General features: G+C 64.0%; 54 protein-coding genes and 1 tRNA gene (2 of these 55 cut by a window edge). 31 read left to right on the plus strand and 24 right to left on the minus strand.

Annotation, left to right across the window (positions count from 1 at the left end):
• From ACYVGE_RS06765 to ACYVGE_RS06780, 4 genes are all read left to right on the plus strand, one after another.
• Positions 1 to 336 carry the 3' portion of a hypothetical protein gene (locus tag ACYVGE_RS06765; RefSeq protein WP_460728281.1) on the plus strand. The gene continues 21 nt to the left of window position 1, outside the view, so 336 of the gene's 357 nt are visible here — the last part of the coding sequence; its start codon lies beyond the left edge, outside the window; it ends in the stop codon at positions 334 to 336.
• Positions 337 to 490: 154 nt separating this feature from the next.
• A complete protein-coding gene (locus ACYVGE_RS06770) occupies positions 491 to 2,101 on the plus strand; it encodes a carboxyl transferase domain-containing protein (protein WP_460728283.1) in 1,611 nt (536 codons plus the stop codon).
• Positions 2,102 to 2,310: 209 nt separating this feature from the next.
• Positions 2,311 to 2,814 carry a bactofilin family protein gene (locus ACYVGE_RS06775; RefSeq protein WP_460728285.1) on the plus strand — a complete coding sequence of 168 codons (504 nt, stop codon included), beginning with the start codon at positions 2,311 to 2,313 and terminating at the stop codon, positions 2,812 to 2,814.
• Complete coding sequence (locus tag ACYVGE_RS06780) at positions 2,811 to 3,173, plus strand: hypothetical protein (RefSeq protein ID WP_460728287.1); 363 nt, start codon at positions 2,811 to 2,813, stop codon at positions 3,171 to 3,173. Before ACYVGE_RS06775 ends, ACYVGE_RS06780 begins: the two co-directional genes overlap by 4 nt.
• A gap of 54 nt (positions 3,174 to 3,227) precedes the next feature.
• Here the strand turns inward: ACYVGE_RS06780 and ACYVGE_RS06785 are convergent, their stop codons facing one another.
• Genes ACYVGE_RS06785 through ACYVGE_RS06795 form a run of 3 tightly spaced genes read right to left on the minus strand, consistent with a single transcriptional unit; the run spans position 3,228 to position 5,589 of the window.
• Positions 3,228 to 3,464 (minus strand): DUF6587 family protein, encoded by a 237-nt coding sequence (locus ACYVGE_RS06785; RefSeq protein WP_460728289.1) that lies wholly within the window; start codon positions 3,462 to 3,464, stop codon positions 3,228 to 3,230.
• On the minus strand, positions 3,464 to 5,332 hold the full coding sequence (gene feoB / locus ACYVGE_RS06790; RefSeq protein WP_460728291.1) for a ferrous iron transporter B: 1,869 nt from the start codon (positions 5,330 to 5,332) through the stop codon (positions 3,464 to 3,466). The genes ACYVGE_RS06785 and feoB overlap by 1 nt, the downstream gene beginning before the upstream one ends.
• Positions 5,329 to 5,589 carry a FeoA family protein gene (locus tag ACYVGE_RS06795; RefSeq protein WP_460728293.1) on the minus strand — a complete coding sequence of 87 codons (261 nt, stop codon included), beginning with the start codon at positions 5,587 to 5,589 and terminating at the stop codon, positions 5,329 to 5,331. Before ACYVGE_RS06795 ends, feoB begins: the two co-directional genes overlap by 4 nt.
• A gap of 916 nt (positions 5,590 to 6,505) precedes the next feature.
• Between ACYVGE_RS06795 and ACYVGE_RS06800 the strand changes: the two genes are divergently transcribed.
• The 9 genes from ACYVGE_RS06800 (at position 6,506) to yeiP (ending at position 16,853) form a co-directional block, all read left to right on the plus strand.
• Positions 6,506 to 6,988: a helix-turn-helix domain-containing protein gene (locus ACYVGE_RS06800; protein WP_460728295.1), complete on the plus strand. Its 483-nt coding sequence runs from the start codon at positions 6,506 to 6,508 to the stop codon at positions 6,986 to 6,988.
• Between the two features lie 218 nt (positions 6,989 to 7,206).
• Positions 7,207 to 7,992: an enoyl-CoA hydratase-related protein gene (locus tag ACYVGE_RS06805; RefSeq protein WP_460728297.1), complete on the plus strand. Its 786-nt coding sequence runs from the start codon at positions 7,207 to 7,209 to the stop codon at positions 7,990 to 7,992.
• Positions 7,992 to 10,052 carry an acetyl/propionyl/methylcrotonyl-CoA carboxylase subunit alpha gene (locus ACYVGE_RS06810; protein WP_460728299.1) on the plus strand — a complete coding sequence of 687 codons (2,061 nt, stop codon included), beginning with the start codon at positions 7,992 to 7,994 and terminating at the stop codon, positions 10,050 to 10,052. The genes ACYVGE_RS06805 and ACYVGE_RS06810 overlap by 1 nt, the downstream gene beginning before the upstream one ends.
• A gap of 8 nt (positions 10,053 to 10,060) precedes the next feature.
• Complete coding sequence (locus ACYVGE_RS06815; RefSeq protein WP_460728440.1) at positions 10,061 to 10,954, plus strand: hydroxymethylglutaryl-CoA lyase; 894 nt, start codon at positions 10,061 to 10,063, stop codon at positions 10,952 to 10,954.
• Complete coding sequence (locus tag ACYVGE_RS06820; protein ID WP_460728301.1) at positions 10,951 to 13,521, plus strand: sensor domain-containing protein; 2,571 nt, start codon at positions 10,951 to 10,953, stop codon at positions 13,519 to 13,521. Before ACYVGE_RS06815 ends, ACYVGE_RS06820 begins: the two co-directional genes overlap by 4 nt.
• A complete protein-coding gene (locus ACYVGE_RS06825; RefSeq protein WP_460728303.1) occupies positions 13,521 to 14,009 on the plus strand; it encodes a GNAT family N-acetyltransferase in 489 nt (162 codons plus the stop codon). Before ACYVGE_RS06820 ends, ACYVGE_RS06825 begins: the two co-directional genes overlap by 1 nt.
• Entirely contained in the window at positions 14,006 to 15,307 is a 1,302-nt protein-coding gene (locus ACYVGE_RS06830; protein WP_460728305.1) for a metal-dependent hydrolase family protein, read from the plus strand. The genes ACYVGE_RS06825 and ACYVGE_RS06830 overlap by 4 nt, the downstream gene beginning before the upstream one ends.
• A 137-nt stretch (positions 15,308 to 15,444) precedes the next feature.
• Positions 15,445 to 16,215, plus strand: a complete 771-nt coding sequence (locus ACYVGE_RS06835; protein ID WP_460728307.1) for an SDR family NAD(P)-dependent oxidoreductase — start codon at positions 15,445 to 15,447, stop codon at positions 16,213 to 16,215.
• Between the two features lie 71 nt (positions 16,216 to 16,286).
• On the plus strand, positions 16,287 to 16,853 hold the full coding sequence (gene yeiP / locus ACYVGE_RS06840) for an elongation factor P-like protein YeiP (RefSeq protein ID WP_310053017.1): 567 nt from the start codon (positions 16,287 to 16,289) through the stop codon (positions 16,851 to 16,853).
• A 96-nt stretch (positions 16,854 to 16,949) separates the two neighbouring features.
• Here the strand turns inward: yeiP and ACYVGE_RS06845 are convergent, their stop codons facing one another.
• Positions 16,950 to 17,552: an NUDIX hydrolase gene (locus tag ACYVGE_RS06845; RefSeq protein WP_460728310.1), complete on the minus strand. Its 603-nt coding sequence runs from the start codon at positions 17,550 to 17,552 to the stop codon at positions 16,950 to 16,952.
• A 150-nt stretch (positions 17,553 to 17,702) separates the two neighbouring features.
• Here ACYVGE_RS06845 and ACYVGE_RS06850 point away from each other — a divergent pair, with 150 nt between their 5' ends.
• From ACYVGE_RS06850 to mtnC, 4 genes are all read left to right on the plus strand, one after another.
• On the plus strand, positions 17,703 to 19,220 hold the full coding sequence (locus ACYVGE_RS06850) for an amino acid permease (RefSeq protein WP_460728312.1): 1,518 nt from the start codon (positions 17,703 to 17,705) through the stop codon (positions 19,218 to 19,220).
• A gap of 99 nt (positions 19,221 to 19,319) precedes the next feature.
• Positions 19,320 to 19,958, plus strand: coding sequence for a methylthioribulose 1-phosphate dehydratase (locus ACYVGE_RS06855; protein WP_460728314.1), 639 nt, complete (start codon positions 19,320 to 19,322; stop codon positions 19,956 to 19,958).
• Between the two features lie 65 nt (positions 19,959 to 20,023).
• The gene (locus ACYVGE_RS06860) at positions 20,024 to 20,581 is read left to right on the plus strand and encodes a 1,2-dihydroxy-3-keto-5-methylthiopentene dioxygenase (protein ID WP_460728316.1); all 558 of its coding nucleotides are present in this window, start codon (positions 20,024 to 20,026) and stop codon (positions 20,579 to 20,581) included.
• A gap of 108 nt (positions 20,582 to 20,689) precedes the next feature.
• Positions 20,690 to 21,391 carry an acireductone synthase gene (gene mtnC / locus ACYVGE_RS06865; protein ID WP_460728318.1) on the plus strand — a complete coding sequence of 234 codons (702 nt, stop codon included), beginning with the start codon at positions 20,690 to 20,692 and terminating at the stop codon, positions 21,389 to 21,391.
• 19 nt (positions 21,392 to 21,410) lie between these two features.
• On the opposite strand, the gene ACYVGE_RS06870 is transcribed toward mtnC, so the two are convergent.
• The 4 genes from ACYVGE_RS06870 to hisS all read right to left on the minus strand — a co-directional run bounded on the left by ACYVGE_RS06870 (position 21,411) and on the right by hisS (position 27,001).
• A complete protein-coding gene (locus ACYVGE_RS06870; protein WP_460728320.1) occupies positions 21,411 to 21,995 on the minus strand; it encodes a YdeI/OmpD-associated family protein in 585 nt (194 codons plus the stop codon).
• A 1-nt stretch (position 21,996) separates the two neighbouring features.
• Positions 21,997 to 23,592: a calcineurin-like phosphoesterase C-terminal domain-containing protein gene (locus ACYVGE_RS06875; RefSeq protein ID WP_460728322.1), complete on the minus strand. Its 1,596-nt coding sequence runs from the start codon at positions 23,590 to 23,592 to the stop codon at positions 21,997 to 21,999.
• A gap of 107 nt (positions 23,593 to 23,699) precedes the next feature.
• Entirely contained in the window at positions 23,700 to 25,586 is a 1,887-nt protein-coding gene (locus ACYVGE_RS06880; RefSeq protein ID WP_460728324.1) for an HAL/PAL/TAL family ammonia-lyase, read from the minus strand.
• Positions 25,583 to 27,001: a histidine--tRNA ligase gene (gene hisS / locus ACYVGE_RS06885; protein ID WP_460728326.1), complete on the minus strand. Its 1,419-nt coding sequence runs from the start codon at positions 26,999 to 27,001 to the stop codon at positions 25,583 to 25,585. The genes ACYVGE_RS06880 and hisS overlap by 4 nt, the downstream gene beginning before the upstream one ends.
• Before the next feature lie 175 nt (positions 27,002 to 27,176).
• Here hisS and ACYVGE_RS06890 point away from each other — a divergent pair.
• The 4 genes from ACYVGE_RS06890 to ACYVGE_RS06905 all read left to right on the plus strand — a co-directional run bounded on the left by ACYVGE_RS06890 (position 27,177) and on the right by ACYVGE_RS06905 (position 28,939).
• A tRNA-Pro gene (locus tag ACYVGE_RS06890) sits at positions 27,177 to 27,253 on the plus strand.
• A gap of 163 nt (positions 27,254 to 27,416) precedes the next feature.
• Positions 27,417 to 28,193: a hypothetical protein gene (locus ACYVGE_RS06895; protein ID WP_460728328.1), complete on the plus strand. Its 777-nt coding sequence runs from the start codon at positions 27,417 to 27,419 to the stop codon at positions 28,191 to 28,193.
• Between the two features lie 14 nt (positions 28,194 to 28,207).
• Positions 28,208 to 28,690 (plus strand): type II toxin-antitoxin system VapC family toxin, encoded by a 483-nt coding sequence (locus tag ACYVGE_RS06900; protein WP_460728330.1) that lies wholly within the window; start codon positions 28,208 to 28,210, stop codon positions 28,688 to 28,690.
• Positions 28,691 to 28,708: 18 nt separating this feature from the next.
• The gene (locus ACYVGE_RS06905; protein ID WP_460728332.1) at positions 28,709 to 28,939 is read left to right on the plus strand and encodes a hypothetical protein; all 231 of its coding nucleotides are present in this window, start codon (positions 28,709 to 28,711) and stop codon (positions 28,937 to 28,939) included.
• 373 nt (positions 28,940 to 29,312) lie between these two features.
• Here the strand turns inward: ACYVGE_RS06905 and ACYVGE_RS06910 are convergent, their stop codons facing one another.
• From ACYVGE_RS06910 to ACYVGE_RS06920, 3 genes are all read right to left on the minus strand, one after another.
• On the minus strand, positions 29,313 to 29,774 hold the full coding sequence (locus ACYVGE_RS06910) for a phage terminase small subunit P27 family (protein ID WP_460728333.1): 462 nt from the start codon (positions 29,772 to 29,774) through the stop codon (positions 29,313 to 29,315).
• Between the two features lie 386 nt (positions 29,775 to 30,160).
• Positions 30,161 to 30,391 (minus strand): hypothetical protein, encoded by a 231-nt coding sequence (locus tag ACYVGE_RS06915; protein ID WP_460728335.1) that lies wholly within the window; start codon positions 30,389 to 30,391, stop codon positions 30,161 to 30,163.
• Between the two features lie 754 nt (positions 30,392 to 31,145).
• On the minus strand, positions 31,146 to 31,532 hold the full coding sequence (locus tag ACYVGE_RS06920) for a MarR family winged helix-turn-helix transcriptional regulator (protein WP_460728337.1): 387 nt from the start codon (positions 31,530 to 31,532) through the stop codon (positions 31,146 to 31,148).
• Positions 31,533 to 31,635: 103 nt separating this feature from the next.
• Between ACYVGE_RS06920 and ACYVGE_RS06925 the strand changes: the two genes are divergently transcribed.
• From ACYVGE_RS06925 to ACYVGE_RS06935, 3 genes are all read left to right on the plus strand, one after another.
• Positions 31,636 to 33,117, plus strand: coding sequence for an MFS transporter (locus ACYVGE_RS06925; protein WP_460728339.1), 1,482 nt, complete (start codon positions 31,636 to 31,638; stop codon positions 33,115 to 33,117).
• Between the two features lie 57 nt (positions 33,118 to 33,174).
• Positions 33,175 to 34,161: a zinc-dependent alcohol dehydrogenase family protein gene (locus tag ACYVGE_RS06930; protein WP_460728341.1), complete on the plus strand. Its 987-nt coding sequence runs from the start codon at positions 33,175 to 33,177 to the stop codon at positions 34,159 to 34,161.
• Positions 34,162 to 34,292: 131 nt separating this feature from the next.
• Positions 34,293 to 35,366 (plus strand): aldo/keto reductase, encoded by a 1,074-nt coding sequence (locus ACYVGE_RS06935; RefSeq protein WP_460728343.1) that lies wholly within the window; start codon positions 34,293 to 34,295, stop codon positions 35,364 to 35,366.
• Positions 35,367 to 35,765: 399 nt separating this feature from the next.
• Here the strand turns inward: ACYVGE_RS06935 and ACYVGE_RS06940 are convergent, their stop codons facing one another.
• Both ACYVGE_RS06940 and ACYVGE_RS06945 read right to left on the minus strand, forming a co-directional pair.
• On the minus strand, positions 35,766 to 36,326 hold the full coding sequence (locus ACYVGE_RS06940; RefSeq protein WP_460728345.1) for a cytochrome P460 family protein: 561 nt from the start codon (positions 36,324 to 36,326) through the stop codon (positions 35,766 to 35,768).
• Between the two features lie 201 nt (positions 36,327 to 36,527).
• Positions 36,528 to 37,769: an epoxide hydrolase family protein gene (locus ACYVGE_RS06945; RefSeq protein WP_460728347.1), complete on the minus strand. Its 1,242-nt coding sequence runs from the start codon at positions 37,767 to 37,769 to the stop codon at positions 36,528 to 36,530.
• 385 nt (positions 37,770 to 38,154) lie between these two features.
• Here ACYVGE_RS06945 and ACYVGE_RS06950 point away from each other — a divergent pair, with 385 nt between their 5' ends.
• The 4 genes from ACYVGE_RS06950 to ACYVGE_RS06965 all read left to right on the plus strand — a co-directional run bounded on the left by ACYVGE_RS06950 (position 38,155) and on the right by ACYVGE_RS06965 (position 42,750).
• The gene (locus tag ACYVGE_RS06950; RefSeq protein ID WP_460728350.1) at positions 38,155 to 38,625 is read left to right on the plus strand and encodes a response regulator transcription factor; all 471 of its coding nucleotides are present in this window, start codon (positions 38,155 to 38,157) and stop codon (positions 38,623 to 38,625) included.
• 3 nt (positions 38,626 to 38,628) lie between these two features.
• Positions 38,629 to 39,318, plus strand: coding sequence for a response regulator transcription factor (locus ACYVGE_RS06955; protein ID WP_460728352.1), 690 nt, complete (start codon positions 38,629 to 38,631; stop codon positions 39,316 to 39,318).
• 192 nt (positions 39,319 to 39,510) lie between these two features.
• Positions 39,511 to 41,442 (plus strand): PAS domain-containing protein, encoded by a 1,932-nt coding sequence (locus ACYVGE_RS06960; protein ID WP_460728354.1) that lies wholly within the window; start codon positions 39,511 to 39,513, stop codon positions 41,440 to 41,442.
• A 210-nt stretch (positions 41,443 to 41,652) separates the two neighbouring features.
• Complete coding sequence (locus ACYVGE_RS06965; RefSeq protein WP_460728356.1) at positions 41,653 to 42,750, plus strand: MBL fold metallo-hydrolase; 1,098 nt, start codon at positions 41,653 to 41,655, stop codon at positions 42,748 to 42,750.
• A 261-nt stretch (positions 42,751 to 43,011) separates the two neighbouring features.
• Here ACYVGE_RS06965 and ACYVGE_RS06970 read toward each other — a convergent pair whose 3' ends face one another.
• Positions 43,012 to 43,410, minus strand: coding sequence for a tautomerase family protein (locus ACYVGE_RS06970; protein ID WP_460728358.1), 399 nt, complete (start codon positions 43,408 to 43,410; stop codon positions 43,012 to 43,014).
• A gap of 423 nt (positions 43,411 to 43,833) precedes the next feature.
• Between ACYVGE_RS06970 and ACYVGE_RS06975 the strand changes: the two genes are divergently transcribed.
• The gene (locus ACYVGE_RS06975) at positions 43,834 to 44,238 is read left to right on the plus strand and encodes a cupin domain-containing protein (RefSeq protein ID WP_460728360.1); all 405 of its coding nucleotides are present in this window, start codon (positions 43,834 to 43,836) and stop codon (positions 44,236 to 44,238) included.
• A 239-nt stretch (positions 44,239 to 44,477) separates the two neighbouring features.
• Entirely contained in the window at positions 44,478 to 44,756 is a 279-nt protein-coding gene (locus tag ACYVGE_RS06980; protein ID WP_460728362.1) for a hypothetical protein, read from the plus strand.
• 510 nt (positions 44,757 to 45,266) lie between these two features.
• Here ACYVGE_RS06980 and ACYVGE_RS06985 read toward each other — a convergent pair.
• The 10 genes from ACYVGE_RS06985 to ACYVGE_RS07030 all read right to left on the minus strand — a co-directional run bounded on the left by ACYVGE_RS06985 (position 45,267) and on the right by ACYVGE_RS07030 (position 55,054).
• Positions 45,267 to 45,857: a lysostaphin resistance A-like protein gene (locus tag ACYVGE_RS06985; RefSeq protein ID WP_460728364.1), complete on the minus strand. Its 591-nt coding sequence runs from the start codon at positions 45,855 to 45,857 to the stop codon at positions 45,267 to 45,269.
• 29 nt (positions 45,858 to 45,886) lie between these two features.
• Entirely contained in the window at positions 45,887 to 46,348 is a 462-nt protein-coding gene (locus ACYVGE_RS06990) for a GNAT family N-acetyltransferase (protein WP_460728366.1), read from the minus strand.
• A 79-nt stretch (positions 46,349 to 46,427) separates the two neighbouring features.
• The gene (locus ACYVGE_RS06995) at positions 46,428 to 46,886 is read right to left on the minus strand and encodes a GNAT family N-acetyltransferase (RefSeq protein ID WP_460728368.1); all 459 of its coding nucleotides are present in this window, start codon (positions 46,884 to 46,886) and stop codon (positions 46,428 to 46,430) included.
• Between the two features lie 59 nt (positions 46,887 to 46,945).
• Positions 46,946 to 47,329, minus strand: a complete 384-nt coding sequence (locus tag ACYVGE_RS07000) for a VOC family protein (protein WP_460728370.1) — start codon at positions 47,327 to 47,329, stop codon at positions 46,946 to 46,948.
• 95 nt (positions 47,330 to 47,424) lie between these two features.
• Positions 47,425 to 47,838, minus strand: a complete 414-nt coding sequence (locus ACYVGE_RS07005) for a hypothetical protein (protein ID WP_460728372.1) — start codon at positions 47,836 to 47,838, stop codon at positions 47,425 to 47,427.
• Between the two features lie 19 nt (positions 47,839 to 47,857).
• Entirely contained in the window at positions 47,858 to 48,313 is a 456-nt protein-coding gene (locus ACYVGE_RS07010) for a hypothetical protein (RefSeq protein WP_460728374.1), read from the minus strand.
• Between the two features lie 63 nt (positions 48,314 to 48,376).
• Positions 48,377 to 48,730 (minus strand): hypothetical protein, encoded by a 354-nt coding sequence (locus tag ACYVGE_RS07015; RefSeq protein ID WP_460728376.1) that lies wholly within the window; start codon positions 48,728 to 48,730, stop codon positions 48,377 to 48,379.
• A gap of 496 nt (positions 48,731 to 49,226) precedes the next feature.
• Positions 49,227 to 51,131: a S8 family peptidase gene (locus ACYVGE_RS07020; protein WP_460728378.1), complete on the minus strand. Its 1,905-nt coding sequence runs from the start codon at positions 51,129 to 51,131 to the stop codon at positions 49,227 to 49,229.
• A gap of 186 nt (positions 51,132 to 51,317) precedes the next feature.
• Complete coding sequence (locus tag ACYVGE_RS07025; protein WP_460728380.1) at positions 51,318 to 53,939, minus strand: ESPR-type extended signal peptide-containing protein; 2,622 nt, start codon at positions 53,937 to 53,939, stop codon at positions 51,318 to 51,320.
• A gap of 392 nt (positions 53,940 to 54,331) precedes the next feature.
• On the minus strand, positions 54,332 to 55,054 hold the full coding sequence (locus ACYVGE_RS07030; RefSeq protein ID WP_460728382.1) for a response regulator transcription factor: 723 nt from the start codon (positions 55,052 to 55,054) through the stop codon (positions 54,332 to 54,334).
• A 180-nt stretch (positions 55,055 to 55,234) separates the two neighbouring features.
• Between ACYVGE_RS07030 and ACYVGE_RS07035 the strand changes: the two genes are divergently transcribed.
• Positions 55,235 to 56,130 carry the 5' portion of a GlxA family transcriptional regulator gene (locus ACYVGE_RS07035; RefSeq protein ID WP_460728384.1) on the plus strand. Its footprint extends 46 nt past the window's final position, so the window shows 896 of its 942 coding nt (coding positions 1-896); it begins with the start codon at positions 55,235 to 55,237; its stop codon lies off the right edge, out of view.

The following is a 56,130-nucleotide window of genomic DNA, read 5'->3' on the forward strand; positions in this document are numbered from 1 at the left end:
CTCCTCGCCGCTGCGGTCCTCGCCCTGTCGGCCTGCAACAAGTCCAACGACGCCGCTGCTGACGCTGCCCAGGCTGAAGCCTCGGCCACCGACGCCGCTGCTTCGGCCACCGACGCTGCTGCCGCCGCTGGCGACGCCGCTACCGCCGCTACCGACGCTGCCGCGACCGCCACCACCGACGCTGCTGCCCAGGCCACCGACGCTGCCGCTGCCGCCACCACCGACGCCGCTGCCGCCACCGCCGGCGCTGCTGCTGACGCTGCCCAGGCCACGGCCGACGCTGCTCAGAACGTCGCTGACAAGGCCGACGCTGCTAAGGAAGAAGTCAAGAAGTAATCCACTTCTTGCACTTGCAATACCCGGAAGGCCCGCGCAAGCGGGCCTTCTTTTTTGCGCGCGCCGGCCGCCCTTCCCGCGGAGCTTATGGGCCGAGCGTGACTCCCCTCGCCTGCTTGTGGTTTGATTCCGCGTCTTTCGCCTTCTTTCTACGATGCCCGCGCTCACCTCCCAGCTCGATCCCCGCTCGCAGGACTTCCAGGACAACGCCGCGTATCACCGCGCCCTCGTGGAGGAACTCGACGCCCGACTGGCGCGGGTGTCCGGCGGTGGCGGCGAGAAGGCGCGGTCCCGGCACACCGAGCGCGGCAAACTGCTCGCACGCGATCGCATCGCTGCGCTGCTCGACCCGGGCTCGCCCTTCCTCGAAATCGCCCCGCTGGCCGCCGAAGGCATGTACGACGATGCTGCGCCCGGCGCCGGCATGGTCTGCGGCATCGGCCGGGTGATGGGACAGGAAGTGGTGATCGTCGCCAACGACGCAACCGTCAAGGGCGGCACCTACTTCCCGATGACGGTGAAGAAGCACCTCCGTGCACAGGAAATAGCGCGGGAGAACAGGCTGCCCTGCGTGTACCTGGTCGACTCCGGCGGCGCCTTCCTGCCACTGCAGGACGAGGTCTTCCCGGACAGGGAGCACTTCGGCCGGATCTTCTACAACCAGGCGCGGCTGAGCGCGGAGAACATCCCGCAGATCGCCGTGGTCATGGGATCGTGCACCGCGGGTGGCGCCTACGTGCCGGCGATGTGCGACGAATCGATCATCGTGAAGGAACAGGGCACGATCTTCCTTGGCGGGCCGCCGCTGGTGAAGGCCGCGACGGGTGAAGTCGTCGACGCGGAGGCACTGGGCGGTGCCGACGTCCACACTTCGATATCGGGCGTGGCCGATCATTTCGCCGAGGACGACCGCCACGCGCTGCAGATCGCGCGCGATATTGTCGGCACGCTCAACCGCTCGAAGGCCCTGCCCGTTGCCGTGCAGCCCGCGCGCGAGCCGCTGTATGCCGCCGAGGAGCTGTACGGCATCGTGCCCAGGGACACGCGTCGTCCCTTCGACATCCGCGAGGTCATTGCCCGCGTGGTCGACGGCAGCGAATTCCAGGAATTCAAGGCGCGCTACGGCAAGACGCTGGTAACCGGATTCGCCCACCTGCACGGCTACCCCGTTGGCATCGTCGCGAACAACGGCATCCTGTTCGCGGAATCGGCGCTCAAGGGCGCGCACTTCATCGAACTGTGCAACCAGCGCGGCATCCCGCTGGTGTTCCTGCAGAACATCACCGGCTTCATGGTCGGCCGCAAGTACGAGAACGCCGGAATCGCGAAGGACGGCGCCAAGATGGTGACGGCGGTGGCGTGCTCGCACGTGCCCAAGTTCACCGTGGTGATCGGCGGCAGCTTCGGCGCCGGCAACTATGCGATGTGCGGCCGGGCCTATGGCGCGCGCTTCCTGTGGATGTGGCCGAATGCCCGCATCAGCGTGATGGGGGGCGAGCAGGCGGCATCGGTGCTCGCGACCGTTAAGCGCGACGGCATCGAAGCCGCCGGCAAGGTGTGGACGCCCGAAGAAGAGGAAATCTTCAAGGCGCCCATTCGCGATCAATACGAGTCGCAGGGCAATCCCTACTACGCGACGGCTCGCCTCTGGGATGACGGCATCATCGATCCCGCCGACACGCGCCGGGTGCTCGGGCTGGCGATTTCGGCAAGCCTCAACGCGCCCATCGAAGAACGCACCCGGTTTGGCGTCTTCCGCATGTAGGCATGCCTGCTTCGGGTGCGCGGTTTTGCGCGTCGCGCAAAGTCGATGCGCTGGTGTCGTTAATCATCATGACCTAACTGAACCTTGCGTTGCGCGCAGCCGCGGACGTCGCGCTTTGTTGCGACGTGTCACAACGTGGCCCATGGGGGCGCGTGTAGTCTCGAAAAACGAACTACCCCTCCTGCCCCCAACAGCGGAACCCATATTCAATGGCGATTTTCAACCAGCAATCCGCGTCCAAGCGCGACATTCCCGCCCCGGTGGAAGCCTCCAAGCCCATCGAAACCGCGCTCAAGCGTGAGCCGGATCCGAACGAATTCAGCCCGGTTGCCTCCGTGGCGCGTGCCGTCCCCGTCGAACGCAGCGAAGGCAAGGAATCGCTGATCGCCTCCGACCTCACCATCGAAGGCAAGATCGAAGGCGCCGGCCACATCCGCATTGCGGGACGCTTCAAGGGCGACGTGCATGTACAGGGCGATCTCACGATCGAACTCGGCGCGAAGCTCAATGGCGGCGTTCGCGCGCGCAAGGTGACGATCGCCGGCGAGCTCGAAGGCAACATCGAATCGGCGCAGCGCGTCGAACTGCTCACCAGCGGCGTGATGGTCGGCGACATCAAGGCCGAGACCGTTACCGTGGCGGCTGGTTCGCGCATGAAGGGCCAGGTCGAGTTCGGCAGCAGCGACAAGAGCTCGGCCAAGCCCGAGGCATGAGTACGCCGCGCGCGGGCACGCCCGGGGCGACCCGCACTTGCCCGCACTGCAAAACCACGATCCTGGAAAGCGCCAGTGTCTGCCCGTCGTGCCGGCACCACCTGCGCTTCGATGAGGCCGCGATCGCAGGGACGAGAACGACAATCTCGCCCCTGAACGTGGAGGGCACGATTTCACCACCGCCGGGCGATGCCGCCTGGGAGTATTCGATGGTGCTGTCGATCAAGAACGAGCGTGGCGAGGAAGTAACGCGGCAGGTGATCGGTGTGGGCGCGCTCTTCACGGACGAGCAACGGACCTTCACGCTTGCGGTGGAGATGACCGAAGCCACCGGCTCCAGGGCGCGACGCAGGCACTGATACGGCGGGCAATCAATGCCCGCCCGTTGCCGGGGAACGACGGACTGCGTCTGGTTACGGATCGCAGTTGTTGCAGCCACCGCATCCATTTGCGGTGGCTTTCGGCGCAGGCGCAAGCCAGCGACCCACGCGCTGCAGCCACTGCGACCGGCCTTCGCGCAACAGCGGCACGGCACAGAGGATGCGCAGGCGACGCACGCCCGCGGGAAATTGCTTCCGCGCAACGAAGGCGATGCTGAGCAGCACTGCAATGGCGATCACGGCGTACTGCGCGAGCAGGCCGGCGCCCATCATCCCGCCCCCAACGCCACGGCCACCTGGTACGTGATCAGCGACGCCAGGTAGGCCATGCCGAACAGGTAACCGGCACTGATGCCGACCTGCTTCCACGACTGCGTCTCGCGCTTGATCGTCGCCAGCGTCGAAATGCACTGCGGCGCATAGATGTACCAGACCAGCAGCGACAGTGCGGTCGCCAGCGACCAGCCATGCGCGATCAGCGGCGACAGCGCCTGCGCGGCGGCGGCATCATCGGTAGCCGACAGTGCATAGACCGTGGCCAGCGATGAAACGGCCACTTCGCGCGCCGCCAGTCCCGGGATCAGCGCGATGCAGATCTGCCAGTTGAAGCCGATCGGCGCGAAAAACGCGGTCATCGCATGACCGATGCGGCCGGCGAAGCTGTAGTCGATTGCAGGTCCCGCATGGCCTGCAGGCGCACCGGGGAACGTGAGCAGGACCCACAACAGGATGGTCAGGGCGAGGATGATGCCGCCCACGCGCTTGAGGAAGATCGCCGCGCGCTCCGACAGGCCCAGCGCCAGGTCGCGCGGATGCGGCAGGCGATACGAGGGGAGCTCCAGCAGAAGCGCGTGTTCGCTCTTGTCGCGGCGCCACCGCTTCATCACCCATGCCACCAGCAAGGCGCTGAGGATGCCCACCGCATACAGCGCGAACAGCACCAGTCCCTGCAGGTTGAACAGGCCCACCTTCTGCTGCGGGATGAAGGCACTGATCAGCAGCGTATATACCGGCAGGCGCGCCGAACAGGTCATCAACGGCGCAACAATTATCGTGGCGAGCCGGTCACGCGGATCCTGGATCGAGCGGGTGGCCATGATCCCGGGGATCGCGCAGGCAAAACTCGACAACAGCGGGATGAACGACCGGCCGGAAAGCCCCGCCGATGCCATCAGCTTGTCCAGCAGGAAGGCGGCACGCGGCAGATAGCCGGACTCCTCCAGTGCGAGGATGAAGGCAAACAGGATCAGGATCTGTGGCAGGAACACGATCACGCCGCCGACGCCGGCGATGATGCCTTTGACGACCAGGCTGTTGAGTGGCCCGGCTGGCAGGACCGCACCGGCCCAGTTACCCAATCCGGCGGTACCGGCGTCGATCAGGTCCATGAGCGGCGTCGCCCACGCATACACCGCCTGGAAGATCAGGAACATCACCACGGCCAGCGACAGCAGCCCGACGACCGGATGCAACAGCCAGCGATCGAGTGCGTCGTCGATTTCAGCGGTGCGACGCGGCATGGTCACCGCGAGCGAGAGCAGGCGCCGGGTCTCCGCGTGCAAGGCATCCGGATCATGCGCGGCGGCGGCGCCCAACTGCGTACGCGGCTCGTGCAACGAGCCGGCGATGGCATCGAGCTTCGCCACGAGTTCGCGGGCACCGTCGCGGCGCACGGCAACCGTCGGTACGACCGGGACGCCGATTTCGCGTTCAAGTGCCGCCAGGTCGACGTCGATGCCACGACGACGCGCCGCATCCATCATGTTGACCGCGAGCACCATCGGCTTGCCCAGTGCGCGCACTTCCAGCGCAAACCGCAGGTGCAGGCGCAGGTTGGTGGCATCCACCACGCACACGATCACGTCCGGCGCGGGCTCGCCCGGATAGAACCCGCGACACAGGTCGCGCGTGATCGCTTCATCCAGGCTCGCCGCCTGCAGGCTGTAGGCACCGGGCAGGTCGAGCAGCGCGTAGTGACGGCCGGAGGGTGCGTGGAAACGGCCCTCTTTGCGCTCGACGGTCACGCCAGCGTAGTTCGCAACCTTCTGTCGGCTGCCGGTCAACAGGTTGAACAGCGCGGTCTTGCCGCAGTTCGGGTTGCCGACGAGCGCGAGGCGGATGGCTGCGGCGTTGCTCACGCGGTCACCCCGCTCGCACCTTGCAACATCACCACGCGAATGCGCGCGGCCTCGCTGCGACGCAGGGCGAAACGGGTGAAACCGATCTGCACCAGCAAGGGCTCGGCGGCGATTGGACCTGCGGCCATGACTTCAACGCGCTCGCCGCTCACGAATCCCAGTTCGCGCAGGCGACGCGCGATGGCGTCGTTGGGCATCTGGTCTTCGACCCGCTCCACCGTGGCGGCGATGCGGCGTGGTAGTTCAGACAGCTTCAAGTCGTTCGCCCGGAGGCCGGTCGGCCACAAATGGGAATTGTTCTCATTCTAACAGGGCGTGCAGCCAGCGGTAGAGGCCCCGGGGCCGGCTGTGTAAGGCGAACGTTTACAAACCGTCCTTGGGAGGGGCACAAGACGTAGCAGATGATTGCTAGGTGGGCCGCTTCAACGACCGGCACCTTCCACAACGGGAGGTCGCACTCCTCGCGGGTCTTGGACGTGTAGCTGTCGAGGATCGCTTTGCTGGTTTCAGGATGGCGCAGTCCTGCAAAGAGGTCGCCTGTGGCAGCGCCCCTGTCTCGCGGCCATCAGGCGACCTCCTCACAGCTCGCGCAGGCGGTATTCACACACCGCCCTTTCAGACAGCCGCCGCGACGTCGCAGACTTATGTCCGCGCACGTACCAGCGGGTGATAGCCTTCACCGGTGGTTGACCGCACCTGGGTGTGCGGCCGATTGTGCGATTTGATTTGCCGGAGTCGTCGTAACGGCTCGGCCACCTACCTGCGAGATCCACTTCGGCGTAAGCCGGCGAGGATTACTTACGGAGGCTGGCCTTGCGTGCGACACCACGAGGGTGCTGCCTTCATTGGCGCAGCCCTCGGCGATGGCGACCTGTCGCAGCCCCAGGCCGCGCTCTGGCCAGGGCCGTCAGTACGCCAGCCCAGTGCCAGTCCTTCGGGGCTGGCTTTTTTGGCATCGCCGGAACTGTCATCAGGGGACCCGAACAGGTGGTTGGCATGGGACGCAATAATAGGTACGAACGTGCAGTGTGTCAAGCACGTTTGAGCGGCAATATTTCGAGCAGCGAGCCCAAACGTGCCTCGCGCCGTTTCTGTTCGCAAAATCAATCAATTACTGAGAGTGCGACGCGGGCAGAGCTCGTCGCTTCTCCTGTCGCGCTTTCGGGGGCTTAAGTGCGACAGCCCGATCTGCGAGGGTTAGGTACCCGGCTTGCGCACATTCGCGCGGCGGCGTCCCAGAAGGAGCACGCGGAGGCGCTGGGTGTGCCGCTGCGGACCTACCAGAATTACGAGCGCGGCGAGCGGGAGCCCGACGCCCGCACGCTTCTGGCCGTCCACGACAAGGGCTGGAGTCTCGATTGGCTGCTGACCGGCGAAGGCCCGGAAAAAACCGGTGGTCGGGTGGCTGAGTCAACTGGCGGGTATGCGCAGGATTTGAGCGAGGACGCCCTCACCATCGCCTACGATTTCGCGAACAAAGCGATCAGGGCGCGGAACGTGGACCTCGAGTGGGTACCGTCGGCGCTGTTCGCCAAGTTGCAGAAGCTGCTGTACGAAGGCCTCACAAGGGGCCTGCCCATGGCCGAAGTGCGGAAGATCGCGGAAGACGGTGCATTGGCGATCGAAAGGGGGATGCACGGCCCGGGTACCGAATGACATCGAGCAGGCAGCGGTCAGGGTGAAGCTGACCGGCTTTTGACCGCTGCTTGAAGGACGGCCGCCGCTCGCGGCCGTTTTGCATTTCAGGTGTCGAACCGGCCCGCCATGCGGTCACTTTGCAAACCGCTGCGGTGTGGCGCCAGTCAATCCAGGTGCCGGGCACCAGCGAAAGCGCGGCGCTCGCTATTATTCAGGCTTCACGACACGGACCGCCCATGAGCCATCCCCTGCTGAGCCTGCGCGAAGGCCCCGTCTGCCGCCTCCGCATGAACCGTCCGGACCTGCATAACGCCTTCGACGCGATGCTGATCGCGGCGCTGACCGGCGCATTGGAAGCCGCGAGTCGCGATGACCTCGTCCGCGTCGTCGTCCTTGAAGGCGAAGGGGCTTCCTTCTCCGCCGGCGCCGACCTCAACTGGATGCGCGGCATGGCCGCCGCCAGCGAGGAAGCCAACCGCGACGATGCCCTCGCCCTCGCCCGCTTGATGCGCACGCTGGACGAATTGCCCAAGCCGACCATCGCCCGTGTCCACGGCGCGGCCTTTGGCGGCGGCGTTGGACTGGTGGCCTGCTGCGACATCGCCATCGGGACGCCGGAAGCCAGGTTCGGCCTGACCGAAAGCAAGCTCGGCCTCCTCCCGGCGGTCATCTCTCCCTACGTGATCGAGGCGATCGGCGCCCGCCAGGCCCGTCGCTGGTTCGCCACCGCTGAAATGTTCGATGCCGCCGAAGCCAGGCGCATCGGCCTGCTCCACGACGTGGTCGATGCCGCCTCGCTGGACGCGGCGGTACAACGCCAGGTCGACTTCCTGCTCAAGGCCGGCCCGGTCGCAGCGGCGTCGGCCAAGCGTCTGGTCCGCCGCGTCGCCCATGAAACCAACCGGGACCAGCTCGACGCCGACAACGCGACCCTGATCGCACGGTTGCGCGTGTCGCCCGAAGGACAGGAGGGTTTGACGGCCTTCCTCGACAAGCGCAAACCCGCCTGGATCCAATCCTGATGTTCTCCAAGATCCTGATCGCCAACCGCGGCGAAATCGCCTGCCGCGTCATCCGCACCGCCCGCCGCCTCGGCATCCGCACCGTCGCCGTGTACTCGGACGCCGACGCCGACGCGCAGCACGTGCGCCAGGCCGATGAGGCTTACTGGATCGGCGGCCCCCGCCCGCAGGATTCGTATCTGCGTGCCGACGCCATCATCGAAGTCGCCAGGCAAAGCGGCGCGCAGGCGATCCATCCCGGTTACGGCTTCCTCAGCGAGAACGCCGACTTCGCCGACGCCGTGGAAGCCGCAGGCATTGCCTTCATCGGCCCGAAGGCGGCGTCGATGCGCAAGATGGGCAGCAAGGCGGGCGCCAAGGACCTGATGCGGGCGGCCGGGGTACCGGTCGTGCCCGGCTACACCGGCGAGGACCAGGCACCGGACACGCTGCAGCGCGAGGCCGATGCCATCGGCTACCCGCTGATGATCAAGGCCGCGCACGGCGGCGGCGGCAAGGGCATGCGCATCGTGCGCGCCAGTGGCGAGTTCGCCGCTCACCTCGAAAGCTGCCAGCGCGAAGCGCGCAACGCGTTCGGCCGCGATCGCGTGCTGCTGGAGCGCTACGTCGAGAAGCCGCGCCATATCGAAATCCAGGTGTTCGCCGATGCGCATGGCCACACCCTGCACCTCAACGAGCGCGAGTGCTCGGCGCAGCGCCGCTACCAGAAGGTGCTGGAGGAATCGCCCTCCTCCTTCCTCACCCAGGAGCTGCGTTCCGCCATGGGCCATGCCGCGGTGATGGCCGCGCAGGCCATCGATTACGTCAATGCCGGCACCGTGGAATTCATCGTGGGCCAGGACGGCGGCTTCTATTTCATGGAGATCAATACCCGCCTGCAGGTGGAGCATCCCGTCACCGAATGGGTGACCGGCCTCGATCTCGTCGAATGGCAGTTGCGTGTCGCCGCGGGTGAAGCCCTGCCGCTGCAACAGGATGAGATCCGCCAGGACGGTCACGCCATCGAAGTGCGCCTGTATGCCGAAGATCCGGAAGCCGGCTTCCTCCCCGGCTCCGGCACACTCGAGCGCCTGCGCCTGCCGTCCGCGGATGCGCATGTGCGCATCGATTCGGGCGTGGTCGAAGGCGACACCGTGACGATCTTCTACGACCCCATGATCGCCAAGCTGATCGTGTGGGACCGCGACCGCCCGCGCGCCCTCGCCCGCCTGCGCGATGCGCTCGCACGGTGCGACATCGCCGGCCCCAAGTCGAACATCGAATTCCTCGAACGCCTCGCCCGCCATCCCGCTGTCGTCGAAGGCACGATCGATACCGGCTATCTCGACCGTCACCTCGACGAGTTCGTACCGCAGCCGCAGGACGATGCGGCGCCGGATTCCAACCTGCTGCGCGCTGACCCGCTGCTCGCCGACCTGCTGCTCGCCGCCACCGCATCGCAGCTGCTGGCACAGGAGCGCCAGACCCGCGACGACGCCAGCGCATCGAACGACCCGACTTCGCCCTGGGCGATCGCCGACGGCTGGCGCCTGGGCCACGGCGGCCATCGCAGCCTGGCCTTCCTGCACCGCGGGCGGCGGATCGAACTACGCACCCATGGCAGCAACGGTGAGTACGGCGTCGAAGGCATCGAAAGCCCGCAGGACGCGCACCAGCTATCCGGGGCACGCCTGGAGGGCGATGTGTTGAGCCTGCGCATCGACGGTCGCGCGCGCCGCTTCACGGTGCTGGACGCCACGTTGCAGGGACGCAGCAAGCGCCTGGTCATGCACGACGGCGCGCAGCGGCTGGGACTGGAACCGGTGCCCATGTATCGTCATGAACAGGCCTCGGCCAGCGGCGGCGCGGACCGCGTCACCGCACCGATGCCGGGCCGCGTGGTGGTGGTGCGCGCGAGCGTCGGCGACAAGGTCGAAGCCGGCCAGGAGGTCATGGTGATCGAAGCGATGAAGATGGAGCTCAGCCTGAAGGCGCCGCGCGCCGGAACCATTGCGGACGTGCGGGCGGCCGGTGGCGACTTCGTCGAGGCCGATGCCGTGCTGGTGGCGTTGGAGCCCTGACCATGACCATGCCCCCACAAGTCCGCATCGTTGAAGTCGGTCCACGCGACGGCCTGCAGAACGAAAAGACCATCATCGCAACGGCGGACAAGATCGCGCTGATCGACCGCCTCTCCGCGACGGGACTTCGCAGCATCGAGGCGACCAGCTTCGTCAGCCCGAAATGGGTGCCGCAGCTTGCCGACGCCGCCGAGGTGTATGCGGGCATCACCCGGCAACCCGGAATCAGCTATCCGGTGCTGGTCCCGAACGAACAGGGCTACGAACGCGCGCGCTCGGTGGGCGTCAGCGAAATCGCCGTATTCACCGCTGCTTCCGAAGAATTCAACCGCAGGAACATCAACGCCGGCATCGACGAATCCCTCGCCCGCTTCGCGCCGGTGATGGAGCGCGCGAAGGCCGACGGGGTGAAGGTCCGCGGCTACGTCTCGACCGTGCTGGGTTGCCCCTACCAGGGCGAAGTCCCCGTCGCCGACGTTGTCCGCGTCGCCCGGGCGCTGCATGGGATGGGCTGCTACGAGGTCTCGCTGGGCGACACCATCGGCGTCGGCACGCCGGCCAAGGCGCGCGCGATGCTGCGGGCCGTGGCAGGCGAAGTGCCGATCTCCGCTCTCGCCATCCACTTCCACGACACCTACGGACAGGCCCTGTCCAACATCCTCGCCTGCCTCGAGGAGGGCGTCGCGGTGATCGACGCCGCGGTATCCGGCGCCGGTGGCTGCCCCTATGCGAAGGGCGCCAGCGGAAATGTCGCAAGCGAGGATGTTGTGTATATGCTGCACGGACTTGGCATCGGGACCGGTATCGATCTCGACGCCCTGGCCGAAACCGGACGCTGGCTCGCCGCCCTCCTGGGTCGCGAAACCGGCAGCAAGGCAGGGAAGGCACTCGGATCGAAATGACCAGCAAGGGGCCGCTGCGAGCCGTCGAAACGACATCGGATGCCGATGCCGCCACGACGCTCGCCGCGCTCGAACAGGCTTGCAACGATCCCTCGCTTCCCAAACACCTGCTTCCGCTGCTGGAACAGGCCCGCGACGCGCTGCGCGACGCCGACCTTGCCGCCGACATCGAGCGCAACCGCTACCGCGCCGTCTTCGACGCCGTCCCCGATCCGGTCAGCATCATCGACTGGGACGGCACCGTGCTGGATGTCAACAAGGCCGGCATGACGGCCTACCAGCGCTCGCGCGACGAGATCATTGGCAAGCCGATCGAATTCCTCAATCCCGACCTGCCGCGGGACCACATGCGGCCGGTCTGGGAAACGCTGAACCGCGGCGAGACCTTCGTCATCGAAGTCACCAACATGCGCGCCGACGGCACGCGCTTTCCGGTGGAGGTGCATTCGGCCGGCTTCATCGACGATGGCAAGACCCGCATCGTCGCGGTCGCCCGCGACCTGTCCAGTCGCCACGCCGCGGAACTGCGCTACCGCGAACTGATGGAGACCATCGACAAGGGCATCATCGTCCGCGACGCGCAGGGCAGCATCATCCACGTCAATCCGGCGGCGATGCGCATCCTCGAACTCGCCGACGGCGACATGCTGGAAGACGACCTGCGCGCCGACAACTGGCAGACCTTCGACGAACACGGCCGCCTGGTCTCGGAAGACGAACAGCCCTCGGTGTACGCGCTTCGCACCGGCAAGATCGTGGAGAGCACGGTACTCGGCTTCTACAACAAGCGCGTGCGGCAGCTGAAATGGTTGTCGGTGACCTGCGTGCCGCAGTTCGCCGCGGGCGAGCAACGCCCGGAGACCGTGCTGTCGCTCTTTTCCGACGTGACGGCGCTCAAGCGCGACAGCACGCTGTTCGATCATGCCCAGGCACTGGCGCATATCGGCGGCTGGGAATGGGACACGGGGCGCAACTCCCTGTACCTCACCGAGGAAGCGCAACGCATCCTGGGCCAGCATCCGCTGCTGGCGACCATGGACGACCTGCTCGCATGCCTGCGCGAACCGGATCGCAGGCGCATGCGCACCGCGCTCGACCACGCGATCGCGCATGGCCGCAGCCTGAACCTGGACCTGCAGGGCTGGCAGGCGAACGGCCACCTGTTCTGGATCCGCGTCATCGGCGAAGCCGAGACCGGCAGCCCGCTCAGCGCGCACATCACCGGCACGCTGCAGGACATCACGGAACGCAAGCAGGCCGAGGAAACGCTGCGCGTGCAGGCGCGCACCGACCCGCTCACCGGGTTGCTCAACCGCGACGCCGTCCTGGAGGAACTCGAGACACGTCTGTCCGATCCGACCCTGTCCCGCGCCGCGGTGCTGTACATCGACCTGGACCGCTTCAAGATCGTCAACGACGTGCTCGGGCACGCGGCGGGCGACCGCCTGCTGTCGGCGGCATCGCGCCGCATCCAGCGCGCGGTGGGCAGCGAGGGACTCATCGCCCGCTTCGGTGGCGACGAGTTCCTGGTGATCTGCTCCACCGGCGACGAACCCACCCGCCCCGAACGCCTCGCCGATTCGATCCTGGAAGCCTTCTCCGAGAGCTTCCGCATGGATGGCGAGGAATTCAGCATCACCGCCAGCATCGGCATCGCGCAGGCGCCGATCGACGGCCGGCGTGCGCAGCAGCTGATCCAGAACGCCGACGTCGCGATGTACGACAGCAAGCGTCGCGGCCGCAACGACTGGCAGACGTTCACGGCCGAACTGGCCGAGCAGCAGTTGCAGCGCCTGCAACTGGAAACCCATCTGCGCCGCGCGGTGATCAACGACGAATTCAACCTGGTGTACCAGCCGCTGGTGGAGATCGATACGGGCAACGTGGTCGGTGCCGAGGCGCTGATCCGCTGGAACAACCGCATGCTTGGCGAAATGCGTCCCGACCACTTCATCAGCCACGCGGAAACCACCGGCGACATCGTCGGCATCGGCGGCTGGGTGCTGCGCGAATCCTGCAAGCAGATGCGGCGCTGGCGCGATCGCGGACTGGCGCTGGAACGCATCGCCGTCAATGTGTCGTACCGCCAGTTCCTCGGCGAGGACCTGGCCGAACACGTGCGCGCGGCGCTCGCCGAGTCCGGCCTGCCCGGCAGCGCCCTGGAGCTGGAATTCACCGAGCGGGTGCTGATCGAGGATGCGCCGGACACCGTGCACACCTTCACCGCACTGCGCGACATGGGCGTGGTGCTGACGATCGATGATTTCGGCGAGGGCTACAGCGCCCTCAACTACCTGCGCAGGCTACCCATCCACGGCCTCAAGCTCAGCCAGTTGTTCGTGCAGGGCGTGCCGGATCGCACGTCCGATGTCGCCGTCTGCCAGGCCGTCACCGGCATCGCGCGCAGCCTCGGATTGAGCCTGGTCGCCGAGGGCATCGAAACCGAACGCCAGCGCACATTCCTCCTCAACCTGGGCATCACCGTGGGACAGGGCTTCCTGTTCTCCGCCGGCCTCGCGCCGGAGGAATTGCAGGCCAGCTATCCACCCAACAAGGAACGCACCTGATGGCCCTGGCATGGCGGATCCGTCCGATCGAGGCGCGCGACGACGCCAATGTCGCCGCGATCATCCGCACCGTGATGCCGGAGTTCGGCGCGACCGGCGATGGTTTCGCGATCAACGATCCCGAGGTCGACTGGATGCAGCGCGCCTACTCGGTCCCGAGAAGCGCCTATTTCGTGGTCGAGCTTGAAGACAAGATCGTCGGCGGTGGCGGCGTGGCGCCGCTGGAGGGTGGCGACGCGGATACCTGTGAGCTGCGCAAGATGTACTTCCTCAAACAGGTCCGTGGCCACGGCATCGGCAGCGAGATGCTACGGCGTTGCCTCGATGCGGCCCGTTCGTTCGGCTTCCGCTACTGCTACCTGGAAACGCTCAGCGGCATGAACGATGCAATCCGCCTGTACGAGCGCCACGGCTTCAAGCGCATCGGCGCGCCGCGCGGGCAGACGGGGCACGGCGGCTGCAACACCTTCTACCTGCGCGAGTTATGACCCCGCGCCTGCTTGTCGCACTGTGCATCCTGATCGCGTCGATCTCCGCACCGTCGCGGGTCGATGCGGCGGAGACCACGTACCTGTTGCGGCCCGACAAGGTCTGGACAGGCGACGGCGAAGCCGCCCATCCCGGCTGGGCCGTACTGGTGCGCGGCGGGATGATCGTGGCCGCTGGCATCGAAGGCAGCCTGGACGTCCCCGCCGATGCGAAACGCATCGACCTGCCCGGTGCGACGCTGACGCCCGGGCTGATCGACCTGCACTCACATCTGTTCCTGCATCCCTACAACGAGACTCCCTGGGACGACCAGGTGCTCAAGGAGCCCGAGGCCTATCGCACCTTGAAGGCCGGGCTGCACGCGCGCGATACGCTGCTGGCCGGATTCACCACACTGCGCGACCTGGGTACCGAAGGCGCGGGCTACGACGACGTGGCGGTCAAGCGCGCCATCGACGAGGGCCTGATTCCCGGCCCACGCCTGTTCGTCACCACGCGCGCGATCGTCGCCAGCAGCAGTTATGGACCGGGCCCGCACGGCTTCCGTCCCGACATGGAGTTGCATGGCGGCGCCCAGGAAGTGAGCGGCCGCGACGAGGCCACCCGTGCCGTGCGCGAACAGGCCGGCCGTGGCGCGGATTGGATCAAGCTCTATGCCGATTACCGCATCGGCGTGGATGGCAGCGCGCAACCCACGTTCAAGCCCGACGAGTTGCAGGCCATCGTCGAGACTGCGCACCTGTCCGGTCGCCCGGTCGCCGCCCACGCGGCCAGCGACAAGGGCATGCGCATGGCGATCGAAGCCGGCGTCGACACCATCGAGCACGGTTACGGCGGCACCGCCGACACCTTCCGCCTCATGCGCCAGCGCGGGGTCGCCTACATGCCCACGCTGACGGCCGTGGAATCCACCGAGCAATACTTCAACCACTACCAGCCCGGCCAGCCCTCGACGCCGAAAATGCAGGAGGCCGAGCGGGCGTTCCGCTCCGCGCTCGCCGCGGGCGTCACCATCGGTTGTGGCAGCGATGTCGGCGTATTCCGCCACGGCGACAACTGGCGCGAGCCGGCATGGATGGTGAGACTGGGCATGTCGCCCGCGCAGGCCCTGCATGCCTGCACGAACGTGGCGGCCAGGATCCTGCGCCAGCAGGACCGGATCGGGCGGATCGCGCCCGGAATGCGCGCCGACCTCGCCGGGTTCATGGGCGATCCGAGCGTGCGGATCGAGGACCTGCGCCAACCCGTGTTCGTGATGAAGGACGGCGCGGTCTACCGCAGCCCTGCGGCCCCGTAGGGAGCAGGCTCCGCTCGACAAGGCGGCGCGGCAGCCACATCCGCGCTGCCCGCGCACGGCGGCGCGTTGGCTGGACTCGGCAGCGGGCCTCCTCGCAGCGCGGTAAAATTGCCGCTTTCCGCCTTCAGGACCCTCCCATGCAGCTCAATACCGTCCGCGCCATCGTCACCGGCGGCGTCTCTGGCCTCGGCCTGGCCGTCGCGAAGCACCTGGTCGCCAACGGCGGCAAGGTCGCGCTGTTCGATGTGAACGACGACAAGGGCGCGGCCGCCGTCGCCGAGCTGGGCGCGGCCAACGCGCGCTACTTCAAGACGGACGTGAGCAACGAAGCCGGCGTCACCGCCAACGTCGACGCGGCCCGGGAATTCCTCGGCGGCCTCAATGCCGCGATCAACTGCGCCGGCATCCTCGGCGCCGGTCGCATGCTCGGCAAGGACGGCCCGATGCCGCTGTCGACGTTCCAGGCCACGGTGATGGTCAACCTGGTCGGCAGCTTCAACGTCGCCAAGGCCGCCGCGGCGGTCATGCAGAACAATGAAGCGGGCGAGGACGGCGAGCGTGGCGTGATCGTCAACACCGCTTCCGTGGCGGCGTATGAAGGCCAGATCGGCCAGGCCGCGTATTCGGCCAGCAAGGGCGGCGTCGTGGGCATGACCCTGCCGATGGCGCGTGAACTGTCCCGCTTCGGCATCCGCGTGATGACGGTCGCGCCGGGCGTGTTCTGGACGCCGATGGTCGACGGCATGCCCGAATCGGTGCAGCAGTCGCTGGCCGCGACCATTCCGTTCCCGTCGCGCCTGGGCCGTCCCGAGGAATTCGCCGACCTGGTCGCCTACATCATCGGCAACCGCTACCTCAACGGCGAAACCATCCGCCTGGACGGCGCGACGCGGTTGCAGCCGAAGTAAGGCGTTCCATGCGGGTCGTCCCGGCCTGCCCTGACGAATATCCGAATCACCAATCCGAACTACAAGAAGACATGAAAGCCTACGACGTCAAGAAAGGTAACGTGGTCGAGCACAACAACGGTGTCTACCAGGTGCGCGACATCGAACGCAGCTCGCCCCAGGGCCGCGGCGGCAACGTGAAGTATCGATTCACGATGTACAGCGTGCCGGGCGGCACGAAGCTCGACGTGAGCATGGGCGCCGAAGACGAACTCAAGGAAGTCGAACTGAGCCGCCGCCAGGCGACGTTCTCGTACAAGGACGGCGATGCCTTCGTGTTCCTCGATGACGAGGACTACACGCCCTACACGCTCGACGCGGACGTGATCGGCGACGGCGCGGGCTACATCGTCGACGACCTGGCCGGCTGCTACGTGCAGATCATCGACGACCAGCCGGTCGCGCTGCAGCTGCCGCAGAACGTGGCGATCGAAGTCATGGAAACGCCGCCGGAACTCAAGGGCGGCACGGCCACCAAGCGCCCCAAGCCGGCGAAGCTCTCCACCGGCATCGAGATCATGGTTCCCGAATACATCGGCACAGGCGAAAAGGTCCTGGTGAACACCACGACCGGCGAGTTCGCTGGTCGCGCCGACTGATCATCCGCATCGTCGCGGAAGCGGCAGGGGCCAGGCGGAAACGCCTGGCCCTTCTCGTTTCCGGCTCCGGCTTCAGCTCCGGCCGGTTCGGTCCAGTCAGCTCCGCGACAACCACTTCTCCGCCATGCGCCGCATCGACGCGTCCGCGCCTGCGTCGTCCACGATCGCTGCGATATCGCGCCACGCCAGGTCGTGTGATTCGTCGCTGACCACGTAGTCCTCGTTCGCGCCGGCGCGCACCACGTAACGCACGTCGTAATGCCAATGCCCGGGCACGTCGCTCCGTTCGGGGATCCAGTGGCGATCGAGATCGAAAATCGCGTCCTCGACGGACAGGCCAGTCAGACCCGATTCCTCCTCGGCCTCACGCAGCGCCACGCGCGCAAGCTCGCGGTCGCCATCTGCGTGCCCACCCAACTGCAGCCAGCGATCGAGCTTGCGGTGGTGGGTCAGCAGCACGCGCCTGCCAGAGCCGTCGACCAGCCACGAGGAGGCGGTGAAGTGGCCCGCCAGCCGGTCACGGGTAAACGGGTCGGCATGACCCGGTCCAGCATGGCCCAGTTCATCGAGCAAACCGCCAAACAAATCCACGACCGCGGCCTCCGCCGGCCATCGCCGCGCGTAATCCCGCAGCGCATGATGCAATGCGTCAATTGCGCAAGGGACGGCGGCGGCGGCGGAAACCGTGGATTCGTTCATGGGTTTTTCGGTCGTGGGAGCCCCGATTATCGCCCCTGACGATCCTGCCTTGTGCCCCTGCACCGCAGCAGGGTATGTTGCGGCCGGCTCACGTACCGCCCCATGCGGGAAACCGTGTGTCTGGTCAATCCGCTCTTGGGGGAGAAAGTAATGCTGTTTCAACGCAGGAAACCGCTGGACCTGATTCTGGAAACAGCCGGCAAGCGCGCGCTGACGCGCCAGCTCGGCGCATTCGACCTGACGATGCTCGGCATCGGTGCGGTCATCGGCACGGGCATCTTCGTGCTGACCGCCGTGGCGGCCAACAAGGCCGGTCCCGGCATGATGTACTCGTTCATCATCGCGGGCATCGTCTGCGCGCTGACGGCCCTGATCTACTCCGAGATCGCGGCGATGGTGCCGGTCTCCGGCTCCGCCTACACCTATTCCTATGCCGTGCTGGGCGAACTGATCGCCTGGATGGTCGGCTGGGCCCTGATCCTCGAATACGCGGTTGCGGCCGGCGCGGTTTCCGTCGGGTGGTCGGGCTACGCCAACGGCTTCCTGCAGGTCCATCACATGGGCTTGCCCGTGGCGCTGACCGCCGGTCCTTTCGACACGATCACCCTGCCCGACGGCACCACCACCACGGGCAGCTTCAACCTGATCGCCTTCCTGCTGGCACTGCTGGTGACCTGGCTGCTGGCGATCGGCACGTCGAAGTCGGCCAAGGTCACGGCCGTGCTGGTGATGATCAAGATCGCCGCCCTGACCGCCTTCGTCATGCTGGCCTTCCCCTCGGTCGAGGCCGTCAACTTCAAGCCGATGCTGCCCAACGGCTGGGGCACGCCACTGTCCGGCGTGGGCGTACTGGGTGCCGCCGCTTCGATCTTCTTCGCCTATGTCGGTTTCGACGCCGTCTCCACCGCCGCTGAAGAGACGAAGAACCCGAACCGCAACATCCCCATCGGCCTGATCGGCTCGCTGGCGATCTGCACCGTGTTCTATCTGCTGGTCGCCTACACCGCGGTCGGCTCGATGGGCGCGCAGCCGGGCGGTCCGCTGTCGATGAGCAAGGAGCCGCTGGCCTTCGTGCTTCGCAACATCGGCTGGCCGAAGGTCGGCGACCTGGTCGCCGGCGCGGCGATCATCGCGCTGCCCTCGGTGGTGCTGATGATGATGTTCGGCCAGACCCGCATCCTGTTCACCATGTCGCGTGACGGCCTGATGCCCGAAGCGCTGTCGCGCGTGCACCCGAAGTTCCACACCCCGTACGTGGTGACCTGGATCACCGGCATCTTCGTCGCCTTCTTCGCCGCACTGTTCCCGGTCGGCGCGCTGGCTGACATCTCCAACGCCGGCACGCTGTTCGCGTTCTTCATGGTCGCCGCCGGCGTCATGGTCCTGCGCATCACCGAACCGGGCCGTGCCCGTCCGTTCCGCACTCCGTTCGTCTGGGTGGTTGGCCCGCTGGCCATGGCCGGCTGCGTCCTGCTGTTCTTCAGCCTGGGCTGGAACCCGACCATCAAGTTCTTCTGCTTCTGGGCGGTGGTAGGCCTGCTCGTGTACTTCCTGTTCGCCCGCCGCCGCAGCCATCTGGCGCCGGGTAACGAACACCTGCTGCACGGCATCACCGAAAAGCTGCCGCCCGATCCGCTGGTGCACGAAGGCCCCAGCACGGGCCCGTAACACCCGACGCACCGCTCCAGGAAAAGCCCGGCTACCGCCGGGCTTTTCCGTTATGGGAGCGTGGGCCGGGAGCAGGAGTCGGATTGGTACAATTTGCGCATGACTTCCCCCCTGCCCTACGACCCCGACCGCCTGGCACGTTGCGCCGCCGAGATCATCGTCAACGTGCGCGAACTGTCCGCACGCGGCTGGACCCCGGCCACCAGCAGCAACTTCTCGCGGCGGCTCGACGCACAGCACGTGGCGATCACCGTCTCCGGCCGCGACAAGGGCAAGCTGACGGAAGCCGACATCATGGTCGTCGACCTCGATGGCCGACCCGTGGCCACCGACCAGAAGTCCTCGGCCGAAACCCTGCTGCACACGCAGTTGTACAAGCGATTCCCGGACATCGGCTGCGTGCTGCACACGCACTCCCATAACCAGACCGTCGCCTCGCGCCTGTACGCGGGTGCGGGACACGTCCACCTGGCGGGCTACGAACTGCTCAAGGCTTTCACCGGCAACACCACGCACGACGTGGAAATCGACGTGCCCGTGTTCCCCAACACCCAGGACATGCACACGCTGGCCGCCCAGGTCGATGCCCTCCTCGACCGCCAACCGCTATGGGGCTATCTGATCGATGGCCATGGCCTGTATGCCTGGGGCCGCGACATGGACGAGGCGCGCCGGCACCTGGAAGCCTTCGAATTCCTGCTGGGCTGCGTGCTGGACCTGCGCCGCCTGCGCTCCTGAGGCGTTTTGCCAGCGCCTGGGCGCTACCACCTACAGCCGCTCGATACCCGCCACGGAACCCGCACATGAGCCGCCTGCGAATTTTTGCCGAAGACAATCCCCGCGACCCGCAGCTGACGACCCGCGATCAGGCCGAGATGGCGCGCGAACTGGCGCGGATCGATGTCGGGTTCGAACAATGGACGGCCGGCGCGCCCATCGCGCCGGGCGACGCCCCGGACGTCATCCTCGACGCCTATCGCAGCGACATCGACCGCCTCATCGCCGAGCGCGGGTTCAAGACCGTGGACGTGGTGAGCATCGCGCCGGACAACCCGCAGAAGGACGCGATGCGCGCGAAATTCCTCGACGAGCATTTCCACAAGGAAGACGAGGTACGTTTCTTCGTCGCCGGCTCGGGCCTGTTCACCCTGCACGTGGGCGACAAGGTCTACGAGATCACCTGCGAACAGGGCGACCTGATCTCCGTGCCCGACAGCGCCCTGCACTGGTTCGACATGGGGCCGGAACCGAGCTTCGTCGCGATCCGCTTCTTCACCGAACCGGATGGCTGGGTCGGTCACTTCACCGGGACGGATATTGCGCAGCGATTTCCGCGCTACGAGCGGGGCGCCGCCGGGTAACCGTCATTCCGGCGAACGCTGCAGCCACTGACTTCCGCGGCGACAGCAGCCGCAAACTGGATCCCGGCTTACGCCGGGATGACGAGCAAGAGCAAAGAGCAACAACCCATGCCCATCCGCGCCATCCTCACCGACATCGAAGGCACCACCAGCAGCATCTCCTTCGTCAAGGACGTGCTGTTTCCTTACGCGCGCCGCGCACTGCCGGCGTTCGTCGCCGCGCGCGGCAAGGAGCCCGGCGTGCGCCGCTGGCTCGACATGGTGGCCACCGAGAACGGCGGCATGTGCGACGACCGCATGATCGTCGAGGTGCTGCAGGGCTGGATCGACGAGGACCGCAAGCACACCGCACTGAAGGCGTTGCAGGGCATGGTATGGGCCGATGGCTACCGCGGTGCCGACTTCACCGCGCATATCTATCCTGATGCGGCACCGGCATTGAACGCATGGAAGGAAGCCGGCCTGCCGTTGTACGTGTACTCGTCCGGCAGCGTGCCTGCGCAGCGCCTGTTCTTTGGCCACAGCGACGCGGGCGACCTGACGCCGCTGTTCTCCGGCTGGTTCGATACCGAAGTCGGCGGCAAGCGCGAAGCCGCCAGCTACCGCCACATCGCCGGATCGATCGGCATGCCACCAGCGGACATCCTGTTCCTGTCCGATGTCGTGGAAGAACTCGACGCGGCCCGCGAAGCCGGCTTGGCCACCGTGCTGATCGATCGTCGCCAGGACTACCCGCAGCCGCGTACGGGCGACGCCACGCACGGCCATGCCCGCGTGGAATCCTTCGCCGACGTGGCGCTGTCTCCCTGACTTCGCCGCTGCCGCGCCGTCAGGCGTGGATCTTTTCCCCGCGCTCCATCATCGCGACGAATTTCTCCGCCCTCGCCAAGCGCGTCGCGGGCTTCTTCGCGGTCTGTACGCGCCAGCAGAACGAATAGCGGTTGGTGCGGTCCAGTTGCTCGAAGAACCGGCGGGCCTTGGCGCTCGTCGCCAGTGCATCGGCCAGCTCCTTCGGCACATCCATGCGACTGGAGCCTTCGTAGGCCGCATCCCAGCGGCCATCGGCCCTCGCGGCCTCGACTTCGCGCAATCCCGCCGCCTGCATGCGTCCGGATGCGATCAGCTGCTCGGCCTTGGCGATATTGATCTTCGACCAGACGCTGCGCGGCCGGCGCGGGGTGAAACGGAGCATGAAGAACTTCGCGTCCAGGGCGCGTTTCTGGCCGTCGATCCAGCCGTGGCACAGCGCGCCTTCGATCGCATCGTTCTGGCTGACACTGGTTTCGCCGCTGTCCTTCTTCGCGATCTGCACCCAGACACCGGGCGCGTCGCCGTGGGCCGCCAGCCATTTCTCCCATGCGGCCGATGTCGGGAACCGTCTGATCGGCAATTCCGCTGCCTGCTTCACGGCCATCTCATTCCACTCCATCGACCAGCCGGTATGACCCCTCGGCTTCGTCGGTTTCATGCCCCGGAGAAACGCCGAAGGCGCGAACCCGGACACGATGGATGCCGGTTTGCAGATGCGTGGGCAGTGCGGCACGCCAGAGATGCATGGAGGCGGACGCTTCCGGAAGGCGATCGTATCCACGCAGCTCCGTGGCATCGTCGTCGCGCATGTTTTCCTCGACAACGCGCGGATCCGGCTGCTCGACGCGCTGCATCGGCTTCCATTCGCCGTCGTCGATGCGGAATTCCACCCGCGTGTCGTCGCGGCCCATGAATACGTTCGCGTAGACGCCGGTGCCTGGCCAGGCGCCGTGGCGCAGCACCTTCGGAGTGTGCAACGCGATCTGCGCATCCACGTTCCGCGCCGGATGCCAGGCCAGCTGGTAGGAGCGGTCCGCCGCGATCCGCAGCGTCGCAAACCCGTTGGGCGTGCCATCGGCCATGGTGGTGTCGGGAATGCCCTGCGCATCCTTCACCCCCGACCAGAACGCACCGCAGGCGGCGCCGACGTTGTACTCATGCAACGGCGCCGGCCCGTGCCAACCGGTGGACGCGCCATGGAAGACATGGTGCTGGGCATGGCTGTGGCCACTGAGCAGCAACACGTGCGGGAAGTCCTTCAGCAATGCGAACAGGCGCTCGCGATCCGCATGGCGAAACGTCTCCTTACCCGCGACCGCATCGAAGAAAGGGATGTGCACCCCGATCACCACCAGCCTGTCCCTGGGAACGGTCGCCAGGTAACTGGCAAGGAACGCGAACTGCTCCCCGCGCAGCCCGCCGATGTAGTTGCCCGCCGGCTTAGGCCGGTAGACGACGTCGTCGAGCCCGATGAACACCGCCTGTGGCTCCTCCCACGCGAACGTATCCGGCCCGTAGGTATTGCGGAATGTCAGCAGCGAGTCCTCGTCGCGAGGCGCATCGAAGTCGAGGTCATGGTTTCCCGCCACGTGCAGCCACGGCACGCCCAGCTTCGCGGTGGCGCGATTGAGCGCCGGATACAGGGCGAGATCGTCGTGGGCGATGTCGCCCAGGCTGATGCCGACATCGGCCGACGCATGCGCCTGCCCGCCAAGCACGGAAGCGATCACGTCTTTCTCGTAGTAACCCACGTCGACCAGCGACTTGGTCTGCGGATCGGAAAAGACCAGCACGTCCAGGGCCTCGTCCTTGTCGCGCGCCTGGGGTACCAGAGCGAAGTCATGGCATGCCGCCGGTTGCGGGGGAATGCCGCCGTATTTGAGCGATGGACCTGCGTGCGTGCGCAGGTGGCGCCAGAAGTCCGGCATGCCGTCGGCGCGGGACGGAAAACGGTAGCCGGCCGGCTTGATGACGAACACCGTGCGCCCCTCGACCGCGGGCAACGAGTAACGGCCATCACCGGCGGTGACGGCTATCTGCACGCCATCGGACACCTTGATGTCCTTCAAGCCTGGCTCACCGGCATCGCGGTTCCCGTTCCCGTTGCTGTCCGCGAAGACGACACCGGCGTTGCAAACAACGGGATCGGCCCAGGCCGGAACGGCGACAAGCGAGAAGAGCAGGAAGAAAACGGATCGCATGCGGCCCTCCAAGGTCGCTGCGATTATCCGAGCCGGGCGGTATTGCGCAAGTTGGTTGGTTAGGACACTCGCGGCCTGAGGGGCATGCCCCTCAGGCCTTGGGGTTGTCAGCCGCGTGCCGCGGCCAGCACCACGCCTTCCTTGACCAGTCGCACGGCGATGGCGACTTCACCGTCGAGTGCGCGATCGCGCGCCAGGAACGGAATGCGCTCGCGGATCGCCGCATGCGCGCGGGCAACCGCATTGCCCGGGTGGAAGGGTTCGGACTCCGCCAGTTCGACGCGCAGCGCTTCGACTTCGTCCAGGAAATCGGTGCGCTCGCTGGTACCGGCGGGAGGACCGCCCTGGATCTTGGCGGCCAGCCCTTCGGCATTTGCCCGCGACGCCAGCGAACGGGCCGCGTTGATCATGTCGCGGCGCAGGTCCAGCGCCTGCGCGGCCGTGTAAAGCTCGAGCGCAAGCACCTTGCCGAGGTCGTCCGCCATCGCCAGCACATGGCGCGCCTCGTTGGCGCCCATCGACACGTGGTCCTCGGCATTCGCGCTGGTCGGAATCGAGTAGACCGATGCCGGCATCGCGCGGCTGGCGAGATCGTTGACGATCGCCGCGGCCGTGTATTGCACGATCATGAAGCCGGACTCGGTGCCGTCCTCGTTACCGATCAGGAAGCCCGGCAAGCCGTCGTTGGTGGCGCTGTCGACGAGCTTGTTGAGGCGGCGCTCGGAAATGCTCGCCAGCACCGGAATCGCGGCCTTCACGTAGCTCATCGACAGTGCCAACGGCATGCCATGGAAATGGCCGGCGGAGATCACCTGCTGCTCGACGTGTTCGGCCTTGGCGTCGGGGAACACGATGGGATTGTCGGTGAGCGCGTTGAGCTCGATGTCGAGCACGCGCGCGGCCTGCGCCAACGCATCGCGCACCGCGCCATGCACCTGGGGGATGCAGCGCAGCGAGTAGCTGTCCTGCGGCTGGTGTTTCTTGCCGCCGCGGAACGGACGGAAGCGCTGGTAGAACTTCTCGCGGCCGTGGCGCTGGGAGAACGGCACCCAATCCCAGCCGATGTCGAAACGCAGCTGCTGCGCCGTTGGCGTATCCCAGCTTTCCGGCTGCCACTGACGGAACCGTGGCACCAGGTGGTAGGCGATATCGCTGAGCGTCGAACCTTCCAGCAGGCGGCGCAGGTTGGTGGCGGTTTCGACCTGGCCCGGATGCGGACGCAGCGCGTGCACTTCTTCGGCAAACGCACCGAGGCGACCGGCGAAGGCGTCGATCGTCATCGCCGCGGCGAGATCCGCGGTTTCGACCAGTGCCTCCAGTTGGGCCAGCGCGAGCACGCCGGTCGCGAGCATCTGCGCCGTACCGTTGTTGAGCGCGAGGCCTTCCTTGTAGGACAGCTTCACCGGCTGCAATCCGGCGCGCACCAGCGCTTCGCCACCGGGTAGCCGTTCGCCCTGGAAGAACGCCTCGCCACCGCCGAGGAGCACGATCGCCAGGTGCGACAGCGGCGCGAGGTCGCCACTGGCGCCCACCGAACCCAACTGCGGCACCACCGGCACCACGCCGGCATTGAGCAACGCGGTCAGCGCCTGCAGGATTTCCACGCGGATGCCCGAGTGCCCGCGCATCAGGGTGTTGATGCGGATGCACAACATCGCCCGCACCACTTCCGGCGCGAATGGCTCGCCCACGCATACGGCATGGGTGACGATCAGGTTGCGCTGCAGTTCCTCGTGCAGCGTCTCCGCTTCCGGCTGCGCCCCCGGCAGCTGGTCGCGCAGGCGATGCGCCCCCAGCAGCTTGTCGGCATTGCTGCCGAAGCCGGTGTTCACGCCGTAGATCGGTTCTTCGCGGCGGGCCTGTTCGGCAAGGAAGTCGGCCGCACGCTGTACGGCGGGCAGTTGATCAACAGCCAGCTCCACGGCCGCGCCATGCGCGACCGCAACCAGTTGCGCACGCGTGAGCGAGCGTCCATCGAGGCGGATCGGTTTCATGCGTGCGTCCCCTGCAATACCTCGGCCTGCGCGAGTTCCACGCGCAAGGCGCTCACGAGTTCGTGGCGGGTGATGGTGAACTGGTCTTCGCGGCGCAGGTCCTTCACCGTCACCGTGCCGTTGGCGATTTCATCCTCGCCCAGCACGATCACGAAGCGGATGCCGGCGCGGTCGGCGTACTTGAACTGTTTGGCCAGCTTGCCCGGCTCCATGACCACTTCGGTGTTGAAACCGGCGCGGCGCAGGTCGTTGGCGACCGCCAGGCAATGCGGCAGGTGCTTGGGGTCCATCTGGGTCACCAGCGCCTGCACGGTGCTGTCGGTGGCACTACCCAGCAGGCCCGCTTCGCGCAACTGCCAGAACAGGCGCGTCAGGCCGATCGAAATGCCGACGCCCGGCAACTTCGACTTTGTGTAGTGGCTGGCGAGATTCTCGTAACGTCCACCCGAGCAGATCGAACCGATCTGCGGATAGTCGTCCAGCGTGGTTTCGTAAACCGTGCCCGTGTAGTAGTCGAGGCCACGCGCGATGGAGAAATTGAGCGCGTAGTTCGATTCCGGCACGCCCATGGCGCGCACCAGCTCCAGCACCTCGCGCAGTTCGGTGACGCCTTCGCGCAGCGCGTCGTTGCCATCGCCCAGCGCATCCAGCTGCGCCAGCGCGTCGGCGTGCGAGGCGGAACGCACCTTCACGAAGGCCATGATGCGGTCGATGGCCTCGGCCGGGAGGTTGAATCCTTCGCCCGCCAACGTCGCGCGCACGTGCTCCTCGCCGCGCTTGTCGAGCTTGTCGACCTCGCGCAGCACCAGCGCCTGCAGTTCGCCATCGGCGACGCCCTGCGCCTCGAAGAAACCGCGCATCAGCTTGCGGTTGTTCATCTGGATAGTGAAGGCGCCGATGTCCAGTTCGGAAAACACCGAATGGATGACGGCGGGGATCTCGGCATCGAAACGCACGCTCAGCGAATCCTTGCCGATCACGTCGATGTCGCACTGGTAGAACTCGCGGAAGCGGCCACGCTGGGCGCGCTCGCCGCGGTACACGCGCTGCATCTGGTAGCGGCGGAACGGGAACGCGAGATCGTGCTCGTGTTCGGCGACATAGCGCGCCAGCGGTACGGTCAGGTCGAAGCGCATCGCCAGCTCCGGCATGGCGCGTTCAGGCAGGCCTTCGCCCTGCCCGCCTTCCGTCGCCTTGCCCAGCGCGCCCGTGGACTGCACGAAATACACCTGCCGCTCGGTCTCGCCACCGGTCTTGGTCAGGAGGACATCGGAAAGCTCCATCACCGGCGTTTCCACCGGCAGGAAGCCGAAACGTTCGTAGTTGCGGCGGATCACGTCCAGCATGCGCTGGAAGGCGATCTGGTCAGGAGGCAGCAGCTCCATGACCCCGGGCGGGGTACGCGGCTTGATCAAACGGTGCTCCAGTATCTGTGGTCCCGGAAATCGGGGCTCGACAAGGCAGGTCCGGCGCTGAAGCGCGGCGTCACAGTTTAACTGGCGGTGGGCCGCAGGGCCCTGTTTCCCGCTTCATGGCATCTGACCTCTTGCCCGAAGTGAGAGCCGCCTTTAGAATGCCGGGCTCTGCCGTCGGGGTGTAGCTCAGCCTGGTAGAGCGCTACGTTCGGGACGTAGAAGTCGCAGGTTCAAATCCTGTCTCCCCGACCAATAAAACAAAGGTTTTACGACGAAACCGCCTCAGGGCGGTTTTTTCGTGCCAGCAATATGCCAGCAGCGGCAGGACTACGGTCGCAACCTGCTAGACGGGCGCGGCGTATCCCTATGAGCCCTCTATTGTTCAGCCGCTTAGTGGCGGCTAGGCTGGTTCCTCATGGCAAAGCAACGGAAGCTTCTGTTCTCTGTGTCCGACCGGGCCGAAGGTCATAACGTGACCCCGGAGACGGTGCCCCTTGGGCTGCTGAAAGAATTTGTCAAGGATGTCGCTACCTTCATCCGTGGCGACGACAAAGAAGTTGACACATCGGACTTGCTGGTCTCGGTAGTCGAGGGTTCGTTTGCCCTCCAATCGCACGAGCCACTACCCGAAGGACTAGCCATCTGGGGCGACATTGAGAAACTGTCCAAGGGCCGTCTAGACGGCGTTGACGCAAAACGTGCATCGGTCGCCGAAAAGTGGCGTATCGATGCCTTGAAGCGCCCCACCCGCACCTTTCGCATCGCAGACTCCACCAACGTCAACGTTGTAGCGATCAACGCTAATACCTTTTTTACCCGAGAAATTGAATCAAACTGGGTGCATGTAGAACGGTACTTGGTTGGCATCGTTGAAGACTTTGGCGGCGCAACTGCAGCCAACATCCACTTGCGGTTGGAAGACGGGTCCGCACTGAAGATCGACGCGACGCGCGAACAAGTGCGCGAACAAGAGCTAAACCCGGTCTATCACGCCGTGGTGATGCGCGTCGAACTTGAAGAAGACCTGGTGACCGGCGAAATGCGGAACGCCCGGTTCATTAGCTTTGCAAGCTACGATCCGCGCATCGATGAAGACGAGTACCAAAAGCTCATTGAAGCCGGCCAGGCCGCATGGAAAGACGTTGGGGATGCGGCTGATTGGGTCAGGAAGATTCGAGGGGGTAAGGAGTGACGGCACGCCCTGTAATGCTCGATACGAGTTTCCTTATCGCCTATGCCGATCCAAAGCGAGCGCATCACGAAACCGCTAAGGCATATTTTCGCGAAGCAATCCGGTTGCAAATCCCGATGCTCCTATCGTCGCTTGTCGTGGCCGAGTTCGAGCGCAAGATGCCAGTGAGTCCCCTTGGGCTCCACAACTTCCGCGTCGTGCCTTTCAACTTCGATGACGGACAGGAAGCGGCCCGCTTGGGTGAAGTGCTGTCTCCGAGAGCCAACGGCGACGACCGGCTATGCCTGGCGGCTGACGTAAAGCTCATGGCACAAGCAAAGCGGACTCGAACGGTCACGATCCTGACGGAAGACGGAAGCACTCTGGGAAAGTACTTGGATCGCCTGAGGAACGGCGGCCATATTGACTGCTATCCCGTATTGACCAAGGACGGGTTTGATGCTGGAAGGCTCGTCAGCCCGGGAGCGCCTGGGCTGTTCTCGTCCGTCGCTAGTTAAGTCCACCAAGGAGGCAGCGTGTTCATCGTCCAAAACAAGCAATTCAACCTTGCGCAGATCGCGACCGTGGAATGGGTTGAAGGAACGGTTCAAGCCACCGACCCGAGAGACGGCAAGACAAGGGATTGGCACTCATTCAAGATCTACATGTCTTACGGTCACATTGAGCACATGCTGCATGAGACCGCCGAAGAATGTAAGCGCAAATGGGAAGAGCTAATCGACTCCATGGAAGCGGCCGGACATTAACAAGGAAAACGAATGATTCCGCCAAGCACTAGCGATCAAGAGAACTACAACGGTTATTTGATCGTGTCCAACTCACGTTATCTCGGCCCTCATGCGTGGACATATACGGTTGAAATTCAAACCCCTAATGGCAAGTGGCTTCCCACCATCAAGGATCATGACAACACCTTTGACACGTCGGAGGCTGCAGTTGCAGAGGGAATGCGCGCGGGCCGTTCCGTAGTAGGTCGCTAGCACCCAATCGCCGTCGCGAGCCCTACCGGGCTTGGGATTTGATCTTTGCTCAGAGATTTGATTCGCTCGCCCGCGAAGCGCGGGGCGGGTGCCCGACGATGACTAAAGCTGTTCATTTATCGTGCTCCTCCAGCGCGCGCTAATCGGGCTTGAATTGCGCGAAAGGACCTCCGGGCTTCTTTCCGTCGCCGTCAGGCAGTTGGATGCGAGAGCGTGACGCCGGGGTAAAACCCAGCTCGCTCGCCGCCTTCAGCATCACCGGAACCTGCCGGTTCATCACCGCCATGTAAGGGTTTTGCGCGCGCTCGCCATTGCGTGTGGTGATGATGGCGCCATTGGCATTGATCGCCTCGGACGCCTCGCGGTGTAGGTCTTCGGCAACGACCCATATGGTTAGCAGCGCGCGATCGATCCGCTTCAGTAAGGCGGCGGGCGCGCTCGCAATGGCATACGCCCAGCCGGCCCTCTGCGAATCGGACAGCCACTCCGGCGCTTCGTGTAGGTCGCCCTTGGGCAAGGGCTCAGCGCGGTTGATTGGCCGGCGGCCGGGGTTGCCGTTGAGCAGTTTCAGGTGCGTGGGCTTGGGTTTGCGGCCTCGCATGGTGATTTCCTCCTAAGTGATGGGTTAACGCGCCGCTGCGCGCTTAAATGGACGCTGGGCGTTCGACTCGGAACACCCCCTTTTTCCAATTTCGCGACTGCGATAAATCGGCTAGGGGCGCGTGTCGTGGTGACTCCTGCATGAACTTTTCGCCCGCCCCCTCCCAGGCGCTCACAGGAAGCGCCCTGCTCGCGTCCGGTGATGCGGAAGCCCAAGCACCGAAAGCCCGCCCTGCTTGGTAGATATCTAGAAGGGTGTGCACATAGCGACCAATTGAGGCGCGGAAAACAGCCCGACTGCTACGCATAGCGACTACCGTGGTCGCCATGCGTAGCAATTCATTGACCAATTGCTCCGCATAGCGACTACATTGCTCCGCATAGCGACTAGCGATTGGGTTTTTTCCATAGATCGGGCGCGGTCGTTGTCGCCGGCTCCATGTGCTTGCCGCTTTCGTCGACCGGATACCACGAGATTGCGTACAGGCTGCAGAGGTGCTTCCCGCCCTTCCGGGTTTCGATGATCCAGCCGGCGTCCAGAAGTTCGCGCTTCGCGCCTGCAACCGTACCTTGGCTGCGCCACCCGCGTGGCGTTCCCGGACAGCCGGCCGAATTCATCAGAGTCCGTGACCCGGTGATACATCGACAGGAACGGTGGCCCCTTGCCGCGGCCCGTGAAGCGCGCGCGTTTTTTCTCGGAAATGCGATTGCCGGGCTCATTGCCCATGGCCTCGCTCCGCGGAAATGGCCTCAGCAAGCCTCAGGACGTGCCGGCGCACGCCCTCAAGCTGGATTGTCATGACCTCGCACCGGAAGGGCTCAGGATCTCGCGCGAGGTCACTCAGGGCCGCGGAGAGCCAGTCGCCGATGTCGGTCAGCTGCGCCCGCAGGTGGTGGGAGTCAGGCGCGTTCATCTTGGGCACCTCCCCTGCCAACTTCGCCACTACGGGGCCGGTAGACCACAGGACGGCCGGCCTTGCTCTGGGCCTCCAGATGGTCAACCCATGCCCGCACGGCAGCGGGACGTGCAAAGCGACGGCGACCAACAAGGAACGTTTCCAAGTGGCCGGCCGCGATTGCTGCGTAGGATGGTCGGGATGCTCTCGCCGGTCGATTCGGCGATGTGCTGAAGACTAAGCTTCAGCGGTTCTATTGATCGTGCCATTGCTACACCCTTGCGTTATGCCGCATCGTGGCGCGGCGGGTGTACCGGCAATGGATGTGCCCAAACAATTCCCGTCAACTACCCGGCGGAATCTTTTTGCGTCCACCGAGATTGATCGCCCAGACCGACCCAGGGTGATCATCTGACCGCCACTGATCAGTGGCCCAATTTCAAGATCTTCAGGACACTCCTAGACCTGGACGGCCGTCAACTTGTCTCTCGAAGAGTTCTGGCGAGTACGGAGCGGTGCGTGGGTTGGGCCGACAGGTGAAGCTTGCGGCCCTTGTCGGTGAGGACGGCGAGGACGCCGCGGCGGTCGGATCCGCACATGACGCGCTCGACGAGGCCGTCGCGTTCCATTCGGGCGATCAGCCGGCTTGCGGCGCTCTGGCTGAGGTGCACGACGTTGGTGAGGTCCTGGGCGCGGCACTGGACGTTCTCACGGGAGGCAAGGGCTTCGAGAACTTCGAACTCGCTGACGCCGATGCCGTGCCGGACCTGCAAGTCGCGCTCCAAGGTCTGGTGCACCACAGCATGCCGGGCCACGAGATCGTGCCACTCCTTGATCAGTTGCCCCTCGTCGCCTGCATCCATGCTGGCGAGCATAGCATGCAACGACATTTAATGCGCAAGAATTATATGTGAAAACATTTTATGCCTTTGCATTTAATGCGCGTGCATGCCAGCCTGTATCGGCATGAATCCTCCCGCACCATCGCCCCAGCCCACCTCCGCGCCCAAATGGAACGCACGCCTGTGGGCGATCCTGCTCACCGTCTCGATCGTCGGGTTCCTCGACGCGCTGGACGTGAACATGGTGGGTGTCGCCCTGCCGTCAATCCAGGCCAACCTCGGACTGTCCACAAGCGCACTGCAATGGATCGTCAGCGGTTATGTCCTCGGCTACGGCGGCTTTCTGCTGCTGGGCGGACGCGCCGCCGATATCCTCGGCCGCCGCCGTGTCTTCTTGGTGGCGGTCGCCGTCTTCGCCCTGACCTCACTGGTCGGCGGCCTGGTCGATGACGGGAACCTTCTGATCGTCGCCCGTTTCCTGAAGGGCGTGTCCGCAGCGTTCACCCTACCCGCGGCGCTGTCCATCATCACGACTACGTTCGCCGAGGGACCGGCCCGCAACAAGGCGATCGGGATCTATACGCTCATGGGTGCCAGCGGCTTCTCAAGCGGCCTGGTGCTGTCCGGTGTACTGACTGAGCTCGGCTGGCGCTGGACATTCCTCCTGCCGGTGCCCGTGGCGCTGATCGCCCTGGCAGCGGCCATCCGCGTCCTGCCCAAGGACGGCCCGCGCACCGTCGGCAGCTACGACCTGCCCGGCGCACTCACCCTGGTCTCCGGAATGCTGCTGCTCGTCTACGTCGTGGTCGAAGCGCCGCAGAAGGGGTGGACCACGGCGAGCACGCTGGTGCAGTTCGGGCTCGCAGCCGCACTGCTGGCCGCTTTCGTGGCCATCGAACTCCGCGGCGCGCAGCCGCTGATCCGTCTGGGCATCCTGCGCTCCGGCTCCCTGGTGCGTGCCAACGTGGGCCTGTCGGTGTTCTTCGGCGCCTACGTCGGCTACCAGTTCGTGGTGACGCTGTACTTCCAGCAAGTGCTGGGGTGGTCGGCGCTGCAGAGCGCGCTCGGCTTCCTTCCCGCTGCCGCCATTGTCACTCTCGCCGCGCCGCGCATTCCGCACCTGATCGCACGATTCGGCACCTCGCGCAGCATCATCGCCGGCGTCAGCACACACGTGGCCGCCTACGCGCTCTTCTTGGCCATCGGCCGGGACCACCCCTACGCCGTGGGTGTGCTGCCCAGCATGCTCCTGCTCAGCATCGGCATGACACTGGCGTTCGCGTCCTTCCAGATCGACGGCACCTCTGGAATCCCTGACCACGAACAAGGCCTGGCCGGCGGCCTGCTGAACACCTCCATGCAGATCGGTGGCGCGATCGGCCTCGCCATCGTCACCGCGGTCCTCACCGCGGGAAACGAAGGCAAGAGCGGGCCCGACGCCCTGCTCGCCAGTTTCACCCCCGCCATGACCACCGTCACCGTGCTTGCGGCCATCGGCCTGCTCGCCGCCCTGTCCGGAACGCTGGGGCGCGGCCGGGCAACTGCGCAGACGGACAAGAGCGCAGACCAACAGGAGCTCGACAAGGTGCCCGAAATCACCTTGTGACGGCCGACCGCTGGGCTGTCGCTTCCTTCCACAGACTTGAAAGGCAAGACCACTCATATGAGCAAGATCGTCCGATTTCACGCCACCGGCGGCCCCGAGGTCCTGACCCTGGACGACATCGAGGTCCGCGAACCCGGACAGGGCGAGATCCGCGTCCGCACCAGGGCTCTCGGGCTGAACCGAGGGGATGCCATGCTCCGCAACAACCGCAGCGTGGCGCTTCCTTCCGGTATCGGATGGGAGGCCTCCGGTGAGGTCGACGCCATCGGCCCGGACGTCGAAGGTTTCACCGTCGGCGATGCCGTCAGCATGATCCCCTGCTTCAGTCCCACCGCTTACCCCATCCACGGCGAGCTGGCCATCGCGCCCGCCACCGCGGTGACCAGGCACCCCGACTCACTGTCCTGGGAGCAAGCTGCGGCCCTGTGGGGGCAGTACCTGACCGCCTACGGCGCCCTCATCGAGACCGCGGGCCTGAAGGCCGGTGACGCGGTGCTCATCCCGGCCGCCTCCAGCAGCGTCGGGCTGGCCGCGATCCAGGTGGCCCGCAGCGTGGGGGCCCGGCCCGTAGCGCTGACCCGCACCAGCGCCAAGCGCCAGCGGTTGCTGGACGAAGGCGCCGAGGCAGTGGTCGTCATGGGCGAGGAAGACGTGGCCACTCGCGTGAACGAGCTCACCGGCGGTCGCGGCGCGCGAGTCATCTTCGACCCCGTGGGCGGACCTGCTCTGGCGGGCTTGATTGGCGCCGCCGCGCCCGGCGCGATCGTGATCCTCTACGGTGTGCTGAGCAGCGAAGCCACGACGGTGCCGGTGATGGGGCTGATCAACAAGAGCCTGACCATCCGCGGCTACAAGCTCTGGGATCTCACCACCGACATGGAACGCCGCAAGGTCGCCGTCGACTGGGTCATTGATGGCCTTGCCCGCAAGACCCTGCGACCGGTTATCGACTCCGTCTTCCTGTTGGAGGACATCGTCGGGGCCCACCGTCGTCTCGAGTCCGGATCCCAGGTCGGCAAGATCGTCGTGACCGTCCCCCGCTGACCCGACACACCTTCCCGCACGGCCAGTTTGACCAGTGCCGCCGTGGTTACTTCCTCGGCGGCGCCAAGAACTGGCGTCCACGTTGTCGCAATGCAAATTGCTCCTCTACTCGACCCAGGAAATCTCCACCCATGCGATACACCACCTTCGGGCGCAACAACGGCCTGCGCGTATCCGAGTACGGCCTCGGCACCGCCAACTTCGGCACTGGCTGGCGCGCCGGTGGCGGCTGGGGCCCCGGCTCCGAGCCCGCCGAGGCCCGCAAGATCTTCGACCGGTTCGCCGAAGCCGGCGGCACGCTCATCGACACCGCCGAGAACTATCAGGCCGGCGAATCCGAGCAGCTGCTCGGCTCGTTCTTGGGTGCCGACCGGGACCACTTTGTGCTTGCGGGCAAATACAGCATGAACGGCGTCGGACCGCAGACCGTCACCAACACCGGCAACAGCCGCCGGTACATGGTGCAGGCCCTCGAGGCCAGCCTGCGCCGCCTGAACACCGATTACCTGGACATGTACTGGGTGCACGCCCCCGACGACCTGACCCCGATGGAGGAGATCCTGCGCGGCCTGAACGACCTGGTCAGCGCCGGAAAGATCCGCTATTTCGGGCTGTCGAACTTCCCCGCCTGGCGGGTGTCGCGCGCGGCCGCCGTCGCGGAGCTGCGCGGCTGGTCCCCGGTCATCGGTATCCAGGTCGAATACAGCCTGGTCGAGCGCACCGCCGAGCGGGAGCTGCTGCCAATGGCGCAGGCGCTTGGCCTGGGCGCGGCGCTGTGGGGCCCGCTCGGCGGCGGTCTGCTGACCGGCAAGTACCGCCAGGGCGGCACCGGCCGGATCAGCGACCTCAAGGCCATCGGGTTCTTCGAGGAAACCGCGCAGAAGTCCGCGATCGTCGACGCCGTCCTCGAAGTCGCGGCCGAGCTCGGTGTGCCGGCCTCCCATGTCGCCATCGCCTGGATGCGGCAGCAGGGCGCGCGGGCGGCCACGGCGTACGTGCCGATCATCGGCCCGCGCAGCGTCGAGCAGCTTGACGACTACCTGGGCGCGCTGGACGTGACGCTGACCCCGGCGCAATTCGCCCGACTCGACCAGGTGAGCGCGATCAGGCTCGGCATTCCACACGAGCTGAATGCATGGGCCATTGGCCCCATCCGGGGCGGTGACGCAAGCCTGATCGACGAGCCTACGATCCCGGTAGCGTGATCTCAGGCGGCGGACCAGTTTCGAGGACATAGAGTGGTGCGATCGAGTCGCAGCTTCGCCCCGAACATGCTGACCGCCGCCTAAGTCCCTGGTAGAGACGCCGGCACGCTGTAGAGCCGGCGCTACCAAAACCCGGCCGCCGCGCTGCGGTACGTCCTCATGATGGCCGGGCGCAACCTGCGCCAGATGGCCAAACTTGGCCTGCGCAAGATCCACCGTTACAGCGACGAGTTCAAAGCCACTGAGCGAAGCAGTCTGGTGACGGTCAGGGTCGTCCCCGATGCGTGTTGCGAACGAAATTCCCGAGGAGCAAGGAATCCAGCCCCCCAACAGATGCAGTTGACTGCGCCGCATTGAAACCATCGCCCCAGTTCTCCGAAGGCGACAGTCTCCTCATCCTTACCTTAGGCCATAAGACGTGAATACATAATCGCGATTCTTCGCCGCCGTATGGCATGCCACACCACATTTCGCATCATTTCCCTGTGGTGGGTTGTCTGCCGTGGTTGCTGGCTTGAAGGTTTTTGACGCTGGATCGTACTTGAACGCAGCGTAGCCCCATCCATTTCCGTCCGCGAATCGCTTGCTGTCCTTCACCATGAAGTCGACGTCATGCAGGGATCCGCCCACAAAAGGTTGATTAGGGGCCGCCTCGTTCTTTATGGCGTTGTAATGAATCTTCGCCATTCTGGCGCCGTCAGGGAATGGCTTCCCATTCCCGGGAATGCCCGCCCTGTATGCATCAATCATCGCCTTGTTTCCGAGGATCACAGCCATGAGCGATCCATTGTGACTGATGTTGATCGCCTCCCATGACTCGTACCCTTTGAACTCCGAAATGGCGAGTCCGTCTTTGACTTTAACCGTGTACTTGTCCTGCACGGATATGGCTGCGCTGGTTGCGAGAGCAACCAGAATCAGTCCCGCCAGGGCAATTGTCGTCGCAATTGCGCCTTTCATGTTCTCAGCTCCTTCCTGCAATGGAGCAAAAAGGCAACGGATTACGTGTCGATTGAGACACGACCCAATTCCGTCGCCGAGTATCAGAAAACCTCAGCGCACGTTGCCGGGCTCATCGAGCCCTGGCCACCCCCGCCGGGGAGCCCTGTTCTGTGCGACTACGAAAAGGGCGGCACCAATATCGCTGACATGCTAATCCTGTCACTGCCGCAGCGATCTGAATGCCGCGCGAACATCTTCCGTGTAGAGCTCGGGCTGCTCCCACGCCGCAAAGTGGCCGCCTTTGTCATGCTTTTTATAGTAGACAAGCTTGGGATAGGCTTTCTCCGCCCAGTTCCGAGGAGCCTGGATAACTTCGTCCGGAAATGCGCTGAAGGCGACCGGGATCATCACGTGCTTTGCGGCGAAGAAAGCGGACTTGTTCTCCCAATAGATGCGAGCTGACGAGACAGCCGTGTTTGTCAACCAGTACAGGGTGATGTTGTCGAGGATATCGTCTCGTGTGAGCCCTTCGGACCCACCTGCGAACACCCGCGAGATCAGAGCATAGCTGCGGTCATCGTGGTCGATTATCCATGCGGCCAGGCCAACAGGAGAATCGGCGATCGCATACATCGTCTGCGGACGAGTCGACATCTCTTGGGCATAGCCCAAGCCATGCTGGTACAAGGCACCCAGTCGCTCGCATGCCAGCCGCTCTTCCGCCGACAGACCCGCCGGCAGCGGACCACCGCTTTGGACGGCCTTGTCGATCTCCGGAGGCACCATGAAAGGCCACGTGAGATGGACGCCGACCAACTCAGGAGGTGCCTGCGCGGCCATCACATCGGTGACCATTGCGCCCCAATCGCCGCCTGAGGCCGCGAACCGGGAGTACCCAAGACGTTTCATGAGCGTAACCCACGCTTTCGCGATGCGATCTGGCCCCCAACCCGGGTCGGTCGGCTTGCCGGAGAACCCGTAGCCCGGCAGGGACGGAATGACCACATGGAAAGCGTCTGATGCCTTTCCGCCATGCGCGGTTGGATTGATCAGCGGGTCAATGATCTTCATTTGCTCGATGATCGACCCTGGCCAGCCGTGGGTGACGATGAGCGGCATGGCATTTTCATGCTTCGACCGAGCGTGGATGAAGTGAATGTCGAGTCCGTCGATCTCCGTAACAAAATTCGGTAGCGCGTTGATCTTGGCCTCGGCCTTGCGCCAATCGTAATCGGTCGCCCAGTAACGGGCGAGATTCTGAACTGTCGCGAGCTGCACGCCCTGAGATGGATCTTTTACGGTTTCCTTTTCAGGCAAGCGCGGGGCGGAAACGCGCCGGCGGAGCTCATCCAGCTCCTCTTGTGGCGCATGGAAGGTGAACCGACGGATGGCTCCGTCGTCAGCCGCCTGGCGCGTGGCGAGCCCCTCGGCGGCACGGGTTTCGGTGTCGAACGTGTTCATGGTATTGGCGTAGAGAAAAGGAAGTGCAAGGGGGCCGGCAGAGAGCACGGCAGCAGTACGAAGGAAGTGGCGCCGAGCCGGCGACGGTGGAACTGCACCGCATGATCGATCAGGCGGAATGCAGCGCTCGTCCCCCGTGGGTGGTGGCAGCGAAGTCTTGAATGTCATAGGTTTGTCCTTTGCGTGAGTAACGGAAGCCCACGCCCGCGATTCGCGCCGAGCACGAGATGCGGATGCAGATGCGCCCGCACAGGTCGTCGGGCGCGGCATTGCTCGCAATTCCATTTGCACCACGTGCGCATCCATCAGACGCGCATCATCGCGGCAAGTCGATTGCACATTGGTATAGGTCGCGTCGGGTGCGTAGCATGAGCCGTGCCAACGCGTGGCTAAGGTCGACACCAAAGTACTGTGGACGGACGAAGCTTGGGGCAGGCATCCTGCGCTCGATGGGGGCCCGACTTTACAGAAGGTCAACTACGGACAGATCATGTTAGTCACGGTGGTCGATGACGATCAGTCTATCCGTGAGTCCTTGCCTGAGCTGGTGAGGGAATGCGGGTACGCGGTCAGCGTGTTCCCTTCCGCCGAGACATTTCTGGCATCCGATTTCGTCAACGAGACCCGTTGCCTGATCCTCGACGCTTTCATGCCAGGAATGGGAGGCTTCGAATTGTTGATCGAGCTGCGAGCGCGCGGGAACAACACGCCCATCGTCTTCATCACCGGACGAAGGGACGAAGCCCTTCGTGCGAAGTTGCTGGCACACGGTGCACGGGCATGCCTGTTCAAGCCGTTCAGTGATGCGGAGTTGCTATCTGCCCTGAAGGTCGCGACGGACGCACCAGCGGGGTGAGCGATGTCGGGTTCTAGGCGCGTCGAGGCAGAACTGCGATCGCCGACTCTCCAAGCAGAGCCGATCGTTTACGTCGTCGACGACGATGTCTCGGTGCGCGAGTCGCTCAAATCGTTTCTCGAGACTGCTGGACTGTGTGTGCAGCCGTTCACATCGGCCTGGGACTTCCTCGCCACGCCGCACGCCCAGGTGCCTGGCTGCCTCGTGCTCGATGTGTCGCTGCCGGACCTCAATGGCCTCGAACTCCAGCAGCGGATAGCAGACGATCGCGCCGAACTTCCGATCGTATTCATAACCGGATGTGGTGACGTTCCGATGACGGTGAGGGCCATGAAGGCAGGGGCAATCGAGTTTCTGACCAAGCCGCTGGACACCGATGCACTGCTGCGAGCCGTGACGGACGCCATCGAACTGAGTCGGCAGGTGCTTGCGGATGCGGCGGAAGCCTCGAGTATCCACCGGGCCTATGCAACCCTCAGTCGCCGCGAACGACAGGTAATGACCCTCGTGCTATCGGGTCTGTTGAACAAGCAGGTCGCCAGCGAGCTCGGTATCAGCGAGATCACCGTGAAAGCCCATCGGGGAAAGGTGATGCACAAGATGGGTGCGCGTTCGCTGGCCGACTTGTTCAGCATGGCGCTGGCACTTAGGCTGCGCCAGTCACCCGCGCCACCGGATGCCCCCGCTTGTTAGCGCATTCATTTTCGCTCGGTGCTAGGTCCGTGCCGACGCCTCCGTTGGCAAGAAACATGCCTGAGATATTGCTGTCCTCCGTTGCCTGCGGCCGACGAAAAATGGGAAAATTGCAGAGTCGCCGGAGGATTCGGCGTCCCGCGCCACTGCATCGGGCGGTGAGTTCACGTAGACCTTTCGTGGATCACTCCAATGCTGCAAGACGTTCTTTTGCTGGCAACGGCGAGCGATATTGTCGGTTTGTTGGATTTTTTGCCGACGATGGCATGGACCGCGCTTCCCGATGGCCGCATCGATTTCGTTAATCGGTGCTGGATCGACTACACCGGGTTGGCATTCTGTGCTCCCGGTACATGGGGGACGCAAACTGCTGTCGACTCGGCTGACATCCCGAAGATTCGCGAGCGCTGGCGATCGATACTCGCGTCTGGCGCTCCCGGCGATATGGAAGCGCGACTGCGGCGCGCCGATGGGCGACTGCGCAGGTTTCGGATCGAGGCGTCGCCGGTGCGCGATGACGCCTGTCATATCACCATGTGGTGCGGCGTAGCCAACGAAGTCAAAGGCCCACGGGTCACGGATCGGCCTGCCGAAAACCCTGATAGAAGGAGCGCGGTTGGAAATTCCGCCGCTCGAGAGCGGAATCTCGAAGAGTTCATCAACAGCATTCCTGCGATGGCATGGTCGGCAGGGCCCGATGGATCGCCCGACTTCTTCAATCGACACTACCTAGACTACGTGGGCCGCCCGTTTGAAGCGATGACGGGCCGAGGCTGGCAGGACTCCGTGCATCCGGATGACCGGGTGGAGTTGGCTGCTACCTGGAAAGGAATGCGGGAGTCCGAGCAGGCCGGTGAAGCCGAAGCGCGGCTGCGTCGTCATGATGGCCATTACCGCTGGTTCCTGTTTCGCGCGAGTCCTCTACGGGATAACTGCGGACGAATCGTCAAATGGTGCGGCATCAATACCGACATCGATGATCGCAAGAATGCGGAGGCCGAACTCCGACGAAGCGAAGCCTTCCTCGCGGAAGTCCAGCACCTTGCCAGGATGGGCAACTTCTCCTGGTGCGTCGCCACGGGCGAGATTGCCTGGTCGGAGCCGCTGTACCGGATCTTCGGATTTGAGCCGGGTACACCCATCACGGTCGAGAACTCCACGGCACGTGTTCACCCGGACGACATCCAGTTGTTGGAGCGACTGATTGAAGCCGCGCGCAGCGGTGCGACTAGCTTCGAGTACCAGCACCGGTTGTTGATGCCGGACCGGTCCATCAAGCACGTGCACGTAATCGCACATCGGGCCGACTATTCGGGGCAGATCGAGTACATCGGCGCGGTCCTCGACATCACGCAGCGCCGGCTCGCTGAAGCAGCGCTCAATGAGGCCCGTTCCGAACTAGCGCACGTCGCCAGGATCTTGAGTCTGGGCGCCCTGACGGCGTCGATCGCGCACGAAATCAATCAGCCGCTGTCGGGAATCGTCACGAACGCCGCAACTTGCCTGCGCATGCTGGCCTCGGATCCGCCCAAAGTATCAGGTGCCCGCGAATCCGCGCAGAGGATCATCCGAGATGGAAATCGTGCGGCCGAAGTAGTTGCGAGGCTCCGGTCGCTGTTCAGCAGAAGTCCTCCCATGATCAAAGCGATTGACCTCAACGCGGCGGCGGCGGAGGTCATCGCCATGCTCAAGGACGATCTCGACAAGATGCGCGTGAGCGTGCGAACCGATTTCGATAACTCGGCGCCGCGAGTCGGCGGCGATCGCGTCCAGCTCCAGCAGGTTGTCATGAACCTCCTGCGCAATGGAGCGGAGGCCATGAGTGACGTTCACGACCGTCCGAGGTTGCTCACAGTCACAACCGAGTGCGATGGGGATGCGACCGTTCGCCTGACGGTGAGAGACGTCGGTACTGGGTTGGATCGGGACGTTTCAGAGCGGCTCTTCGATGCCTTCTACACCACGAAGCGCGAGGGCATGGGCGTCGGCTTGGCGGTAAGCCGATCCATCGTGGATAGCCACGGAGGGCGAATTTGGGCCCAATGCAACGACGACTGCGGTGCTTCTTTTGCCTTTACGATTCCCATATATGTCGAGAGCGCATGTCAGACTGCGCCGCCTTGAGTTGTCCATCCAAAATTACGTGTAGCCGACGGCGACCTAGCTGATGATCACCCTCCCGGGTGATGCAACGATGCCCGAACCCTCCATCCATCCTGGAATCCCGGAGTTGGGTCGCCGAACAGGTCGATGCGTTCGTATTGATACTAAGGTCCAATCGCCCAGACGATTTGGGTCTGGTGAGATCGGAGGGGCTCCCAGGAGGGGCCCGTCATGAATACGAACCATCATTTCGGAATTCTTGCCTTGGCGGCCCTTTCGGGGCTTGCGGCGTGCACGAGGGCGCCGGCCCCGGCCGAGCCAGCCAAAGCCCAGGAGCCCATGAAACAGGAGTCCACTGCGGACGAGCCGGGCGCGCCCGGGCACGTGCCGTACGCGAACATGCCGAAGATCGCGCCGATCGGCGTCCGAATCGGGAAGCATTTTGACGTACCGGCCAGCGCACGCGGGCCAGAGGTCGATCCTGCGAAGGGCTATCGTCTGCAGGATCTTGGGAACGGGCTGTACATGGTGACGGACAACATCTACCAGTCGATGTTCCTGGTCTACGACAAGGGCGTTGTCGTTGTCGACACTCCGCCCAACTACGCCGCCAACCTGCCCAAGGCCATCGCAGAGGTTACCGACAAGCCGATCACCCACCTGATCTACAGCCATGCGCACAAGGACCACATCGGCGGGACCAAGGCCCTTGGCGGAAAGCCGATCATCATCGCTCAGGAGGAGACGGCTCGGCTGCTCAAGCGCGACAACGATCCGGACCGTCCGCTGCCAACGGTTACCTTCAAGGACAAGTACACGCTGGAGGTCGGCGGCAAGCGTTTGGACCTGTCCTATCACGGCAACGCGCACCTTCCTGGCAACATTTTCATCAGTGCGCCGGAGCAGAAGGTGCTGATGGTGGTCGACGTGGCGTTTCCGGGGTGGATGCCCTGGCGTCGATTTGCCGTCGCCCAGGACGTGCTCGGGTCAATCGCGCAGCTCGACGAAATCGCCAAGCTGCCTTGGGAGACGCTGGTGGGCGGGCACGTCGCCCGCACGGGAACCCACGCCGACGTGGACATGCAGGTCGAGTTCTACAAGGACTTGAAGCAGGCGGCTGGGCAGGCGCTGTCGTCAACAAAGCCGGGCGAGGGCGTCAATCCGGAGGACATGAACAATCCGTGGGCGGTGTACGACGACTACATCGACCGGGTGGTGGTGCAATGCATGAACACACTCGCGCCCAAGTGGTCGACCAAGCTGGCCGCGTACGACGTGTGGATCTGGGACCAGTGCTATTCGATGGAGCAGACCTTGCGGATCGAATGATCCGCAATCGTTGAACAAAGCCGCCACACGATGGACGAAGTCGCCACCGAGACCCTCGACGACACCGAACGGATGCGACGCCCTTCCTTAGAGCCTTCGGGCAGCCACCTCAGGTTCTGCGACGTAATGCGCGCATGGCTGAAGCGCAGGCGTGAAGCGGTCGACGCTTCCGACCAAAAGCGGACAGTGGACAGAAGGCCGAGCCTCCGTCGAACCTGCGAGCGCGAAGCGCGTATGCGGTCTGAATCGACACGCCAGTGTCTATGTCTGCTGCGAAACTGCAGCTATGTCTTCCGCACCCAGGGCGCGGCCCGCGATGCCCCAGCCGCCCTCTGCCGCTTCTGTCAGCAGCACCCACACGCGGTCTTGAGGAACAGCGCTGGAAGCAGCTACAAGTGTCGTCAGGCGAGCGACCGCATCCCTCTGCTTGTCGCGATCAAGCGCGCCGTGGGGCGTCAAAACTTGCACGCGGACGCAGGCGCCATCTCCGTTGACGTCTGCGACGAAAAGCACCTCGTGCACAAAGGCGGCGGTGTTCGCCCGAAATATCGGGAGGTCGGGCAACCGCTCCGCCGCCATGAGTTCACTGGCGGCTTCGCGAGCCAGGCGCGCGGGATCGGCAAAGGTGCCGGGCGAAGCGTAGATGTCGATCATAGGCATGACAGGCAGCTCCATAGGCGGCGGGTGAAGGCTGGTCGGCAAAGGCCGGCGCTCATCCTCGCCAGTTCGAACGGAGATTGCTGGGCAGACTGGTCAACTTTCGGTCTGGAAGAAGGCGTCGACCTGAGTTTTATCGCCTGCCTAGGCGAACGTCCGCTTCTGGCCGGAAGCGGTCACTTGACGGTTCTAGGACGACCGGCTCGCCTCAATGGCCGCTACCGGCGAGGAGCGGACATTCGCCAACGCCTGAATGGGTGCATTTATCCCGGGCCCGAACCTGAAATAGTTCTCGCCCAAAAGGCATTGGGCTCATGGAGAGCTTCTGAGCCTCCTGATCGATCGCAGTTCACGCGAGGCTGATGACGACGTGTGACACCGACTTCCTGCAGAACCAGGCCACGTCGAAAAACTGAGGACCATGACATGAAAGCAAACATCATCGGCGCCGCTGCCCTCCTGTCGATCGCGAGCACACTCGCACCCCACGCGACACAGGCCCAGAACCTTGCCGGCACGTCCCGCAAGGAGCTGTCAAGGCATGATCTCAGCATCCCAGGCTGGGAGGAGTATCAACTGCGGGTGGACATCGAGCCGGGAAAGACGGCACCGAACCACAGGCACCCTGGCGAAGAGATCATCTACGTCGTCGAAGGGACGCTGGAGTATCGGCTCGAAGGCCAGGCGCCTGTCACGCTCAAAGCGGGCGAGGTGTTGTTCGTTCCGGCGGGTGTCATCCATAGCGCCAAGAACGTCGGCCAGACCAACGGCGCTGAAATCGGGACATACGTCGTTCCGAAAGGAAAGCCGTTGACCGAATGGGTCAAATGAACCCGAGCCCTTCAACCAGCACGCACGATACGAACGCAACTGGCCACATCCCCTGTCAGCCGTACTTATCCTGCTTTGAATCATGAAGTTCACCGAAACCACCCTACCCTGCCCCGCCCGTCGGCCCGCCGCCGTGGCTCGGGAAGATCGCGCAGAACGCAACCCTCAAAGGCGCGGTCCTCAAACGTCCCGTTCACGGCAAGGACAACATCCTTACCCTCCTTTCGCATGCACGCACCTTGTACGAATTCCAGGACTACACCCATTACGGCGACTGGGGCAGCGGGTTCTTCATGGAGTCGTATCGGTCGAGCATCAACGGAGTGCCTGTGGAGTGCTCCATCATCGTGCACATGAACGAAGCGGGTGAAGCGGATTCCCTGCCGATCCACCACTACCCGCTCGACGCCACGTTGGAGTTCTCTCGACTGATGGGGGAGAAGTTCGGCGATCAGTTCAGCGATCTGTACCTCAGCGCCTCACAGGCCGATGCCCTGACCAAGGCCTCGCGCAAATAGCCAGCGCCGTCGGAGGTGCAGACGCCGGGCGCATGAGCCTGCGCGGTGGCGAGGCCGCTCTGAGTCAATTCTTGCGCGGCTAGCCTTGTCACCTGGGTTTCCGAACTAATTACGAGAAGAACCCATATGACGCGTACACCCTCAACAACATCACTGCAAAGAAGGATGGCGATGGTGGCGTGACGATTCGTTTCGGTGGCTGCGATGGCAACCTGCCGAACTGCCTGCCAATCACAAGTGGATGGAACTATATGGGTTCGCCTATATCGCCCTGGACCGGAAATCGTATGAGGGAAATCGGCGTTTCCTGAAGCCACAACCGCGAACTGAGTCGCTTCGATCACCCTTGTCGCCGCTTTGACGCTTCGATGGGATGTCCGCTTTGGGTCGAAAGCGGCCGCTGCCGCGAATCGAGGCCAAGCCTTGCCTTGTCTGCTTCCGGCCACAAGCAGCCATTCGCAACGCCTGAATTAAGCCGAGCCGCGAAGCGGCTTCGGCTTGAATGAATTGTTAGGCTGCAGTTGCCGGCACATGAGCCACTCGACGAATTGCATACAGGCCAGCGACATCCATTGCGGCATGGATAATCATTGCGGCGACAAGACCAACGTACTGTGCGACGTAACCAAAGCACACGCTTATCGCGAAGATGCTTATAGCCTGGATCAGAACGCCCTTGCTGAGGGCATTGAACCGATATGCCTTTACATGAGCAAGCACGAACAGCCCGGATGTGGCCCAAATGCCAAGGACGGGCTGTAGGGCGCCGCGGAAAAGAAGCTCTTCACCAAAGCCCGCGGCCAGCGCGATCCAGAGAGGGTTCCAGCCACTCAAGTCCAAGCGACTATAGCCCTCGATGATGGTCTTGGCGGCTTTTCGGCCAGTAACATATTTGTGCCCAAGGACAGCGGATAAGCAGTACAGGCCGCCGAGGGTAACGCCCACGATTGCTTGTTGCAGCAGGGGTAGGCCGGAAAGCAATCTGGGCAAGTACGGTCGGTGGTGAAACAGCAGTATTACAACGACGGCGAGCGCGCACATGATTGCGCAGGTAAGAAGCTGTTTGCCGAAGCCGATGCTTGCTTTTGGACCACTATGCATGATGTTTGGTCTGCAGCCTAACGCCTGAATTAAGCCGAGCCGCGAAGCGGCTTCGGCCCCGCGCCGAGATCTTTCTTGAAGCGGTAGCTGGTAGCTTCATACCCGACAGACTCGTAGAAGTCGTGGGCCTGCTCCAAGCGGAAGTTGCTGGTGACCTCAACCAAGCCACAGCCGCGCGATGCCAGAAGCGCCTCGGCAGCGGTTACGAGGGCACGACCGATACCTAAGCCACGAATGTCCTGTGCCACGACAAGTGCGGAAATTCTGCCGACGGGCATCGGTCGGTGCAGTACCGGCATGACATTAGTTGTAATGACTCCCACGATGCGACCCTCAAGGGTGGCAACCAGCGCCATATCCTCTGCCGCGTCGAAGCGATCCAAGACCTCATGCGGCGAGCACGGGAAGCCTAACTCGCCAAAGAGTTCAGACAGCGCAACTGAGTCCCCCGTCTCGGCGGGCCTTACTTTTGGCGGCGAATCAGGTTCCATAGGGGCCTAACGCCTGAATTAAGCCGAGCCGCGAAGCGGCTTCGGCTTGAATGAATTGTTAGGCCTCGCCTCCGCAGGGCTAAAGCAGCTTGCGGTAAACGATAAAGCCGGAGCGCTCGGCCACCTTGTTATAGAGCTGCATGGCAGTACTGTTGGTTTCATGCGTTTGCCAGTAAACCCTAGGCGAATCTGCAGCCAGAGCCCGATCGTACACTGCCAAAATCAACTTGCGACCGACGCCCGTGCCTCGCGACTCTTCTGAGGTATACAAATCCTGCAAATAGCACGAGGGCTGGATTTGGATTGTGCTGCGATGGAACAGATAGTGCGCGAGACCGACGAGCTTGCCATCACGTTCTGCTACAAGCGCATGCACCGGCTCGGTCGGCTCAAAGAAGCGCCGCCAAGTAGTTTCCACGACTGTAGCTGGTAGGGCACTGGGGCCAGACCGGCCATAGAAGGCGTTGTATCCCGCCCAAAGCTGCTCCCACTGAGCGTTGTCGTTCTCTTGGATGTCACGAATAGAGATGTCGCTCATGCGAGGCCTAACGCCTGAATTAAGCCGAGCCGCGAAGCGGCTTCGGCTTGAATGAATTGTTAGGGCGCATTCTGCCGCAACTGGAACACGTTGCCCTCAGGGTCGCGACCGTCACATGCCCGAAAGCCCCTCGCTTGCCACTCCTTCTCAGGCGGCCAAAGCTCACCGCCAAAACTTGCGGCTACGGAACGTGCCTGAGCGATGTCCGCGACGGGGAAGCACAGCTTGATGCAACTGTCCTCGCGTGTTGGATAGGAGGAAGTATCAGCACTGCGCCTGAAAGATGGAATGGCATGAACGGTTAATTGGAAACCAACAGTCTCAAGAACAACATGATCATTGTCAGTGTTGACAACAACCATTGCTGCGACAGCCTGATAGAAGGCGGAAATTTGGGCAACGCTATCTACGAATATCACGCCGGCCACAGATGGATTGCTCATCAATTACCTCGCTGATAACTCGCTAATGCGCCCTAACGCCTGAATTAAGCCGAGCCGCGAAGCGGCTTCGGCTTGAATGAATTGTTAGCCGCCGCTTACTGAAGCATACGGTGACTATGAAAGAACTTTACGACACGGTAGAACTCGGGCGCAGACCTGGCCTTGCCGCCGAGCGGCAAGTAGATGGTGGAGATAGCAAAGGATGCCATGGCCGCTATCAGAAGCGCCGGGAACACGAACACCGCAGAGAGCAGCGACCAGCCAGTCATCATTGACGCAGTAACAAACAGCAGGCCTTCCCGGTATGAGACTGATTGGCTGGAGCACTGGCGATTCGAGAGCCACAGAAGCAAAACGGTCAGAAGCGCTCCCGAAGCGGATGCGCCCCAGGCCAAGGAACTTCCGGAGCGCCACGGGGCCAGCAACAGGAATGGCGCAGCCAGAAGCAGCCCGACGAACACGCCGAGATAGAGGTTGGGGAAGAGCCCGAACTGAGGACGATCGCTCATGCGGTGGCTAACGCCTGAATTAAGCCGAGCCGCGAAGCGGCTTCGGCTTGAATGAGTTGTTAGCGCCCGTGTCGGCCAACCGCGCCAAGCGACGCTTTGCGAAAAGATGAGTGGCCACAGAAACACATGCGCCAAACAAAATGACGAATACGGCCATGCTTGGCTCGAACGGTAGTACCAGGAATCCAGGGATGAGGCCAATGGAAAGAGTCGTCAGTGCATTGGCCACATTGTGCTTGGACAGAAGAGCATAGAGAGGCGCGCCATAAAGGAAGCTGGGCAGGATGCCAATGAACGCAGCGACCATTGCCACAAAGAGTCCGAAGGTGAACGCTCCGGGAAACTGACCTAAATCGCCGGTCTCGGCGAGTAGCCCGTAGCAGCCAATCAACAGTCCACCAACGAAGCATCCCACGGGCAAACCCGCCAAAGTGGCTAGCAGTGAATACGTCAAGTATTGGCCGTACTTTTCCATGGGCGCTAACGCCTGAATTAAGCCGAGCCGCGAAGCGGCTTCGGCTTGAATGAATTGTTAGGCCTACAGGCTACGCAACTGAACACAGTAGTCATAGACCGTCCAATACGTGATGGTTGTCATGCCAGCATCGGCACCCTCAGCCTCGCTGCTCTGCTGCTCAGGGTTGGCAACACAGAAGATGTTGTCTGGCTTGAGTAGACCAACATAAGTGCGGTCTTTTTGCCATTGCGGATCTAAAGAAAAATAGCCGCTATCCGAGTAGTTGTATGTGCCAGATTGCTTGCGGTAGGCGAAAGAACCGGATGCGTCACTCTGTTGGGTTTTGCAGAGCCAGCCAGTGGGTAGTTGGGTCGATGGATGGCGGAGTTGGGCGGATAAGCGTGTCCCGTCCTGCCCAGACCAAGGAGTACCCATCAGGGCGGGCGCTCTGACGCTAACGCAGCCGATCAAGCTGAGTAGCAATAGGGCAACAATTGGCTTGAGGACTGTCACTGTAGGCCTAACTACTGATTAGACGGACCGCGAGACCCGGTTATACATCTGTGGCAGCGCACTGACCGACCCGGCAACCCCTTGATCAGGCGGCAGATTAGCGACGCGACATCCGGCTAACAAGCTGGTGTATAGCCGGACCAAGCGGGACGTGCCAAGCGTCCGCTTTGGGTCGATAGCGGACATTAAGTCGTGTACTACGTGTCACAACAGTCCCGTCCCAAATTGGCGTGCGCTCAACAGCCCCCGCGTTTCGAAAGCGGGCAGGATCTCCGTTTCCTCGTCGACCGGAAAGCAAGACTCGGCATGCCATAAGCGACCGCCGTGCACGGTCACTATCCGGGCACGGCGGCCAAGCTTTGGCGAGGCTAAGACTCTTTGATCAATCTGGCACCCAGATTGTCGCCAAGGTGATCGCTCAGTCCATTCCCAACACCGACAGATCGGTGAAGGCCGTTTCACCGACGACGAGCAGGTAGTAATTGCCTGCCGCCGGCTTGGTCACGAACACCGCTTCGTTATTGCCGGGCTTGACCGACTTGAGGTCGTAGTCGGAGGTCGTCGGGATGCGAGCGCGCGCCATGTAGATCGACACGTCACCCGTGCCGCCGTACGTGCGCAGGTTCAGGCTGGTCTTGCCGGCCGGCACCACGAACTTGTACAGGATGCTCTCGCCTGCCGTACCCGTCTGGCCGGTTTCCGCAATGCGGTTGGCGAGCAGGATGCCCTGTGTCGGCGGAATGGCCTGGGTAGCGGCATACACGGCGGCAGCCGCGTTGATGATGCCCGGTCCCTGCGGCTTGCTGACAGGCGGCAGGACCGTCCACGGCGTGGCAGTGGCGCGCAGCACGTTCTTCACCTGCACCATCGTGAGCGGCGGATGGCCCGAGGCGACGGCCGCGCTCTGCATCTGCGCGACCACGCCGGCGACGTGCGGGCTGGCCATCGACGTACCGATCATGCCGACGATGGCATCGCCGCCCGGACTGGCCACAGGCTGTTGGCTACCGGTATTGCCGAGCGACCAGATCCAGCGATCGTCCGGGTCCGAGCCGCTGGTGGCATTGCCGCCCGGCGCCGACACCGTCACACCCCCGCCGAAGTTGGAGAAGTACGAGCGGGCACCGTCGATACCGCTGGCGCCTACCGCCACCACTCCCTTGCAGCCGGCGGGAGAATAGTTCTGCACATCATCATCGGAGTTGCCCGCGGCAACCACCACGATCGTGCCTCGGCTGTTGGCACTGTCGATCGCACCCTGCATCACCGGATCGGTCGAGCACACCCATCCGCCGCCGAGGCTCATGTTGATCACCTCGGCCGGAGTGGTGTTCGCAGGCACGCCATTCACGCTGCCACCGGAGGCCCAGATGATCCCGTCGGCGATGTCAGAGGTGTACCCGCCGCCGTGACCGAGCACGCGCACCGGCTGCACCTTCGCGTTGAAGGCGATGCCCGCCACGCCCTTGGCGTTGTTCGTCACAGCCGCGACGGTGCCGGCCACATGGGTGCCGTGGAACGAGCTGTCGGAGTAATCCGTCCAGTCGCCGGGATCGTGCGCATCGGCATCGCGCCCGTCGCCATCTCCGGCGACAGCGAGGTCATCGATGAAGTCGTAGCCAGGCAGGATGTTCGCATTGAGATCGGCATGGTCGAGATAGCCGGTATCGATCACCGCGACCACCACGCCGGCGCCGGTGGAAATGTCCCACGCGTCGGGCGCCTGGATGCCGGCGGTGGGGTCGCTGTAGTGCCACTGCAGCCCGTAGTAGGTGTCATTGGGCATGAATGACAGGGCCTGCATGACGTAGTCCGGCTGCGCATATTCGACCGAGGGATCGGCGCGCAGTTGGGCCAGCAGGGCGTCCGCCTCAGCCTGGTTCAGGTTGCGCGAGAGGCGGACCAGGTCCGCGCCGACGCTCAGCTTGCGCAGGTACTTCAGGCTGAGCGCCGTACGCTTGCCATCGTTCTGCAGCGCCATGCCGGCGACGCCAGCACGCATCGCTGCGGCATTCACCGCGTTCAACACGTTGTCGCTGCTGCGCGTCGCAGCGGATCCGGTCTTGTACTTGACGATGAAGCGGTTGTAGCTGCTCTGCTTTGCCAGGGGCGGGAGCGAGACCGTGCGGCCTGGCTTGGCCGATGACGCTGTCGCCATGGCAGTGGTCATGCTGGAAGCGGCCACGCGCGAGGTCGCAACAGTCCCGATCGCCGTCATCGGTATCGAAGCAGGATGGGTGTAAGTCGCGGCGAACGCGGACAGCGCGGTGACGATGGCAGCGGCCAGTACGCCGGTGCCGAGAACGCGGGTGCTGAGTTTCATTTTTCTCTCCACGAAATTTGGGAACGGCCAAGGGGCTGGGCAGCACCAAGGTTTCCTGCCCAGGCCCCTTCGCCATGACGCTCGTGTCGTCGGCAAGGGATCGATCGATCAGGGTTGCCGGTACGCGCGGGCAAAACCACGCGCACCAGCGATGAAGAGCCCCTGCCCCGACGTTGCTTCAAGCGGTTACAGGTCGTAGCCGAAGCCGATACCTGCGGATTGATCGTCGCGACCGAAGGCGCCGCCCAGGCTGAAGGACGCGCGCTCGCCGATCTGCTTCGAATAGCCGACCGACAACGCGCTCTCGCCGTTCTGCCAGCCAGCGCCCACCGCGACACGACCGCGTGGCGTACGGCTGCCGGCCGCGTTGATCGCCATGTTCATCATCGCGGCGTTCATCGCGCCCTCCCGATCGATGCGCTTGTCCTGCTCGCCAAGACGGTTCCACACGTCCTGGTTGAGCTGGGCCAACTGGTCGTCCCACGCTTTGAATCGGCTGTCGGTGTAGGCGTTCGCACTCTGCAGCGTCTGGGTGGCCGTGGTGTCGGTGTAGGTCTTGGCGCTGGCAACCGCGGCAACATCGCCCGCCTGCATCTGGCTGAGGTTGACCGCATCAGTGGCCTGGGTGCCTGCAGCGACGTTGACGATCTGGCGCCCCTGGCCCGCGCTGCCGACCGAGACTGTATTGGCCCGATCCGCCACCGAACCCTGACCGATCGCCACCGCGCCATCGGCGGTAACGCTGGCCCCCTGTCCGATCGCCGTGCCGTTGTTCGCGGTCACGCTGGAATCGGCACCCACCGCCACCGAATTGCTGGCGCCGGCGCCGATCGAGCTGTTGTTGCCCACGGCCGTGCTGTTGGCGCTGCCGACGGCCGAACCGTTGCCCACTGCGGTGTCGTCGATGTCGTTGGCATGGCTGCCGTTGCCGATGGCCAAGCCGTTGCCCGTGCCGACCGGCAGACTCGCGCCGCCACCCGGCTGCAGCTGCGACAGCTGGGTCTGGAGGCCGGTCAGTGCGTTGTCGATGGCACCGAACGCCGCACCGAAATTGCCGTAGCCGACACCCTGGATGGTGTAGCTCGGCGCAGTCAGCATGCCGTTGGCATCGAACGTCGTGCCGCCGCCGAAGATCGAAGCCACCTTCGACAGCTGGCTGAAGTTGACGGCATCCGTCGCGTTCGTGCCGGCGCTGAGGTTGCTCAGCTTCGTGCCGGTGGCGCCGGCCAGGGTCAGCTGGCCCTTGCCGGCATCGTCGTAGACGGCCGCGTTGGTCACCGCGCCGGCCACGTTGCCCAGCTGCGTTTCCAGTCCGTCGACCCGCGTGCTCACCGTATCGAGCTGCGACTTGTTCACCGCATCGTTGGCCTGCGTGCCGTCGGCCACGCCCGTGATCTGCCGGGTGGTGCCGAACCACTCATTTCCCACCGACACGGTGTTGTCGCGCAGGGCCAGCGAGTCGGAGCCCAGGGCGACCGAGTTGTTGCCCTGCACCCACGAATTGGCGCCGATGGAGACCGAATTGTCGGTCCAAGCGCGGGCGAACGAGCCGATGGCAACCGAGCCATTGCCCACTCCCTGCGCGATTCCACCAAGGGCCACCGAGTCGATGCCGATCCCGTTCGCGCCGGAGCCAATCGCGGTGGCATTGGCGCCGCCAGCGGAGGTGTTCTGCTCGATGCACAACCACCCTTGGCAGTCGTAGGTGCCACCGATCGCTACCGCGCCGTTGCCGTTACTCAGGCTCCACGCGCCAATGGCGATGCTCTCGACACCAAATGAAATAGCATTGCCGCCCATTGCGATGCCGCCAGTGGCAGCGGAACCGACATAGCCGCGGCCGATAGCGATACCGTTAGAGCTCAGGGAGGTCGCCATGGTGCCAAGCGCCACGCCATAGGTACCGTCAGCCACCGCGTAGGCACCGTATGCGCTGGAAGCCTGCCCGCTCGCCTGGCTGAAAGTGCCGGTGGAGGTGGCGTAATCGGCGGCAAGGCTGCCGGCGCCAATGCTCACCGCTTCGGGGCCGCTGGCATAGCTTTCCGCGCCCAGGGCGGTCGCCAGGTTGCCAAGCGCCTGTGCGCCTTCGCCCTGCGCGACCGTGTAGTCGCCCGCAGCGACACTGCCGTAGCCGCCGGCCGTACTGTACTCGCCAGCCGCGACGGCGCCCTCGCCTACGGCGGTCGCAGCCGTACCCAATGCCAGGCTGCTGCCGCCGAGGGCGGTGGAATAGGCGCCATCGGCGTAGCTGTTGGCGCCGTAGGCGCTGCTGTCGAGACCGTTGGCGATGCTGCTGAAGCCACCCGCTGTGCTCGTATCGCCCACGGCCATGCTGTACGCACCGAATGCACTCGCACCCAGGCCGGTGGCGGCGCTGTCGGAGCCGACCGCGGTGGTGCCATCGGCAGTGGCCGCGCTGTTGCGGCCGGCAGCCAGCGCACCGTTGCCAGAAGCGGTCGGCACGTCGCTGCCGTCACCGGCACCGTCGGCGGCGAGGTAGCCGCTGGTCGTTACCGCGGCGACGCCGACATTGGCTTGATCGAACACGTGGCAATCGATCGGCGCGCCAGCTTCACCGCTGGAGCTGCGAACGGTACAGGTGTCGCCATTGCGCTCGATGGTGAGCGCCTGTGCATGCGCGGATGGCGGCAGTGCAGCAACCAATCCGCACGCCAGTGCAGTCGCACCGATCGCGGTGCGGCGTGTCTGCGACCTTCCCGCCTTCTTGCCTTGCCCGGTGGCAAGTTCCGAAGTCACCACCACGGTCTGTTTCGCGTGGCTCCATACCCGACAAAAAAGCTTGTTCATCAACCCCTCTTGCTTCATGAGGCAAAACAATTCCCTGCCATCGGCCTTGGGCCGGTAGCTGCCGTCATCGTCTATGCCAAAGATGTGAAGACCCGCCCGATCCTGGGCAACTGTCGGCCAACGGTGGGATCGGCGTGGGGGGCCGCGCTACCAACTGGCCACCCAAAGCTAAGCGGCGGTTGCATAGCCTGTCACGCACGCTTCGCTCACCGATTGCTCAGCAGCATTCAGATCAACCCCTGCCACCAGGCGTGCGTCTTTTCCTTGACCCCGCGTTCGACGTGCACTGGAACCCCCCTGTTCGCAATTGCACTTTCGGCACGACTTTTCCGCATCCCCTTGGTTGCGTGGCCGCAGTCGTCCAGTGCGCTTTCTGTCAGGGTGTCACTGCGCTATCGGACGTTATCCCGATGTGCGTCGTCCAAGATATAGCCCTTGCCGTTCACCGCTATGAGCGGCAGGATTTCTCCGCACTTGATAGTAATTTTTCGACGCAGCCGATGGATGAGCGATTCGATTCTGTGGAGGTCGTAGTCGCGCGCATCTTCGGCTAGTACTGAGACCAGTTGCTCGCGGGTCACCAATTGACCGAGCGCGGACACCAAGCAGTCCATCACCCGTTGCTCGGTTTTGCTCAAAGACACAATTCGCCCGTTTGGCGAGGTCACGTACCACTCGTCGACATCGAAGCGCCAACGCCGTGCCGGCACAACCTGGACGTGGGCTCGCACTCGGCGCGCGAGGCTGCGCAGGTTCGCGGCCAGAATTTCGAGGTGAACTGGCCTTACTAGATACACATCGGCGCCTTGGCTTGGTCCTCGCAACTGATCTGCGATCTCCATGCGGCCGGTCAATATGATGATGCCGGCGTACGGCAACAGTGCACGCACAGTCTGGCTAACGCCGAAGCCGTCGATGCCTCGCATGTTGAAATCCAGCACGACTGCATCAGGCGCTTCCATCCTCCTCAGGCATTCGTACAACGCGACCTCCGTACCGACCCCCGTGATTGCGAAGCCGTACTCGCCCAGCCCAGGCAGCAGGATTTGATCGCGCAACCAGGCATCGTCTGAAAGCAAAACGATGCGCTCCGCGCCGCCGATCGGTGATGTCATGACGCCGATTTCCCTCTGCATACTCAGGCGCCGCGCACTCTACGCAGGGATGCAACTTATTAGGAGGACGATATCGAGGCTCGAGATGGGATTGTCTCGAAAGGTGGTCTTTATGACCTGTCTGCTGCCGATGACCAAAATACGATACAACCATCGTTCTCAGCCACGAATATCAGTCCTATGCTCACGATCGGTTTTGCCTTGCCGCCTGGCTTCCAGATCATGGGATTGGCGACGGCAGCCGCATTTGAAATGGCCAATGTCGTTGCAAAGGAGCAGCTCTACGGCATCCAGCCGCTCTCCGAACACGGAGGCGGCGTGTCGAGTTCGTTTGAGATGTCGGTCAACACGCGCCGGCTCGCCAGGAGCAAGGTCGACACCCTGATAGTCACTTCCCGCATGTATCCGACACCGACCAGCCCTGGGCTGATCAAGCACGTGCGTAACGCGTCCGACTCCAGCAGACGAATCGCCTCTGTCTGCGCGGGGGCCTTCGTCTTGGGTGAAGCAGGATTGCTGGACGGCCGACGCGTCACTACTCACTGGTCCCACGCCCGTACTCTGCAAAAGCAGTTTCCGATGACGCGCGTCGAGGAAGATCGGATATTCATCGTTGATGGCCCGATCTGGACCTCGGCTGGCATGAGCGCTGGCATCGACCTGGCCCTCGGCATGATCGAGATGGACTTTGGATCCGATCTGACTCGCGTGGTCGCGCAGAAGCTGGTCGTCTATCACCGCAGATCTGGCGGCCAGTCGCAGCATTCGACACTGCTGGAAATGAACGCGACGTCAGACCGCATCCAGCGTGCGCTCGCTTATGCTCGGCACAATCTGCGATCACCGCTGACAGTAGAGCAACTGGCCAAAGTAGCGCACTTGAGTCCGCGCCAATTCAGCCGCGCTTTTCTCAGCGAAACCGGGCTATCGCCAGCTAAGGCCGTCGAGCGCCTGCGCATAGAGGCGGCACGGGTGATGATCGACCAGAGCCGGCACACTTTCGACGAAGTGGCGGCGAAAACCGGCTTCGGTGACAAAGAACGAATGCGCCGTGCTTTCCTGCGTGTCTTTGGACA

The sequence above is a fragment of the Lysobacter rhizosphaerae genome, assembly GCF_054779795.1.

Excerpts from the sequence above, each read along its gene's own strand:
- ACYVGE_RS06770 (WP_460728283.1), top strand. The coding sequence starts at position 491 with ATGCCCGCGCTCACCTCCCAGCTCGATCCCCGCTCGCAGGACTTCCAG.
- ACYVGE_RS06775 (WP_460728285.1), top strand. The coding sequence starts at position 2,311 with ATGGCGATTTTCAACCAGCAATCCGCGTCCAAGCGCGACATTCCCGCC.
- ACYVGE_RS06780 (WP_460728287.1), top strand. The coding sequence starts at position 2,811 with ATGAGTACGCCGCGCGCGGGCACGCCCGGGGCGACCCGCACTTGCCCG.
- ACYVGE_RS06785 (WP_460728289.1), bottom strand. The coding sequence starts at position 3,464 with ATGGGCGCCGGCCTGCTCGCGCAGTACGCCGTGATCGCCATTGCAGTG.
- ACYVGE_RS06805 (WP_460728297.1), top strand. The coding sequence starts at position 7,207 with ATGAGCCATCCCCTGCTGAGCCTGCGCGAAGGCCCCGTCTGCCGCCTC.
- ACYVGE_RS06810 (WP_460728299.1), top strand. The coding sequence starts at position 7,992 with ATGTTCTCCAAGATCCTGATCGCCAACCGCGGCGAAATCGCCTGCCGC.
- ACYVGE_RS06815 (WP_460728440.1), top strand. The coding sequence starts at position 10,061 with ATGCCCCCACAAGTCCGCATCGTTGAAGTCGGTCCACGCGACGGCCTG.
- ACYVGE_RS06820 (WP_460728301.1), top strand. The coding sequence starts at position 10,951 with ATGACCAGCAAGGGGCCGCTGCGAGCCGTCGAAACGACATCGGATGCC.
- ACYVGE_RS06825 (WP_460728303.1), top strand. The coding sequence starts at position 13,521 with ATGGCCCTGGCATGGCGGATCCGTCCGATCGAGGCGCGCGACGACGCC.
- ACYVGE_RS06830 (WP_460728305.1), top strand. The coding sequence starts at position 14,006 with ATGACCCCGCGCCTGCTTGTCGCACTGTGCATCCTGATCGCGTCGATC.
- ACYVGE_RS06835 (WP_460728307.1), top strand. The coding sequence starts at position 15,445 with ATGCAGCTCAATACCGTCCGCGCCATCGTCACCGGCGGCGTCTCTGGC.
- yeiP (WP_310053017.1), top strand. The coding sequence starts at position 16,287 with ATGAAAGCCTACGACGTCAAGAAAGGTAACGTGGTCGAGCACAACAAC.
- ACYVGE_RS06845 (WP_460728310.1), bottom strand. The coding sequence starts at position 17,552 with ATGAACGAATCCACGGTTTCCGCCGCCGCCGCCGTCCCTTGCGCAATT.
- ACYVGE_RS06850 (WP_460728312.1), top strand. The coding sequence starts at position 17,703 with ATGCTGTTTCAACGCAGGAAACCGCTGGACCTGATTCTGGAAACAGCC.
- ACYVGE_RS06855 (WP_460728314.1), top strand. The coding sequence starts at position 19,320 with ATGACTTCCCCCCTGCCCTACGACCCCGACCGCCTGGCACGTTGCGCC.
- ACYVGE_RS06860 (WP_460728316.1), top strand. The coding sequence starts at position 20,024 with ATGAGCCGCCTGCGAATTTTTGCCGAAGACAATCCCCGCGACCCGCAG.
- mtnC (WP_460728318.1), top strand. The coding sequence starts at position 20,690 with ATGCCCATCCGCGCCATCCTCACCGACATCGAAGGCACCACCAGCAGC.
- ACYVGE_RS06870 (WP_460728320.1), bottom strand. The coding sequence starts at position 21,995 with ATGGCCGTGAAGCAGGCAGCGGAATTGCCGATCAGACGGTTCCCGACA.
- ACYVGE_RS06875 (WP_460728322.1), bottom strand. The coding sequence starts at position 23,592 with ATGCGATCCGTTTTCTTCCTGCTCTTCTCGCTTGTCGCCGTTCCGGCC.
- ACYVGE_RS06880 (WP_460728324.1), bottom strand. The coding sequence starts at position 25,586 with ATGAAACCGATCCGCCTCGATGGACGCTCGCTCACGCGTGCGCAACTG.
- ACYVGE_RS06895 (WP_460728328.1), top strand. The coding sequence starts at position 27,417 with ATGGCAAAGCAACGGAAGCTTCTGTTCTCTGTGTCCGACCGGGCCGAA.
- ACYVGE_RS06900 (WP_460728330.1), top strand. The coding sequence starts at position 28,208 with ATGCTCGATACGAGTTTCCTTATCGCCTATGCCGATCCAAAGCGAGCG.
- ACYVGE_RS06910 (WP_460728333.1), bottom strand. The coding sequence starts at position 29,774 with ATGCGAGGCCGCAAACCCAAGCCCACGCACCTGAAACTGCTCAACGGC.
- ACYVGE_RS06915 (WP_460728335.1), bottom strand. The coding sequence starts at position 30,391 with ATGAATTCGGCCGGCTGTCCGGGAACGCCACGCGGGTGGCGCAGCCAA.
- ACYVGE_RS06920 (WP_460728337.1), bottom strand. The coding sequence starts at position 31,532 with ATGGATGCAGGCGACGAGGGGCAACTGATCAAGGAGTGGCACGATCTC.
- ACYVGE_RS06925 (WP_460728339.1), top strand. The coding sequence starts at position 31,636 with ATGAATCCTCCCGCACCATCGCCCCAGCCCACCTCCGCGCCCAAATGG.
- ACYVGE_RS06930 (WP_460728341.1), top strand. The coding sequence starts at position 33,175 with ATGAGCAAGATCGTCCGATTTCACGCCACCGGCGGCCCCGAGGTCCTG.
- ACYVGE_RS06935 (WP_460728343.1), top strand. The coding sequence starts at position 34,293 with ATGCGATACACCACCTTCGGGCGCAACAACGGCCTGCGCGTATCCGAG.
- ACYVGE_RS06940 (WP_460728345.1), bottom strand. The coding sequence starts at position 36,326 with ATGAAAGGCGCAATTGCGACGACAATTGCCCTGGCGGGACTGATTCTG.
- ACYVGE_RS06945 (WP_460728347.1), bottom strand. The coding sequence starts at position 37,769 with ATGAACACGTTCGACACCGAAACCCGTGCCGCCGAGGGGCTCGCCACG.
- ACYVGE_RS06955 (WP_460728352.1), top strand. The coding sequence starts at position 38,629 with ATGTCGGGTTCTAGGCGCGTCGAGGCAGAACTGCGATCGCCGACTCTC.
- ACYVGE_RS06960 (WP_460728354.1), top strand. The coding sequence starts at position 39,511 with ATGCTGCAAGACGTTCTTTTGCTGGCAACGGCGAGCGATATTGTCGGT.
- ACYVGE_RS06965 (WP_460728356.1), top strand. The coding sequence starts at position 41,653 with ATGAATACGAACCATCATTTCGGAATTCTTGCCTTGGCGGCCCTTTCG.
- ACYVGE_RS06970 (WP_460728358.1), bottom strand. The coding sequence starts at position 43,410 with ATGCCTATGATCGACATCTACGCTTCGCCCGGCACCTTTGCCGATCCC.
- ACYVGE_RS06975 (WP_460728360.1), top strand. The coding sequence starts at position 43,834 with ATGAAAGCAAACATCATCGGCGCCGCTGCCCTCCTGTCGATCGCGAGC.
- ACYVGE_RS06985 (WP_460728364.1), bottom strand. The coding sequence starts at position 45,857 with ATGCATAGTGGTCCAAAAGCAAGCATCGGCTTCGGCAAACAGCTTCTT.
- ACYVGE_RS06990 (WP_460728366.1), bottom strand. The coding sequence starts at position 46,348 with ATGGAACCTGATTCGCCGCCAAAAGTAAGGCCCGCCGAGACGGGGGAC.
- ACYVGE_RS06995 (WP_460728368.1), bottom strand. The coding sequence starts at position 46,886 with ATGAGCGACATCTCTATTCGTGACATCCAAGAGAACGACAACGCTCAG.
- ACYVGE_RS07000 (WP_460728370.1), bottom strand. The coding sequence starts at position 47,329 with ATGAGCAATCCATCTGTGGCCGGCGTGATATTCGTAGATAGCGTTGCC.
- ACYVGE_RS07005 (WP_460728372.1), bottom strand. The coding sequence starts at position 47,838 with ATGAGCGATCGTCCTCAGTTCGGGCTCTTCCCCAACCTCTATCTCGGC.
- ACYVGE_RS07010 (WP_460728374.1), bottom strand. The coding sequence starts at position 48,313 with ATGGAAAAGTACGGCCAATACTTGACGTATTCACTGCTAGCCACTTTG.
- ACYVGE_RS07015 (WP_460728376.1), bottom strand. The coding sequence starts at position 48,730 with ATGGGTACTCCTTGGTCTGGGCAGGACGGGACACGCTTATCCGCCCAA.
- ACYVGE_RS07020 (WP_460728378.1), bottom strand. The coding sequence starts at position 51,131 with ATGAAACTCAGCACCCGCGTTCTCGGCACCGGCGTACTGGCCGCTGCC.
- ACYVGE_RS07025 (WP_460728380.1), bottom strand. The coding sequence starts at position 53,939 with ATGAACAAGCTTTTTTGTCGGGTATGGAGCCACGCGAAACAGACCGTG.
- ACYVGE_RS07030 (WP_460728382.1), bottom strand. The coding sequence starts at position 55,054 with ATGACATCACCGATCGGCGGCGCGGAGCGCATCGTTTTGCTTTCAGAC.